Source organism: Pantoea sp. Tr-811, from assembly GCF_011752535.1.
Taxonomy (GTDB): Bacteria; Pseudomonadota; Gammaproteobacteria; order Pseudomonadales; family Pseudomonadaceae; genus Aquipseudomonas.
In genome coordinates this window covers 228,771-284,917 of sequence record NZ_VWXJ01000005.1, presented here as the reverse complement: position 1 = coordinate 284,917, position 56,147 = coordinate 228,771, and the positions used below count along the sequence as shown (strand labels likewise).

Here is a 56,147-nt window from a genome sequence, read left to right as displayed (position 1 = left end):
GGATCAGCACCTTGCAGGTATTGCCAGTGGCGCGCAGCAGGGTGAGGGCATCCAGGCCGCTGGTGGAGCGCATGGAAATGTCCAGCAGCACGATGTCCGGCGCCACCCGCTGCACCTGCTCCAGCAACTGGTCGCCGTCGTCGGCTTCACCCACCACGGCGTAGCCGGGTATGTCGGACACCAGGGCGCGAACCCCGGCACGGATCAGCGAGTGGTCGTCCACCAGCAGCAATCTACAGGTCATGGTGTGGCAGGTGTCCTGGCGCGTTCATGGGTGCGTGGCGGCCACGGGAACAGCACTTCGATGCATGTGCCCCGGCCTGGCTGGCTGCTGACGTGCAGGCTGCCGTTGAGCGCCGTGGCGCGTTCCTGCATGCCGGCCATGCCGCGCTGGCCAGCCACGGCGGGGTCTGGCGCCGGGACGAAACCCTGGCCGTCGTCCTGAATCGACAGGGTAAGGCCGGTGGGGCCGCGCAGCAGGCGGATGGTGAGGTTGCGGGCGCCGGCATGGCGCAGCATGTTGGTGACCGCTTCCTGGGTGATGCGAAATGCCGCCATCGCCACTTCCTCACCAATGCCGCCCAGGCGCTGGTGGCACTCCAGGCTCCAGTGCACGTCGCTATTGGCCAAGGTACGCACCAGGTGGGCGCGCAAGCTGGCTTCCAGGCCCAGGCTTGCCAGTTGCCGCGGGTTTAGGATGGCGGATACGTCGCGCACCTTGCCCAAGGTGTCGTCAAGGGTGCTGCCCAGGGTGCCACAGGCGCTCTGGAGTTCGGCGGGCACCCGGCGCTGCAGCCATTGCAGTTGCATTCTGGCGGCGGTGAGCAGCTGGCCGATGTCGTCATGCAGCTCGCGGCTCAGGTGCTGGCGCTCGCCTTCCTGAACCTTGAGCATGCGGCCGGCCAGCTCCGCCGGGCGCAGGCTGATCGACCGCGCGCCACGGCTCAGGTGCCAGCCGACGCCTAGGGTGGCCAGCAACTGCAGCAGTACGAGGCTGGCAGGCATGGGCTGGCCTGCCATGAACAGCAGCAGGTTGGCAATCAGGGAAACCACGCACAGCGTTGCCGTTACCCAGCACAGCAAGGTGGCGCTGGACCGGCAGCGCAGAACAGTCTTCAAGCGTGGGAACATAGAGGGGAAGCCACTGAAGTCTTGCTGATGGAAGCCTTGCGCATGTTTTACCAGAGGCTTTGGCGTTGTGAGCCCAACAAACTCGAATACGCATCGACGCGCTTCGGGTACGGCTGGCCGGTGTTTGTTGGCGGGCATGTTAACACTTTGGGTGGCATTGGTCGCGGGTGTGAAGTGAGCTGAAACCCCAGCTTTTGCGGGCTGATCGTGAAAAAAACGGCGTGTTGTTATGTAGCAAACTGCCACCAATGAACCGGCTGCCGAAGCCTTTACGGCAACTTGCCAAGGTTGGGCTCAAGTACCCCACGGCGTAACTTGCTGAACTTCATTAGTTGCACGGCGGCGGTTGGCAGAGGGCGCGCTTAGTTGCCTGCGCACATCCCGTAGGCGCGAGCCCGTGGCGCTCAGGCCTCAACGCTCACGCAGGGCTAGGCACACGTTTGCGGGAGTGCTTGTTGCAGTGCCGCGGCCAGTTCGCTCAGCAGTGAGTCCTGCTCGCCGCTGTCCAGGGCCAGGTGGCCGGTGTGTACGTCGACCAGTTCCAGCTGCCAGGCCAGCAAGTTCAGGCAGGCGTCCAGCGCGGGCAGGGCGGCGCTGTGCAGGTGCAGTTGGCGGCAGGCTGGGGCCAGAATCTGCTGCAGGCGGGTGGCGTAGAGGGCGATTTCGCGTAGGCCCAGGCTGCTGGCGCGGCGGGCGAGGGTGTCGAGGGTACGGTCGAGGCAATGGCAGGCGTCAGGGTCGTTGGCGATCAGCTCCAGGTGCTGCAGGCATTCCTGGGACTGGGTCAGCAAGACTTGCGCATCCAGCAGGAATTCCTGCAGGGCGCTGCTGTTTGAGACTGTGCTGTCCATCAAGACACTCCGGCGCGTTGGGCTGGAGCAGGGGATGGCCACGCCATGACGATCGCTAGCAAAAGCCTGACTCCATTCATGCAGTGAGAATGGCGTCACATTAATGGCTAAAGGATGGCGCGAACATCAGGTTGCACCTGATTGCTCCTAGGGGTTTCCCTTAGAGCGGCCTAAGGTGCGACAGGTTGCCCTAGAAGGGATCCAAGGTGCGGGCAGCTGGAGTAAAGCATGATGCTATTGTGATATCAATTGCCCGGACGGCATTTTTACGCAAGGGTTAAGATGGCCGCCACGCCGCCGATATAGGGTGAATCCTTTCAATATTTTCGACTCAAGCCTGGGGGCTGTCCAATGGCTGGCATTCTTGACACGGTAGACCAACGCACGCAACTGGTGGGTGAGAACCGCCTGGAAATCCTGATGTTCCGCCTGGCCGGTCGCCAACTGTTCGCCATCAACGTGTTCAAGGTGCAGGAAGTGTTGCAGCTGCCCAAGCTGACCCTGATGCCGCAGCGCCATGCCTTCGTGTGTGGGGTGGTGAACCTGCGCGGGCAGACCCTGCCGGTGATCGACCTGTCCCAGGCCATTGGCATGCGCCCGCTGCAGCCGGGGCCAGACAGCACCATCATCGTCACCGAGTACAACCGCTCGGTGCAGGCGTTCCTGGTGGGCGGCGTCGACCGTATCGTCAACATGAACTGGGAGTCGATCATGCCGCCGCCTTCCAGCGCTGGGCGCCAGCATTACCTGACGGCGATCACCAAGGTCGATGAGCAGTTGGTGGAAGTGATCGACGTGGAAAAGGTACTGGCCGAGATCGTGCCGTACAACGCGCGGGTTTCCGGGGACAAGCTCGCCGACCCGGTGCTGGCGCGTGCCCGTGGGCGCGAAGTGCTGCTGGTGGACGATTCTAGCGTGGCGCTGGCGCAGCTGCGCGATACCCTGTCGCAGTTGGGGGTGAAGCTGCATGTGGCCAGCGACGGCCTGAAGGCCTTGCGCATGCTCAAGGGCTGGGCCGATGCCGGCGAAGACGTTTGCGAAAAACTGCTGATGGTGTTCACCGATGCCGAAATGCCCGAGATGGACGGCTACCGGTTGACCACCGAGATTCGCAGCGATGCACGCCTGCGCAAGCTCTATGTGGTGCTGCACACCTCGTTGTCGGGCAGCTTCAACGAGTCGATGGTGAAGAAGGTCGGTTGCGATAACTTCCTCTCCAAGTTCCAGCCCGACCGCCTGGTCGATGTGGTCAAGCAGCGCTTGATGCTGGATGCCACGGGCGGGTGACCTTGAGCAGCCCATCGCGAGCTAATCAAACACCAATCTGCAGGCCAGTGCCGCCTCGGTAGGAGCGAGCGCAGCTCGCGATTGGGCGCGCAGCGGCCCCGTGGTTTCAGCTTCGCAGCTCATGACGCGGGGCTGCTTTGCAGCCCATCGCGAGCTGCACGCTCGCTCCTACAGGGGGCTGCGTGCGTGCTTGAAAACGCGATCCGCGAACGTCTTGCCAGTCAAACACCAATCTCCAGGCCAGCGCCGTCTCGGTAGGAGCGAGCGCAGCTCGCGATGGGGCGCGCAGCGGCCCCGGGGTTTCAGCTTCACAGCTCATGACGCGGGGCTGCTTTGCAGCCCATCGCGAGCTGCACGCTCGCTCCTACAGGGGGCTGCGTGCGTGCTTGAAAACGCGATCCGCGAACGTCTTGCCAGTCAAACACCAATCTCCAGGCCAGCGCCGTCTCGGTAGGAGCGAGCGCAGCTCGCGATGGGGCGCGCAGCGGCCCCGTGGTTTCAGCTTCACAGCTCATGACGCGGGGCTGCTTTGCAGCCCATCGCGAGCTGCACGCTCGCTCCTACAGGGGGCTGAACGTGCGCGCTTGAAAGCGCGATCCGCGAGCGCCTTGCCAGTCAAACACCAATCTCCAGGCCAGCGCCGTCTCGGTAGGAGCGAGCGCAGCTCGCGATGGGGCGCGCAGCGGCCCCGTGGTTTCAGCTTCACAGCTCATGACGCGGGGCTGCTTTGCAGCCCATCGCGAGCTGCACGCTCGCTCCTACAGGGGGCTGCGTGCGCGCTTGAAAGCGCGATCCGCGAGCGCCTTGCCAGTCAAACACCAATCTCCAGGCCAGCGCCGCCTCGGTAGGAGCGAGCGCAGCTCGCGATGGGGCGCGCAGCGGCCCCGTGGTTTCAGCTTCACAGCTCATGACGCGGGGCTGCTTTGCAGCCCATCTCGAGCTCCTACGAGCGGGCTTGCCCCGCGAAGGGGCCGGCCCGGGCTCAACGATGCTCACATGTCATCGAAATACCGCTCATGCCAGTCCACCAGCGGCTGTGGCACATTGAGCTTCTGCCCGTAGATCACCGAATACGACAGCACGTTCTGCACATACTGGCGCGTTTCGTCGAACGGAATCGACTCCACCCACACGTCGAAACTCAGGTGCTTGGCACCCTTGAGCCACTGGCGCACGCGCCCGGGGCCTGCGTTGTAGGCCGCCGAGGCCAGCACGCGGTTGCCATTGAACTGGCCATGCACCTGGCTCAGGTAGGCGGCCCCCACCTGGATGTTCTTTTCCGGGTTGAACATCTGCTGTGGCGACGCCAGCGGAATGCTGAACTTGCGCGCGGTTTCCTTGGCGGTGGCCGGCATCACCTGCATCAGGCCACTGGCACCGACGCTGGAGCGGGCGTCTTCCATGAAGGCGCTTTCCTGGCGGGTGATGGCGAACACCCAGCTCGAATGCAGCCCACGCACCTTGGCTTCGCGTACCAAGGTGTCGCGGTAGGCCATGGGGAAGCGGATATCCAGGTCATCCCAGTACTGTGCCTGGCTGATGGTGCGGATGGCCGGGAAGTACCAGCGCATGTCATAGGCCAGGCGCGCCTGGGCGACCATTTCGTCGCGGGTGAAGTGGCGGCTGACGTGGTACCACTCGCGGCGGCCCTCGACGATCTGGCCACGGGCATGGAATTCCAGGGCGCGCTGGATGCCCGGGGTATTGCGCACCTTGTTCACCAGTTGCGGGCTGAGCACCAGCGGCCGGTTGTTCAGCTGGTAGGGCGTTTTCGCCCGGTCGGCCGCGAGGAAACCGTAGAAGTCACGCTCGCGCGCCACGTTCTTGTACAGCAGCGGCACCTGCGGGTTGCTTGGCTGGGCCAGCTCCAGGCTGCGTGCCTGCCAGTATTTCCAGCGGCTACTGCTGGCCAGGTCCTGGGGCAGGCGGCGGGTCAGCTCGTAGGCATCTTCCCAGCGCGCCAGGCGCAGCAGCAGGCGCAGGCGCCATTCGCTGACAGTGTTGTCGCGCAGTGCCGGGTCGTAGCGGGTCATCAGGTCGAGGGCGCGCGGGTCGTAGCGGCGCGCCAGGGTCAGGCCGATCTCGCGGGCGATGGCGACCTTCTCGTCGCGGGAGAAGTGCATGCGCTGGGCGTAGTCGTCGAGCAGGGCCATGGCCCGGTCCGGGTCCTGGCGCGCCAGGCGGCGCAGGCCAAGGCTCACCACATCGGACATGGCTTCGTTGACCGGGGTGAAGCGCGAAGGTTGGTCGAGCATTTCCGGCTTTTGCGCCACGTCGATCAGCAACCGGGCTTGCGGGCCCAGGGTGGTCAGGCCCTGGGCCAGGCTGCTAGCCAGGCTGTAGTTGCGCGCCTGGGCGGCAAGCTTGATGCGGTTCCAGCGCTTGGCTTCGGTCAACTGGCCTTCGGCGGCCCACATGCCGAACAGCGTGTCGCAGGCGGCCGGTTGGGTCTTGCCCACGTTCCACAGCTGTTCCGCACTGGCGAAGCCCTCTGCGCGCTTGCCGTGGCCAAGCTGGTACTGGCCGTTGAGGCAGTCCAGTTCGGTAAAGTTGAGCTTGGGGTCGTAGTATTTGGCGAAGGTGTCCCACTCGCCGCGCTCGGCCAGCCAGCGCAACCAGCGCAGTTTCATCCAGTTGGCCTGGGGTAGGTCGCCGTGCTTGGCCAGAAAGCCTTCGATTTCCTCGTTGCTGGCGGTTTTCAGGCGGGCGGTGAGCTCGTCATAGGCCAGGTAGGGGGTCAGTGGGTAATCGCTCAGGGCCTGGGCATAGCGCAGGTAGGGGCCTTTGTCGCCCTTGGCCAGGGCACGCTTGGCCTCGTCATAGTACTGGCGTTGCGTGGTGAGGTCGGCGGCCTGCGCCGCGCCGACGGTGGCGGCGGTGAGCAGCAGGCAGGAAGCAATCTGTAACAGGCGGCTGCGCATGATACGTCCGGGCAGTGGAACCAGTGGGGAAGTGACGGCGAAGCCAGCACTGTTGAAATCCAATGGCCTTAGCTTAGCCGTTTGCCGCCGGCCGGTGAAAGCGTTGTGCTTGTATCGAAACGTTAAGTTCGACCGAATGTCACAAAGCCCCGGCCAGGCCGCCAACTTAATGCTGCAAAGGGCCAACTCAGGTAGAATGCGCGCCCGCTTTCTGGAGACGAACATGACCCTGCTCAAATTCAGCGATGTGTCCCTCGCATTCGGCGCGATGCCGCTGCTGGACAAAGTGTCCTGGCAGATCGCCCGTGGCGAGCGGGTGTGCATCATCGGCCGCAACGGCACCGGCAAGTCGAGCATGCTGCGCCTGGTCAAGGGCGAGCAGAAGGGCGACGACGGCGATGTGTGGCGCGCCCCGGGCCTGAAAATCGGCGAACTGCCGCAGGAATTGCCGGTGGCCGACGAGCGCACCGTGTTCGACGTGGTCGCCGCGGGCCTCGACGGCGTTGGCGAGCTGCTGGCGCAGTTCCATCACCTGAGCCAGAACATCCAGGGCGACGACGACCTGGAACAGCTCATGCACGTCCAGCACGAGCTGGAAGTGCGCGACGGCTGGCGCCTGCAGCAGGTGGTGGAAAGCACCCTGAGCCGCCTGCAACTGCCGGCCGACAAAACCCTGGCCGAGCTTTCCGGTGGCTGGCGCCGCCGTGTGCTGCTGGCCCAGGCGCTGGTGTCCGAGCCCGACCTGCTGCTGCTCGACGAGCCCACCAACCACCTGGACATCGGTGCCATCGCCTGGCTCGAAGAAGCCCTCAACGGCTTCAACGGTGCGGTGCTGTTCATCACCCACGACCGTTCCTTCCTGCAGAACCTGGCCACGCGCATCCTCGAACTGGACCGTGGCGGGCTGATCGACTGGAACGGCGACTACGCCAGCTTCCTGGTGCACAAGGAGGCCGCACTGGCCGCCGAGGAAACCGCCAACGCGCTGTTCGACAAGCGCCTGGCCCAGGAAGAGGTATGGATTCGCCAGGGCATCAAGGCCCGCCGGACCCGTAACGAAGGCCGCGTGCGTGCGCTCAAGGCGCTGCGCGTGGAGCGTGGCGAGCGCCGTGAGCGCCAGGGCAAGGCGAACATCCAGATCGAGGCGGCGGACAAGTCCGGCAAGCAAGTTATGGTGCTGGAGAACGTCAGCTTCGCCCATCCGGGCGGCCCGCTGCTGGTCAAGGATTTCTCCATGGTGCTGCAGCGCGAGGACCGCATCGGCCTGCTTGGCGCCAACGGTACCGGCAAGACCACCTTGCTGAAAATGATGCTCGGTGACCTGGAGCCAACCGCCGGCAAGGTCGAGCGCGGCACCAAGCTGGAAGTGGCCTATTTCGACCAGCTGCGCCACCAGTTGGAGCTGGAAAAGACCGTTATCGACAACCTCGCCGAAGGCCGTGACTTCATCGAGATCGATGGCCAGAACCGCCACGTGCTGAGCTACCTGGGCGACTTCCTGTTCAGCCCGCAGCGTGCACGTACGCCGGTGAAAGCGCTGTCTGGTGGCGAGCGTGCGCGCCTGCTGCTGGCCAAGCTGTTCAGCAAGCCCGCCAACCTGCTGGTGCTGGACGAACCGACCAACGACCTCGACGTGGAAACCCTCGAATTGCTCGAAGAGGTGCTGTGCAACTACAAGGGCACGGTACTGATGGTCAGCCACGACCGGGCCTTCCTCGACAACGTGGTCACCAGCACCCTGGTGTTCGAAGGGCAGGGCAAGGTCCGCGAGTACGTAGGAGGCTACGAGGACTGGATCCGCCAGGGCGGCTCGCCGAAGCTGCTGGGCGTGGCCGAAAGCAAGGGCGGCAAGTCCGAGCTCAACAGCGCGGTGGTCGAGAAGGTGGCGGAGCCTGTGGCCCCAGCACCGGCGGCAGCGGCGCCTGATGCGGCGAAGAAAAAGCTCAGCTACAAGCTGCAACGCGAGCTGGAGATGCTGCCAGGGCAGATCGACGCGCTGGAGCAGCGCATGGCCGAGGCGCAGGAAGAAGTGAACGCTGCCGGTTTCTATCAGCGGCCGATTGCCGAAACTTCGGCGGTGCTGGCCAAGATCGAGAAGCTGCAGGGTGAGCTGGATGTGCTGGTGGAGCGCTGGGCTGAGCTTGAGGGCTGAGTAGCATTTGCCGGCCTCTTCGCGGGGCAAGCCCGCTCCTACAACGGCGGGCTTGCCCCGCGAAAGGGCCGGCAAAGGTTACATCACTCTTTCTTCAACAACCGCACCGCCAGCACATCGCAAGGCGCCCCGTGCAGCACGTCATTGGCCGTGGAGCCCAGCAGCAATGCCAGGCCATGCCGGCCATGGCTGCCAACCACGATCAGGTCGCACTTCTGTTCCTTGGCCAACTGGTGGATTTCCTGGCGCGGCTGGCCGTAGACCAGGTGCGAATCGCCGCGGTTGATGTCGGGGTACTTGTTGAACAGGCGATCCATGCGTTCCTTGGCCTGGTCGAACTGCTGCTGCTGCAGTTGCGACAGGTCCATCGGTACGTCGCCGCCAAAGGCCATGGCCATCGGCTCGACGATATGCACCAGCGAAACCTTGGCGCCCGAGGGTTCGGCGAGCTTCATGGCGCGCTTGATCACCGGGTCGCACTCTTCGGTAAGGTCGACGGCGACCAGAAGGTGTTCGTAGGACATGAGCTGTACTCCTGACAATCGCGATAGTAGAAGTATGGTCGCTTTCCGGCAGGTCATCCGTGAAACCTGAGTAACCCGCTCATTTGCAACGCTTTATGGAATCTACAGATATGACGGTATGGCTGGTTGTGTCAATCCTTGCGCTGATTCTCAGTCCGCTATCCTGGCTGCGCCTGTCGCGCAAGCAGGGCCAGCAGATGGACCTGCGCCTGGAAGCGCGACGCATGGGGCTGGCCATGCAACTGGCACCGCAGCAGTGGCCGCACTGGTTCGAGCAGGCGCCGCCGAGCCCATGCCCGCAATACCACCGTGGCCGCCGCCGAGGCCATGAAGACAGCTGGTGCTACTGGCAGGTCAGCCCTGGCGTGTGGTGGAACCAGTGGAAGGAAGTGTGCGAGGAGCCGCGCCTGAACGCCGTGTTCGCACGCCTGCCCGAGACGGTCTACAAGGTTGAGGCCGACACGCGCATGATCGCCCTGTACTGGAGCGAACGCGGGGAAAAATCTGTATTGCAGGATATTGCCCACGCCTTCGACAGCCTCGCCTGATCGCGCCGATACACCCACGCACGGCCCCCGCAAGGCCCCCGGCAATGCCCTGAACGACAAAGCGGCAACCTGCAGAACAGGTTGCCGCTTTGTCGTTTCTGCAGGGCAGAAAAAGGCCAGGCAGGCCGGGAAATGCGTGAAGTCATTCGCAGTGTAGCCATTCCCACGGCAAGTGCGTGAAAAAAACATGCAGCACCGCCCATTCCGGCGTGGTCAATCGCTGACATGAATGATCGGCAATCACTGTCATCATGTTTTGCCTCGCGGCGATACAAAATGACTGCAAAGTCGGGTTTTCAACCCGTTCGGGAGCATTTGACAACGCCGAACATTTCGGAGAATGTGTGCATACCCAAATCAAACGGGCGTATGAATTGAGCGTTTGTATGTCATACCGCTCATACAGAATCCCGACTAGCGCGCTGACGGGTGTGCCTGGGGCGAGGGCAGCATGGCCTACTCTTTCACCAGCGATCGGCGTGTACAGTTCAGCTTCCATATCGTGGAGATCAGTTGATGATTTACGAAGGTAAAGCCATCACGGTTAAGGCTCTTGAAAGCGGCATCGTCGAACTGAAGTTCGACCTCAAGGGTGAGTCCGTCAACAAGTTCAATCGCCTGACCCTGGACGAGCTGCGCCAGGCCGTCGACGCCATCAAGGCCGACGCCTCGGTGAAAGGCGTGATCGTCAGCAGTGGCAAGGACGTGTTCATCGTCGGCGCCGACATCACCGAATTCGTCGATAACTTCAAGCTGCCCGAGGCCGAACTGGTTGCCGGGAACCTGGAAGCCAACCGCATCTTCAACGCCTTCGAAGACCTCGAAGTGCCGACCGTGGCGGCCATCAACGGCATCGCCCTGGGCGGTGGCCTGGAAATGTGCCTGGCGGCCGACTACCGGGTCATGTCCAGCAGCGCCAAGATCGGCCTGCCGGAAGTCAAGCTGGGCATCTACCCAGGCTTTGGCGGCACCGTGCGCCTGCCGCGCCTGATCGGCTCGGACAACGCCATCGAGTGGATCGCCTCGGGCAAGGAAAACCGCGCCGAAGACGCCCTGAAAGTCGGCGCCGTGGATGCCGTGGTGGCGCCTGAGCTGCTGCAGGCCGGTGCCCTGGACCTGATCAAGCGCGCCATCAGCGGCGAGCTCGACTACAAGGCCAAGCGCCAGCCCAAGCTGGAAAAGCTCAAGCTCAACGCCATCGAGCAGATGATGGCCTTCGAAACCGCCAAGGGCTTCGTTGCCGGCCAGGCCGGGCCGAACTACCCAGCCCCGGTCGAAGCCATCAAGACCATCCAGAAAGCCGCCAACTTCGGCCGCGACAAGGCCCTGGAAGTGGAAGCTGCGGGCTTTGCCAAACTGGCCAAGACCTCGGTTGCCGAAAGCCTGATCGGCCTGTTCCTCAACGACCAGGAGCTCAAGCGCAAGGCCAAGGCCTTCGATGAAATCGCCCACGACGTGAACCAGGCCGCCGTGCTCGGCGCCGGTATCATGGGTGGCGGCATCGCCTACCAGTCGGCGGTCAAGGGCACCCCGATCCTGATGAAGGATATCCGCGAGGAAGCCATCCAGCTGGGCCTGAACGAGGCTTCCAAGCTGCTCGGCAACCGCGTCGAGAAAGGCCGCCTGACCCCGGCCAAGATGGCCGAGGCGCTCAACGCCATTCGCCCGACCCTGTCCTATGGCGACTTCGCCAACGTCGACATCGTCGTCGAGGCGGTGGTCGAGAACCCGAAGGTCAAGCAAGCCGTGCTGGCGGAAGTGGAAGGCCAGGTGAAGGAGGGTGCTATTCTGGCCTCCAACACCTCGACCATCTCCATCAACCTGCTGGCAAAAGCCCTGAAACGCCCGGAAAACTTCGTTGGCATGCACTTCTTCAACCCGGTGCACATGATGCCGCTGGTGGAAGTGATCCGCGGTGAAAAGTCCAGCGACGTGGCCGTTGCCACCACCGTGGCCTACGCCAAGAAAATGGGCAAGAACCCGATCGTGGTCAACGACTGCCCGGGCTTCTTGGTCAACCGCGTGCTGTTCCCGTACTTCGGCGGCTTCGCCAAACTGGTCAGCGCCGGTGTCGACTTCGTGCGCATCGACAAGGTCATGGAAAAGTTCGGCTGGCCGATGGGCCCGGCCTACCTGATGGACGTGGTCGGCATCGACACCGGCCACCACGGCCGTGACGTGATGGCCGACGGCTTCCCTGACCGCATGAAGGACGCCCGCCGCTCGGCGGTGGACGCCCTGTACGAGGCCAACCGCCTGGGCCAGAAGAACGGCAAGGGCTTCTACGCCTATGAAACCGACAAGCGCGGCAAGCCGAAGAAGGTCTTCGACGCCACCGTGCTCGATGTGCTCAAGCCGGTGATCTTCGAGCAGCGTGAAGTGAGCGACGAAGACATCATCAACTGGATGATGGTGCCCCTGTGCCTGGAAACCGTGCGCTGCCTGGAAGACGGCATCGTCGAAACCGCTGCCGAGGCCGACATGGGCCTGGTCTACGGCATTGGTTTCCCTCCCTTCCGTGGCGGTGCGCTGCGCTACATCGACTCGATCGGGGTGGCTGAATTCGTTGCCCTGGCCGACCAGTATGCCGACCTGGGCCCGCTGTACCACCCGACCGCGAAGCTGCGTGAAATGGCCAAGACCGGCCAGCGCTTCTTCAACTGAGTGGTCAACGAGCTAGAGCGAGAGATTTGATATGAGCCTGAATCCAAGAGACGTGGTGATCGTCGACTTCGGTCGCACCCCGATGGGCCGCTCCAAGGGTGGCATGCACCGCAACACCCGCGCCGAAGACATGTCTGCGCACCTGATCAGCAAGCTGCTGGAACGCAACGCCAAGGTCGACCCGAAAGAGGTCGAGGACGTGATCTGGGGCTGCGTCAACCAGACCCTGGAGCAGGGTTGGAACATCGCGCGCATGGCGTCGCTGATGACCCCGATTCCGCACACCTCCGCTGCGCAAACCGTCAGCCGCCTGTGCGGCTCGTCGATGAGCGCGCTGCACACCGCCGCCCAGGCGATCATGACCGGCAACGGCGATGTGTTCGTGGTCGGTGGCGTGGAGCACATGGGCCACGTCAGCATGATGCACGGCGTCGACCCTAACCCGCACCTGTCCTTGCACGCCGCCAAGGCATCCGGGATGATGGGCCTGACTGCCGAGATGCTGGGCAAGATGCACGGCATCACCCGTGAGCAGCAAGACCTGTTCGGCCTGCGTTCGCACCAACTGGCCCACAAGGCGACGGTCGAGGGCAAGTTCAAGGACGAGATCATCCCGATGCAGGGGTATGACGAGAACGGCTTCCTGAAGGTTTTCGACTACGACGAAACCATTCGCCCGGAAACCACCCTCGAAGGCCTGGCGTCGCTCAAGCCTGCGTTCAACCCCAAGGGCGGTACCGTTACTGCCGGTACGTCGTCGCAGATCACCGATGGCGCATCGTGCATGATCGTCATGTCCGGCCAGCGCGCCATGGACCTGGGCATCCAGCCATTGGCGGTGATCCGCTCCATGGCGGTGGCTGGGGTAGACCCTGCGATCATGGGCTACGGCCCGGTGCCATCGACCCAGAAAGCGCTCAAGCGCGCTGGGTTGAGCATGGCCGACATCGACTTCATCGAGCTCAACGAAGCGTTCGCGGCGCAGGCCCTGCCAGTGCTCAAGGACTTGAAAGTGCTCGACAAGATGGATGAGAAGGTTAACCTGCACGGCGGCGCCATCGCCCTGGGCCACCCCTTCGGTTGCTCCGGTGCGCGAATTTCCGGCACCCTGCTCAATGTGATGAAGCAGAATGGCGGCACCCTCGGCGTCGCGACCATGTGCGTAGGCCTTGGCCAAGGCATCACCACTGTCTTCGAACGCGTCTGATCGCGTTGCAAGGCAGCAGCCGGGGCCCTGTGCCCCGGCTTTTGTTTTTACAGAATTTGTTTCAAGAGGAAGGGCGGCATGCAGATACAACCAGGCGTTTACCGGCATTACAAAGGGCCTGAGTACCGTGTCTTCAGCGTTGCACGGCACTCGGAAAATGAAGAGTGGATGGTTTTCTACCAATGCCTGTATGGTGATTACAGCTTCTGGGTGAGGCCGCTTTGCATGTTCCAGGAGTCCGTCGAGGTTGACGGCGAGCAAGTGCCACGCTTTGCTTTGGTCAAGGCCGAAGAGGGCTTGCCTGAGTTGTCTGGCAAGTCGCAAGAGTGAACGACTGCGCTTGACCTCACTCATTCGCCACTATATATAGCGGTGCCGCGTCTGGCACCTGACGCGTTTTTCATCTTCAGATTCAGGAATACTCCGATCCATGGGCAAATCGCTGGTCATTGTGGAATCCCCGGCCAAGGCCAAGACCATCAACAAGTACCTGGGCAACCAGTACGTGGTGAAGTCGAGTATCGGCCATATCCGAGACCTCCCCACCAGCGGTTCGGCCAGCGCCAGCAAAGAGCCCGCCGCCAAGCGTGGCAAGGCTGCCGCGGGTGAGGCGCCGGCACTGTCGCCGAAAGAGAAGGCCCGCCGCCAGCTGGTCGCGCGCATGGGCGTGGACCCCGAGCACGGCTGGAAGGCCAAGTACGAGATCCTGCCCGGCAAGGAAAAGGTGATCGAGGAGCTGCGCCGCCTGGCCAAGGATGCCGACACCATCTATCTCGCAACCGACTTGGACCGCGAGGGGGAAGCCATCGCCTGGCACCTGCGCGAGGCCATTGGCGGCGACGACACCCGCTACAAGCGTGTGGTGTTCAACGAAATCACCAAGAAAGCGATCCAGGATGCGTTCTCGCAACCGGGCGAGTTGGACATCGACCGGGTCAACGCCCAGCAGGCGCGGCGCTTCCTCGACCGCGTGGTGGGCTACATGGTTTCGCCGCTGCTGTGGGCCAAGATCGCCCGTGGCCTGTCGGCCGGCCGTGTGCAGTCGGTGGCCGTGAAGCTGGTGGTCGAGCGTGAGCGTGAAATCCGTGCCTTCGTGCCGGAAGAATACTGGGAAGTGCACGCTGACCTGGGCACCGCCAAGAACGCCAAGGTGCGCTTCGAAGTGGCGCGCGAGAAAGGCGAGGCCTTCAAGCCGCTGAACGAAGCCCAGGCCATGGTCGCGCTGGAAAAGCTCAAGGCTTCCAGCTACAGCGTGATCAAGCGTGAAGACCGCCCGACCAGCAGCAAGCCGTCGGCGCCGTTCATCACCTCCACCCTGCAGCAGGCCGCCAGCAACCGCCTGGGCTTCGGCGTGAAGAAGACCATGATGATGGCCCAGCGTCTGTACGAAGCGGGCTACATCACCTACATGCGTACCGACTCGACCAACCTGTCGGCCGATGCCCTGGACATGGCGCGCAGCTACATCGAGCGCGAGTTCGGCAAGCAGTACCTGCCGGAAAACCCACTGGTGTACGGCAGCAAGGAAGGCGCCCAGGAAGCGCACGAGGCGATTCGCCCGTCCGACGTCAACACCCACCCGACCAAGCTCAGTGGCATGGAGCGTGACGCCGAGCGCCTGTACGAGCTGATCTGGCGCCAGTTCCTGGCCTGCCAGATGCCGCCTGCCCAGTACCTGTCCACCAGCGTTACCGTGGCGGCTGGCGACTTCGAGTTGCGCGCCAAGGGCCGTATCCTCAAGTTCGACGGTTACACCCGTGTACTGCCGCAACAGAGCAAGCCGGGCGAAGACGACGTGCTGCCGGAAATGGCCCAGGGCGAGGCGCTGAGGCTGATTCAGCTCGACCCGAGCCAGCACTTCACCAAGCCGCCGGCGCGCTTCACCGAAGCCAGCCTGGTCAAGGAAATGGAAAAGCGCGGCATCGGCCGCCCGTCGACCTATGCGGCGATCATTTCCACCATCCAGGACCGCGGCTACGTCACCCTGCACAACCGCCGCTTCTATTCCGAGAAGATGGGCGACATCGTCACCGAGCGCCTGTCGGAAAGCTTCTCCAACCTGATGGACTACGGCTTCACCGCCGGCATGGAAGAAAACCTCGACGACGTGGCCCAGGGCGAGCGTGACTGGAAAAACGTGCTGGACGAGTTCTACGGCGATTTCAGCAAGAAGTTGCTGACTGCCGAATCCGCCGAAAGCGGCATGCGCGCCAACCAGCCGACCATGACCAACATTCCGTGCAAGGAATGCGGCCGGCCGATGATGATCCGTACCGCCTCCACTGGCGTGTTCCTCGGCTGCTCGGGCTACAGCCTGCCACCGAAGGAGCGCTGCAAGGCCACCGTCAACCTGGTGCCGGGCGATGAAATTGCCGCGGACGACGAGGGCGAATCGGAATCCCGCGTGCTGCTGGGCAAGCACCGTTGCCCGATTTGCGCCACGGCGATGGATGCCTACCTGCTCGACGAGAAGCACAAGCTGCACATCTGCGGTAACAACCCGGACTGCGCGGGCTACGAGATCGAAGAGGGTAACTACCGCATCAAGGGCTACGAAGGGCCGAGCCTGGAGTGCGACAAGTGCGGTAGCGAGATGCAGCTCAAGACCGGCCGTTTCGGCAAGTTCTTCGGTTGCACCAACCCTGCGTGCAAGAACACTCGCAAGCTGCTCAAGAGCGGCGAGGCGGCGCCACCGAAGATGGACAAGGTGGAGATGCCGGAGCTCAAGTGCGAGAAGGTCGACGACACCTACGTGCTGCGCGACGGCGCTTCGGGGCTGTTCCTGGCTGCCAGCCAGTTCCCGAAAAACCGGGAAACCCGTGCGCCGCTGGTGATGGAGATCGTGCCGCACAAGCATGAGATCGACCCGAAGTACCACTTCCTGTGCGATGCACCGCAGAAAGACCCGGAAGGGCGCCCGGCCGTGATTCGCTACAGCCGCAAGACCAAGGAGCAATACGTGCAGTCCGAGGTCGATGGCAAGCCGACGGGCTGGAAGGCGTTTTACGACGGTGGTAGCTGGAAAGTCGAAGACAAGCGCTAAACCGTTAGCGCTGTCGTTGGGGCCGCTTCGCGGCCCTTCGCGGGGCAAGCCCGTTCCTACAGGAGAATGCGATCCCTTGTAGGAGCGGGCTTGCCCCGCGAAGGGGCGCAAAGCGGCCCCAATCATTTATGATGCAGCTATCCGCCTCGCAGCCTTACGGAGGGCACTGAAATGGCCCAGGAACTCTACACCCGCACCAACCAGAAACTGTTCTTCGCAGGTCTGGCCCTCGAATCCATGGCCAAGGCCGAACAGAGCCAGGCCATGAACGCTCAAGGCCTGGTTCAGGCCGAGCGCGAGTCGGCGCTGTTCCACCTGTATGGCGCGCTGCTGGGGCTGTGCCATGAAATCGGTGGCTTCTACCGCCTGCCTGTCGTGGCAACTGTCGAACAGGCGTTGGCCGACGATGCGCTGAACACCATCGCCATTCCCGAAGTGGCCGAAATGCTTGAGCTGGTTCGCCAGCGCGAGACGTGGCTTGCGCAACTGCTCAGCGCTTATGCCGATTTGTTCCGACCACCTGTCGCGAAAAAGGCGGCAAAAACCGACGTCACCCAGCCACTGATCCAGGCCGTCAATCTCGACGAGCCCGAGCACCCCGCGCTGTCGCGTGAAGAGCTGGAAAGCTGGCGCAACAACCTCAAAGGCTTGGTGAGACGTTTCCGCGACGCGTTGAGTGAGTGCTGATAGCCGCGTTGGCTGGTACACTAACGGCCTTTCGTGGAGAACTGCCCTTTATGTCTACGTCGTTTCTGGAAATTGTCGAGTTGCCTGATGGCCGAATCGAGCTGCGTCGCGCCGAGGACGAAGGCTCCCTGGTAACCTTGGATTTCTCGGAAGACGCCAAGGCGTTCCTGCAGGGCCAGCACGTTGAAGTCGCCAAGGCGATGCTCAGCGTTGGCGTGCAGATGGCGGGCCGTTTGATGGAAGGTGAGCTGGAACGCGACGAAGGGCCGCGCGTGCTGCATTGATTGCCCGGTTCTACCGATTCACAGGCAAAGCCTGAACATCAGCCAAGGCGGATGTTCAGGCTTTGTGCGTTTCCGGCACTGGCGGCGCGAAGCAGTTTTTGCCGTGCGGTGACGTTGACGTTGCCCAACCAGCTGACCACGGTGTGGCTACGCCCCAGGCGCAGGGCTTCGCAGGCCAGTTGCAGGGCGCTTTGATTACCGCGCGGTTGCAGCAACAGGATGCGTTCACGGTTAAGGCCGGCATCGCGCAACCAGGCCTGGGTCAGGCTGGCGGGTGGTGCGATGAGTGTCAGCCAGCGGGCTTCCTCTTCTTCGCTCAGGTCGCGCAGTACCGGTGCAAGCAAGCTCTGGCAATGCTCCGGGGCGCCACGCAGGGACAGTTCGCTGAACAGCTCCGGGTGGCTGTTAGCCTTGCGGGCCTGCTCGCTGGCTTTCAGGCCGGGCAGAACCGGTTGGGCCAGAAACGCCTCGAACAGGGGCAGTTGGACCTGTTGCTGTGCTGGGATGAACTGTTGCATGACGCCTCCTGGATCAGCGGCGAATAACGCCGACACTCAAACCCTCGATCACCAGTTCCTGATCTTTCAGGTCGACTTCGATGGGGGCGAACTCGGGGTTTTCAGCGATCAGCCAGACCTTGCTGCCTTCACGCTTGAAACGTTTGACGGTCACTTCGTCGCCGATGCGGGCGACCACCACCTGGCCGTTGCGGGCCTCGCGGGTGGTGTGCACGGCCAGCAGGTCGCCGTCGAAGATGCCGATGTCCTTCATGCTCATGCCGTGCACGCGCAACAGGTAGTCGGCGCGCGGGTGGAAGAAGGCTGGGCTGATGTTGCAGGATTGCTCGATGTGCTGCTCGGCCAGGATCGGCGCGCCGGCAGCGACGCGGCCAATGATGGGCAGGCCGTTTTCCTCGGGCTTGGCTTCGACACCTGGAATGCGGATGCCACGGGACGCACCCGGGGTCATCTCGATCGCGCCTTTGCGGGCGAGGGCCTTGAGGTGCTCCTCGGCGGCGTTGGGTGACTTGAAGCCCAGTTCCTGTGCGATTTCCGCGCGGGTTGGCGGGAAGCCGTTGTCTTCGAGGCAACGTTTGATGAAGGCCAGGATTTCGGCTTGGCGTGGCGTCAGTTTCAACATGGCGGGCGCTCTGTCTTTTTATACAGTGACTGGGATTATATACAGTGGATGGCCCACTGCAAGCACTGATCGCCCGCAAATTCCCGGCACGGCCCCGTGTTCAGGGCCAGGGGTGGCGAGAACCGTGGTGTGCGGCGTGTTGTCGCGAGCTGTGATTTAATGGCGACCGCACAGTCATAAAGCGCCACCGAGCCTTGACATCGACAGGCCTGAAACGTATGTTTCAAACACCTGTTTGCCCCTGCCTGCCGGAGTCGTCATGGCCCAATCCGAAACCGTTGAACGCATTCTCGATGCCGCTGAACAGCTGTTCGCGGAACGGGGGTTCGCGGAAACCTCGCTGCGGCTGATTACCAGCAAGGCCGGGGTCAACCTGGCGGCGGTCAACTACCACTTCGGCTCGAAGAAGGCCCTGATCCAGGCGGTGTTCTCGCGCTTCCTCGGGCCGTTCTGCGCCAGCCTTGAGCGTGAGCTGGAACGGCGCCAGGCCAAGCCCGAGGCAAAGCCCAGCCTCGAAGAGCTGCTGGAAATGCTGGTGGAGCAGGCGTTGGCCGTGCAGCCACGCAGCAACAACGACCTGTCGATCTTCATGCGCCTGCTGGGCCTGGCCTTCAGCCAGAGCCAGGGCCACCTGCGCCGCTACCTGGAAGACATGTACGGCAAGGTGTTCCGCCGCTACATGCTGCTGGTCAACGAAGCCGCGCCACGCATCCCGCCGCTGGAGCTGTTCTGGCGTGTGCACTTCATGCTTGGCGCCGCGGCGTTCAGCATGTCCGGCATCAAGGCGCTGCGCGCCATCGCCGAAACCGATTTTGGCATCAATACCTCGATCGAGCAGGTGATGCGCCTGATGGTGCCATTCCTGGCCGCCGGTATGCGCGCCGACAGCGGCGTTACCGACGATGCCATGGCCAGCGCCCAGCTGCGCCCACGCAGCAAGTCGGCCAGCACCACCGCCAAGGCCTGAAGGCTGGGCGGGGCAGGGCGCTTCGGCTAAGCTAGCGCCCATGCCCAACCTCGATTTCCTGCGTACCCCCCTGACGGTTACCGCTGCTTCGGCTTTTGCCCGGGGCGGCGTTGCCCGTGCCTGCGCGAACGCACCGGGCGCATTGCCCGCTGCACATCGCCGGGTGCCGGTGCGCCAATCGGGTTTCTCCCCGTCTGCAATGAAGGATTACCTATGACCGCCCGCCTGCAAGGCTCCCTGATGGTGGATATCGCCGGTAAATGGCTGACCGCCGAGGACCGCCAGCTCCTGCGCCAACCGGAAGTGGCCGGCCTGATCATCTTTGCCCGCAACATCGACAGCCCGCGCCAGGTGCGCGAGCTGTGCGCCTCGATTCGCGCCATTCGCCCCGAGCTGATCCTGGCGGTCGACCAGGAAGGCGGGCGCGTGCAGCGCCTGCGCCAGGGCTTCGTGCGCCTGCCGGCGATGCGTGCGATTGCCGATAACGCCAATGCCGAGTACCTGGCCGAGCAGTGCGGCTGGCTGATGGCAACCGAGGTGCTGGCAGTGGGCCTGGACTTGAGCTTCGCCCCGGTGCTGGACCTGGACCACCAACGCAGTGCGGTGGTGGGCAGCCGCGCCTTCGAGGGTAACCCCGAGCGGGCCACGCAGCTTGCCGGTGCTTTCATCCGTGGCATGAATGCCGCCGGCATGGCCGCCTGCGGCAAGCACTTCCCGGGGCATGGCTGGGCCGAGGCGGATTCGCACGTGGCCATTCCCACCGACGAGCGCAGCCTTGCGCAGCTGCGCGAGGCCGACCTGGTGCCGTTCACGCGCCTGAGCGGGCAGTTGGCGGCGGTGATGCCGGCGCATGTGATCTACCCGCAGGTCGACACCCAGCCGGCCGGGTTCTCGCGGCGCTGGCTGCAGGACATCCTGCGTGGCGAGCTGGGCTTTGACGGGGTGATCTTCAGTGATGATCTGTCCATGGCCGGTGCCCACGTGGTGGGTGATGCGGCGAACCGTATCGAGGCAGCACTCAGCGCCGGTTGCGACATGGGCCTGGTGTGCAATGACCGGGCGGCGGCGGAGCTGGCGTTGACGGCGGCGCAGCGTTTGAAGGTCACGCCGTCGCCGCGTATCGCACAGATGCGTGGGCGTGGGTTTGCCCGTACCGATTACCGCCAGCAGCCGCGGTGGCTGGAGGCTTTGGGGGCGTTGAAAGAGGCGCAGTTGGTGGATTGATTCGCCGGCCTCTTCGCGGGGCAAGCCCGCACCTTGTAGGAGCGGGCTTGCCCCGCGAAGGGGCCGGTACAGGCTAACGCCCTCGCTTACCAGGCAACGGCGCAAACAACGCTTCGATCTCCTCGTCGCCCAGCCGCCATTGCCCGGCCTGCCCGCCATCGAGCAGGCTCGCCGCGAGCGCGGCCTTGTCCTGCTGCAGGGCCTGGATTTTCTCCTCCACCGTGCCCCGGGTAATCAGCTTGAACACGAACACCGGCTTGTCCTGGCCAATGCGGTAGGCGCGGTCGGTTGCCTGGTTTTCGCTGGCCGGGTTCCACCACGGGTCGAAGTGAATCACCGTATCGGCCGCCGTCAGGTTAAGCCCCACGCCACCGGCCTTGAGGCTGATCAGAAACACCTCGCTGTCACCCTGCTGGAATTGCTGCACCGGCGTGCGCCGGTCGCGGGTGTCGCCGGTCAGCAGGCTGTAGCGGACCTTGCGCTTTTGCAGTTCCTGCTCGATCAGCGACAGCATCGAGGTGAACTGCGAGAACAGCAGCACCCGCCGCCCTTCGCTCAGCAACTCTTCGAGCATTTCCAACAGCGCCCCAAGCTTGCCCTTGTCGGCCTGGTTGCCCTTGACCTCGACCCCTTTGACCAGGCGCAGGTCGCAGCACACCTGGCGCAGCTTGAGCAGGGCATCGAGGATCACGATCTGGCTGCGCGCGGCGCCGTTGCGGGCGATTTCGTCGCGCACTTTCTTGTCCATGGCCACCCGCACCGCTTCATAGGTGTCGCGTTGGGCATCGCTGAGCTCCACCCAGTGCACCACCTCGGTCTTGGCTGGCAGCTCGGTGGCCACCTGCTCCTTGGTGCGGCGCAGCAGGAACGGGCGCACGCGGCTGGCCAGGTGCGCCAAACGTTCGGTGTCGCCGTGGCGCTCGATGGGGTTGCGGTAGTCCTGGGTGAAGCGCTTGCTGTCGCCAAGCCAGCCGGGCATCAGGAAATGGAAAATCGACCACAGCTCGCCCAGGTTGTTCTCCATCGGCGTGCCGGTCAGGCACAGCCGCTGGCTGGCCTGCAGTTCGCACACGGCCAGGGCGGCCTTGCTGGTGCTGCTCTTGATGTTCTGCGCCTCGTCCAGCACCAGCAGGTGCCAGGGCTGGGCGCGCAGGTGTTCGAGGTCGCGCGGCACCAGGGCGTAGGTGGTGAGCACCAGGTCGTAGTCATGCAGGTTGGCAAAGTGCTTGCTGCGCCCCGGGCCATGCAGGGCCAACACGCGCAGGTCGGGGGCAAAGCGCTGGGCTTCGTCGAGCCAGTTGGGCAGCAGGCTGGTGGGCATCACCGCCAGGGCCGGCGTGCTCAGGCGCCCGGATTGCTTTTCCAGCAGTAGGTGGGCCAGGGCTTGCAGGGTCTTGCCCAGGCCCATGTCATCGCCCAGGATGCCGCCGGTGCCCATCTCGCGCAGCGCCTGCAGCCAGTTCAGGCCTTGCTGCTGGTAGGGCCGCAGGGTGGCGTTGAGCCCGCTGGGTGGCTCGACCTGCAAGTCGCGGGCATCGCGCAGGCGGCGGCCGAGGTCGCGCACATGGGCGCCGCCCTCCCACTGCAGGGGCAGGTGGGCGATGTCGTTCAGGCGCGCCGCGTCGGCACGGTCCATGCGCAGGGTTGGGCCTACGGCGTCCTCGTGCAGGTACAGCTCGCCCAAGGTGCCCATCACCGCCTTGATCCGCCCGTAGGGCAGGGCCACGCGCAGCGCCGGGCTGTCCAGGCGGCCGCGGTTGAGGTCGATCAGCAGGTGCTCGTCGTCGCTGCGCCGGGCCAGTTCGGCGGGGCGCAGCAGCTCAGGGTTGCTGCGCAGCAGTTGCAGCACGATCGGCAGCAGGCTATGGCGCTGGCCGTCGACCACGATGCCCAGTTCCAGGTCGAACCATTCATGGCCGGGGGCTTCGTCGATGGTTGCGTACCAGTCGTCCACCTCCTGCAGGTTGAAGGCAAAATCGCGGTGGATGTCGATTTCCCAGCCGGCGTCGCGCAGGCGCGGCAGGCCATCGCGGGCAAAGCGCAGCCAGGCTTCGTCATCGGGCAGCTGGAGCATTTCCCCGGCGCTGTCGGGCAGGGCCTTGCTCTGCCGGGTGGCGGGCTTGAAACCCAGCTCGCGCAGCACCTTGCGCAGCGCCTGCTCGGCCTGGGGTTGGCGGCGGATGCGCTGGCTGGTGGCGTCGACCAGGCGGGTCAGGGGCTTGTCGTCGCTGCCGCTGGCGCGCAGGCCGTCGTAGTCGAACGCCAGTGCGGCGCGGTGCTGCATCTGCCGTTGCATGCGCCCGGTCTTGGGCATGTAGGCGCTGAATTCGAGGCTGCCCAGGGTCAGGTGCCCCTTTGGCAGGATGCCTTCCACTTGCTCGGTACTCACGGCGGTAGGGGTGGGAACTTGGCGATTCAAGGCGTTCAATCGATGACTCAAGGGTACGACCAGGTGCTCGGGGACAACCGGTGCGCGGGCAAGCTGGCTGGCCACGAAGGGGTCAAGGTCATGGGTCAACTTGCCCGTTTGCCCCGTTTGGCTATCCACGTAGTAAAGCGGATCCAGGGGCAGTGCCTCGACCTGAAGATTTTCCTCATGGTGCCAGGCGCCGCGGTAGCTGCCGCTATCGAGCCTTACCCAGCGAAACGCCGCGTGCAGCTCTGGCCCCGCGGCAAGCGGGGTCAACTGCTGCCCATACAACAGGCGCCCTGTGCCCAGGGCATATTCGTAGAGCTCTGCGCCTTTCTTGCCCTCCAGCGTGGCCATGGGAAAACCGTAGTTCTCGCTCAAGGCATCGATCAGCCTGAGCACGCGCAGGTCTTCATCATTCACGTATTTAGGCGTGTAGTAGATCAGCTCGGGCAGCGAGCTGGGGCGTCCGAGCTTGAGTTCGCCGCCGATCTGGCCGGTACCTTTGAATACGCTGAGCATGCACCGGCCATGCTCGATGTCTACGACATAGTAAAGCGAGGCGCCTTTGCGTTTGGCAGGCTCCGAGGTTTTCAGCGGTACTTCCAGTGCTTCGACCCAATTGGCCAGCTCAGGCGTGAGCTCAAGCGATGATTGGCCGGCCTCGGTGACCGAGGCGCGTGGGCCGTCCTCGCCTTCGGTGACATCCGGCCCCTGTTCCAGTAGGTAAAGTGCTGCGGCGCAGTGCTTGCAGTCTTCTCCGACGGGGCAAGAGCAGGTGCCTTCGCAATACAGGCCGTCCTCGGTCATGTCCAGGGTAATGCGCTGAAAGTAAACACGGCCTGCCGAGCCTTTGCATTGAGCACGGATCGTCATGCCAAGGATCGACACAATCTCGCTTCTGTCTTCATCGGCATACTCCTGGCCGCGACGCAGGGTCTTGCGATCAAACCCGATCTGCCAGCCATTGTGCGCACGCACGAAGAACTGCGCATCGCTCTCGCTCACATCACTGCTCCATCATCTCCGGGTTCATCACCGGCATTTTCGGCGTGCCCGGTGGCGTTACCTTCAGCAGCAAGGCCAGGTGCCCGCCGTCCAAGAAGGTCAGTTGGCCGCCTTTCATGTTGCTGTTGCTCTGCTTGAACTGCTCGCTTTGCAGCACGCTGCCGTTGCCGTCGAGCTGGTTGACCCAGAAGTTGGCGGTGACGCCGATGAAGCGGCCGCTGGTGATGCTCAGGTTACCCTCGATGGGGAAGTGGCCGAACTGCTCGTTGCCGGCGCCCAGGGCAATACGGCTGGCGTCGCTGCTCACCGGCTGCTGCCAGGCCTTGTGCAGCAACACGGTGTAGTCGGCGGTGGCTTCCAGGCGCGTGGCCTCGTCCTGCAGCGCCAGCGGGCGCTCGGCGTTCTTGTCCAGGCGCGGGGCGCCGGCGCTCCAGTTTTCCGGGGCGAACGGGCTGGTGAAGGCGGGCACGCTGTTCTGCCGCACCAGGATCATTTCCACCTGATACATCCCTTCGGCAAAGGCCGCTGGCGCAAACAGCGCCAGCAGCAGGGTCAGGCAACGAATGGCACGCATGGATCTTCCTTAGGCAGGCTGTGGGGTCAGGCGCTCGAACAGCGCCTCCAGGGTATTGAAGCGTTCTTCGGGGCGTTCCATCGGAACCAGGAAGCGGAACTGGGTGGCGCCTTCGAACTTGTAGCGTTTGGGCTGGCCCTGGATCAGCTTGATCAGGGTCAGCGGGTCGACCGGGGTTTCGGCTTCGAATTCCAGCTTGCCACCATTGGGGCCGGCATCGACCTTCTTGATGCCGAGCTTTTCCGCCAGCAGCTTGAGCTGGGTCAGGCGGATCAGGTTCTTGGTCGGCTCAGGCAGCAGCCCGAAGCGGTCGATCATCTCCACTTGCAAGTCCTTGAGGCCTTCTTCGTCGGCCGCCGAGGCGATGCGCTTGTAGAGGATCAGCCGTGCGTGCACGTCGGGCAGGTAGTCCTCGGGGATCAGTGCCGGCAGGCGCAGGTTGATCTCCGGGCCGCCGCCCAGCGGTTGCTCCAGGTTCGGCTGGGTACCCTTGCGGATGGCCTTGACCGCACGTTCGAGCATTTCCATGTAGAGGGTAAAGCCCACCGCCTGGATCTGCCCGCTCTGGCCTTCGCCCAGCAGCTCGCCGGCACCGCGAATTTCCAGGTCGTTGGTGGCCAGCACGAAGCCTGCGCCCAGGTCCTGGGTGTTGGCGATGGCTTCCAGGCGCTTTTCGGCGTCCGTGCTGATTTTCTGCCGCTGCGGGGTGAGCAGGTAGGCGTAGGCCTGGTGGTGGCTGCGCCCCACGCGGCCGCGCAGCTGGTGCAACTGGGCCAGGCCGAACTTATCGGCGCGTTCGATGACGATGGTATTGGCGCTGGGCACGTCGATGCCGGTTTCGATGATGGTCGAGGCGATCAGCACGTTGAAGCGCTTGTGGTAGAAGTCGCTCATCACCTGTTCCAGCTCGCGCTCGCGCATCTGCCCGTGGCCGATGCCGATACGCGCCTCGGGCACCAGCTCGGCCAGGTCGGCGGCGCATTTCTCGATGGTTTTCACATCGTTGTGCAGGTAGTACACCTGGCCGCCGCGCAGCAGCTCACGCAGCAGCGCTTCCTTGACCGTGCTGTTGTTCTGCTCCATCACGAAGGTGCGCACCGACAGGCGCCGCGCCGGTGGGGTGGCGATGATCGACAGGTCGCGCATGCCCGCCACCGCCATGTTCAGCGTGCGCGGAATAGGCGTGGCGGTGAGGGTGAGGATGTCCACCTCGCTGCGCAGGGCCTTGAGCTGTTCCTTCTGGCGCACGCCGAAACGGTGTTCCTCGTCGATGATGGCCAGGCCCAGGTCCTTGAAGCGCACATCGTCCTGCAACAGCTTGTGGGTTCCGATCAGGATGTCGATCTTGCCTTCGGCAAGGTCGGCGGCGGCGGCGGCCACTTCCTTGGCCGACTTGAAGCGGCTCATCACTTCCACCTTCACCGGCCATTCGGCGAAGCGGTCGCGGAAGCTGTTGTAGTGCTGCTGGGCGAGCAGGGTGGTGGGCACCAGCACCGCCACCTGGCGGCCACTGTGCACGGCGATGAAGGCCGCGCGCATGGCCACTTCGGTTTTGCCGAAGCCGACGTCGCCGCACACCAGGCGGTCCATGGGCTTGGGCGCGAGCATGTCGACCCGCACCGCTTCGATGGCGGCCTGCTGGTCGGGAGTTTCCTCGAACGGGAAGCCGGCGCTGAAGGTGGCGTAGTCGGCGGCTGGATCGGCGAAGGCATAACCCTTGCGCGCCGCGCGGCGGGCATAGATGTCGAGCAGTTCGGCGGCAACGTCGCGCACCTGCTCGGCGGCCTTGCGCTTGGCCTTCTGCCAGGCTTCGGAACCCAGCCGGTGCAACGGCGCCAGGGCGTCATCGCTGCCGGTGTAGCGGGCGATCAGGTGCAGGTTGGCCACCGGCACGTACAGCTTCGCGCCCTCGGCGTATTCCAGGGTGAGGAATTCGGCGGCCTGGCCGTCGATTTCCAGTGTCGCCAGGCCCAGGTAGCGGCCCACGCCGTGGTCGATGTGCACCACCGGCGCGCCTTCGCGCAGCTCGGTCAGGTTCTTGATGACCGCATCGTTGGCCGCCTCGCCGCGCTTCTCGCGGCGCCGGCGCTGCATCACGCGCTGGCCGAACAGCGGGCTCTCGGCAACCAGGGCGATGGCCGGGTCGTCCAGCAGCAGGCCGTCGTCGAGCGGGGCGATGGTGATCGCCAGGCGGTCGCGGCCGGTGATGAAGTCGTCCCAGCCCTCTACCGTTTGCGGGCGCAGCTTGAGGCGTTCGAGCAGCTCCAGCAGCACTTCGCGGCGGCCTGCGGACTCGGCGGTGAACAGCACGCGGCCGCTGAACTGGTCGAGGAAGTTGGCCAGCTCGGCCAGCGGCTGGTTGGCCTTGGCCTCGATGGCAAGGTTTGGCAGGGCCCGCGCCGGGAAGCGCTCGCGGCCGGCGCCGGGCTCGATTTCCTCGGCGCTGACCACCACCCGTGGCCACTGCTTGAGCTGGGCGAAGCAGTCTTCCACCGGCAGGAACAACTCGGCGGGCGGCAGCAGTGGGCGGCTCAGGTCGCCGCGGCGTTCTTCATAGCGCCCGCGCACGTCGTTCCAGAAGTGCTCGGCGGCCTGTTCCACGCCCGGCAGGGAAAACACCTGGGTGTTGCTGGGCAGGTAGTCGAACAGGGTCGAGGTGTCTTCGAAGAACAGCGGCAGGTAGTACTCGATGCCGGCGGGGATGATGCCGCTGGCCAGGTCCTGGAAGATCGCGCTGCGGCGAAAGTCCACGTCGAAACGCTCGCGGAACCGCGCCTTGAAGCGGGTGACCTCTTCCTTCTGCATCGGGAACTCGCGCGCCGGCAGCAGGCGGATCGAGTCGACTTTGTCGATCGAGCGCTGGGTTTCCGGGTCGAAGGTGCGCAGGGTTTCGATTTCGTCATCGAACAGGTCGATGCGATAGGGCAGCTTGCTGCCCATCGGGAACAGGTCGATCAGTGCGCCGCGCACGGCGAACTCGCCATGCTCGTACACCGTGTCGACGCAGCGGTAGCCACTGGCTTCCAGGCGCGTGCGCATCTGCTCCACGTCCACGGTCTGGCCCACGTCCAGCACCAGGCTGCTGCCCAGCAGGAAGCGGGTCGGGGCCAGGCGGTGCAGGGCCGTGGTGATCGGCACGACGAGAATGCCGTGGCTCAGCTCCGGCAGCCGGTACAGGCTGGCGATGCGCTGGGAGATGATGTCCTGGTGCGGCGAGAACAGGTCGTAGGGCAGGGTTTCCCAATCGGGAAACGGCAGCACCGGAAGGTCCGGGGCAAAGAAGCGAAGTTCCTGTTCCAGGCGGTCGGCCGCCTGGCTGTCGGCAGTCAGCAGCAGGGTAAAGCGGCCCGCACTGCTGGCGGCCTCGGCGATGGCGAGGCTGAGGGCGGCACCGGGCAGGTTGCCCCAGGTTTGTTTGCCGGCCGTGGCCGACATTTGCGGAAGGCGCAGAACTGACACGGGAGATTGCACTCCAAGCGTTGCGGCAAAGAGGTCGATTGTACCGGTGACGGTGCCTGCTGTCAGGCTTCACAGGCCATCAACAGCGGGCTTTGGCGGCGGCGACAGGCGCTCATTGCCGGTTACGCGCTGGGGCGTCATAATGTAGCCCCTTTTTTCTGTCCCTACATGTGGAAGGTTCCCGTGACTCAGAAGCCCGACCAGTGTCTTGGTGAGTGGATTGATCGTGAAGCCCTGGCTGAAGCGATGATCCCGCTTATCGGTCAGCTCTACCGCAACAACAACGTGGTGAGCTCGATTTATGGCCGCAGCCTGATCAACCGTTCGGTTATCTCGATCCTCAAAGCCCACCGCTTTGCGCGTCACCGTCAAACCGACGAGACCGAACTGTCCGTACACGAGACATTCCCCCTGCTCAAGGCAATGAGCGAGCTGAAACTGGGCGCCGCTTCGGTCGACCTGGGCAAGCTGGCCAACAAGTTCAAGCAGGAAGGCAACGGCCGCACTGCCGAGCAGTTCGTCCGTGAAGAGCTGGCCGACGTGGTTGGCCAGCAGAACGCCTCGGCGCGCAAGGGCACCGACGTGGTGCTGTACGGCTTTGGCCGCATCGGCCGCCTGCTGGCGCGCATCCTGATCGAGAAAACCGGTGGTGGCGACGGCCTGCGCCTGCGCGCCATCGTCGTGCGCAAAGGCGCCGAGAACGACCTGGTCAAGCGTGCCAGCCTGCTGCGCCGTGACTCGGTGCATGGCCCGTTCGATGGCACCATCACCATCGATGAAGCCAACAACACCATCACTGCCAACGGCAACCTGATCCAGATCATCTACGCCAAGAGCCCGAGCGAAGTCGACTACACCCAGTACGGCATCGACAACGCGCTGATCGTCGACAACACCGGCGTATGGCGTGACGCCGACGGCCTGGGCCAGCACCTGGCCTGCCCGGGCGCTGCCCGCGTGATCCTCACCGCACCTGGCAAGGGCGCGCTGAAGAACATCGTGCACGGCATCAACCACGGCGACATCACTGCCGATGACAAGATCATCTCGGCAGCGTCCTGCACCACCAACGCCATCGTGCCGGTGCTCAAGGCCATCAACGACCAGTACGGCATCGTCAACGGCCACGTCGAAACCGTTCACTCGTTCACCAACGACCAGAACCTGATCGACAACTTCCACAAGGGCAGCCGCCGTGGCCGTGCCGCGCCGCTGAACATGGTCATCACCGAAACCGGCGCCGCCACCGCTGCCGCCAAGGCACTGCCAGTGCTCAAGGGCAAGCTGACCGGCAACGCCATTCGCGTACCGACGCCGAACGTGTCGATGGCCATTCTCAACCTGAACCTTGAGAAGCCGACCACTCGCGACGAAATCAACGAGTACCTGCGCCAAACCGCCATGCACTCGGAACTGCACAAGCAGATCGACTACGTCAGCTCCCAGGAAGTGGTTTCCACCGACTTCGTAGGCTCGCGCCATGCTGGCGTGGTGGATGCCGAGGCAACCATCGCCAACGACAACCGCGTTGTACTGTACGTTTGGTACGACAACGAGTTCGGTTACAGCTGCCAGGTGGTTCGCGTGATGGAAGAGATGTCGGGTGTGAACCCGCCAGCGTTTCCACGCTGATTCGCTTGTAAGTGCGTGAGAAAACGGGAACCTTCGGGTTCCTGTTTTTTTTGCCTGGCATTTAGGGGTTGCCTGTGCGGCCCATTCGCGGGGCAAGCCCGCTCCTACAGGGATATCACAAGCCCTGGAATCGGTGATATCCCTGTAGGAGCGGCGGTGCGGCGACCCGACTTGCCCCGCGAAGAGGCCGGCCCAGGCAATCGAGATCTCAACCGTGCGCGCATTACTTTCAATCCCGCTGATGCTCCTCACCGCCTGCAACCAGGGCCCGACCCTGGAGCGCCTGGGCGGCCCGACCATGGGCAGCAGCTACAGCATCCAGTACGTGCGCGAACCCGGCGGCCCGGCACCGACCCAGGTCCAGGCCGCCGTCGAGTCCATCCTCCACGACATCGACCAGCATTACTCGACCTACCGTGGCGACTCCACCGTCAGCCAGTTCAACCAACTCCCCGCCAACCAATGCATGGCCCTTCCGGCCGACATGCTCGAACTGGTCGCTCTCGGCCAGCACCTGGCCGAGCTGAGCGACGGTGCCTACGACCTCACCGTCGAGCCGCTGCTCGACCTCTGGGGCTTCGGCCCCCAGGCCCGCCACGAGCAGGTGCCCGGCCCACAGGCACTGGCCCAGGCGCGCCAGCGCGTGGGCTACCGCCACCTGCGCATCGACGGCCAGGCGCTGTGCAAGGACGCCCCGGTGCAGTTGGACTTCAACAGCATCGCGGCCGGCCACGCCGTCGACCTGATCGCCGAGCGCCTGCAGGCCATGGGCGTGGCCAGTTTCGTCGCCGAAGCCACCGGCGAGCTCAAGGCCGTGGGCCGCAAGCCCGATGGCAGCTCCTGGCGCATCGCCCTGGAGTTGCCCCGCGAGGACCGCCAGATCGCCCGCCAGATCATTGCAGTCAATGGCCTGGGCGTATCGACCTCGGGTGACTATCGTCATTATTTCGAGGAGAATGGCCGGCGCTATTCGCACACCTTCGATGCCCGCTTGGGGCGCCCAGTGGATCACGACCTGGCCGCGGTGACCGTGCTCGATGCCTCGGCGCTGCAAGCCGACGGCTATTCGACCCTGTTGTTGATCCTGGGGCCGGAGCGCGGCTGGGACTTTGCTGTGGCCCATGGCCTGGCGGCGGTGTTGGTGACTCGGGCGGACGGTGGCTTCGTCTCCCGTGCTACCCCTGCGTTCGAGCAGGCGGTGAAGGGCGAATGAAAGCCGAGTGAAAGCGCAGGCAGGGATGATCGCCACCAGGGAGCCGGTGAACGACATGTAGTGCAGGCAAAATTGGCCTACGACGCGACCAAGGGTTAATGTGCGCGGCGTTCACGCTTGATTAGACTGCACCCGAATTTTCTCATGGCGCCCCGGCGGCATGATCGAGCCCCGTGGGTAACCGTAACCCCGGGCCAGTTCTGAAGGAGTACGCATGGCTGTCTACAACTACGACGTAGTGGTGCTGGGTTCCGGCCCGGCCGGTGAAGGCGCGGCAATGAACGCCGCCAAAGCGGGGCGCAAGGTGGCGATGGTCGACAGCCGCCGCCAGGTCGGGGGCAACTGCACCCACCTGGGCACGATCCCGTCCAAGGCACTGCGTCACTCGGTGCGGCAGATCATGCAGTTCAACACCAACCCGATGTTCCGCGCCATCGGCGAACCGCGCTGGTTCTCGTTCCCTGACGTGCTCAAGAGCGCCGAGAAGGTGATTGCCAAGCAGGTTGCCTCGCGCACCGGCTACTACGCACGTAACCGCGTCGACGTGTTCTTCGGCACCGGCAGCTTCGCCGACGAGCAAACCGTTGAAGTGGTATGCCCCAACGGTGTGGTGGAAAAACTCAACGCCAAGCACATCATCATCGCCACCGGCTCGCGTCCTTATCGCCCGGCCGATATCGACTTCCACCACCCGCGCGTCTACGACAGCGACACCATCCTCAGCCTCAGCCACACCCCACGCAAGCTGATCGTGTACGGCGCCGGGGTAATCGGTTGCGAATACGCCTCGATCTTCAGCGGCCTGGGTGTGCTGGTGGAGCTGGTGGACAACCGCGGCCAGCTGCTGAGCTTCCTGGACTCGGAAATTTCCCAGGCCCTGAGCTACCACTTCAGCAACAACAACATCACCGTGCGCCACAACGAAGAGTATGAGCGCGTGGAAGGCCTGGACAACGGGGTGATCCTGCACCTGAAGTCGGGCAAGAAAATCAAGGCCGACGCCTTGCTGTGGTGCAACGGCCGTACCGGCAACACCGACAAGCTGGGCCTGGAAAACATCGGCATCAAGGTCAACAGCCGTGGCCAGATCGAGGTCGACGAGGCCTACCGCACCAGCGTGCCGAACATCTACGGCGCCGGTGACGTGATCGGCTGGCCGAGCCTGGCCAGCGCCGCCCACGACCAGGGCCGTTCGGCGGCCGGCAGCATCGTCGACAATGGCAGCTGGCGCTTCGTCAACGACGTGCCAACCGGCATCTACACCATCCCGGAGATCAGCTCGATCGGCAAGAACGAGCAGGAGCTGACCCAGGCCAAGGTGCCGTACGAAGTGGGCAAGGCGTTCTTCAAGAGCATGGCGCGTGCGCAGATCGCCGGCGAGCCGCAAGGCATGCTGAAAATTCTGTTCCACCGCGAAACCCTGGAAATCCTTGGCGTGCACTGCTTCGGCTACCAGGCTTCGGAAATCGTTCACATCGGCCAGGCGGTGATGAACCAGCCGGGCGAGCAGAACAACCTGAAGTACTTCGTCAACACCACGTTCAACTACCCGACCATGGCCGAAGCCTATCGGGTAGCTGCCTACGACGGCCTGAACCGGCTTTTTTGACCGGCTCCGGCCGGTGGCCTGAGCCGGTCGGGGAGACCGATTTCAGCCCTACCCGAGGGTGGTCTTGGCCAAACCGGGAAAGTCTGTAATCAGGCTGTCCACGCCAAAATCAGCGAGCCGGCGCATCAGTGCCGGTTCGTTGACCGTCCACACCGACACATGCAAACCCTGGCCCTGGGCTTTGAGCAGGCGCTCGGGGGTGCACAGCGTCCAGTTCAACGCCAGCAGTTCGCAGCCGTAGTTCTGCGCCACCTTCAGCGGGTCGAGCCAGGCGTATTCGGCCACCAGCCCGCGTTTCACGTCCGGCACCAGTTCCTGCGCCGCGCCCAGCACTTCGCGTGAGCTGGAGGTGATGGTGACTTTGTCGAGCAAGCCGTACTGCTGGGCCAGCTCGCGAATCGCCAGCACGGTGGTGGCGGCGCGGGTGCGCGAGGCGCTTTTGACCTCCAGCTGCCAGTGCTCGAACGGGCATTTCTCGAACAGCTCTTCAAGGGTTGGAATAGGGCAGGGCTGCACATGGCCCGGGCCACCCTTGCGCGCGTCGATCTTGACCAGTTCGGCGGCAGGGTGTTCCACCACCTTGCCGCGCCGGCCGGTGGTGCGTTTGAGGGTCGGGTCGTGGATCACCATCAGCTCGTTGTCGGCCGACAGGTGCAGGTCGAGCTCGCAGCGGGTCACGCCGTGGGACAGGCAGTGCTGGAAGCTTCGCAGGGTATTCTCGGGGGCTTCGCCCTTGGCGCCGCGGTGGCCGTAGATCAGGGTCACGTTCGTTCCTTCAAATCAAAGAGAAAAGGGCTCAGGAGGCGGGGCCGTCTTGTTCCAGTTGCTGGCGCCGTTGCTGCTGTTGGCGCTGGAGGATGTAGCGGGCCAGCAGTTGCCGTTGCGAATCGGTCATGTCGGTAAATTCGGTGCCGACCTCGAAATCGCCGCCAGGGCGTGGGTCGCAGTGGGTCACCTTGCCGCGCAGCAGCAGGCCGTGGGCGCGGGGCATCAATACCATTTTCACCTTCACCCGGGTGCCGGGGGTAACCGGCTGGGCTTGTGCGTACTCGATGCCGCCTTCTGAAATGATGACCCGCTGCGGCAGGCCGACTTCGCCAAGCAGGGTGTGCGCGACCACGGCGCTGAGCAGGTCCAGGCGTTTGTTCTGGGCGCGCAGGAAAGCGGCCAGGGTGCGGTCCTTTTCGCTCAGTTGGCGCAGCAGGTGCTGCGATTCGAAGTCGGACAGGTGCAGTTCGCTGAGCAGGTTGAACAGCGGCGAATCATCTTGCAACAGTTCTGGCTCAAGGGCTTCGGCCGCCGTGAGCGGGCTGATTTCCAGTGCGATCCGATCTTCGATGCGGTAGTATTCGCGGCGATCTTCTTCGTCTAATGTCGTCATGGCGAACCCATGGTTGCGGCGGTGGTCCGAGTGTAAAGCCGCCGTAGGCGCCTCGCCACAAGGACGTTCCCTTTCATCCGAACAAGCCCCGACATGTTCAGACCTCTTTTCGCATTCATCGGTACGCGGTACACCCGTGCCAAGCGCCGTAACCACTTCGTCTCGTTCATTTCCCTGACCTCGATGATCGGCCTCGCCCTGGGCGTGGTGGTGATGATCGTGGTGCTATCGGTGATGAACGGTTTCGACCACGAGATGCGTACCCGCGTGCTGGGCATGATCCCGCACGCCACGCTGGAGAGCGGCCAGCCGATAGGTAACTGGCCTGCCCTTGCCCAACAAGTAAAGCAGAATCCGCAGGTGCTGGCGGTAGCCCCGTACACGCAGATGCAGGGCCTGCTGACCCACGACGGCAAGGTGCAGAAGGTGTTGCTCAACGGCATCGACCCGGCGCGCGAGCGCGAGGTGTCGATCATCGACAACTTCATTCTGCAGGGCCGCCTCGACCAGCTGGCGCCGGGCGAGTGGGGCATCATGATCGGTGACAAGGCCGCGGCCAAGCTGGGCGTGGCCGTGGGCGACAAGCTGACCTTCGTCGCCCCCGAGGTCAGCGTGACCCCGGCCGGCATGTTCCCGCGCATGAAGCGCTTCACCGTGGTGGGCACTTTCCACGTGGGCGCCGGCGAGATCGACGGTTACCTGGGCCTGACCAACATCACCGACCTGTCCCGCCTGCACCGCTGGAAACCCGATCAGGTACAGGGCCTGCGCCTGAAGTTCGACGACCTGTTCCAGGCGCCACGGGTGGCCTGGAGCATCGCCCAGCAGTTGGGCGACCAGGAGTTCTACAGCCGCGACTGGACCCGTACCCACGGCAACCTGTACCAGGCGATTCGCATGGAGAAGGCCATGATCGGCCTGCTGTTGCTGCTGATTGTCGCGGTGGCGGCGTTCAACATCATTTCCACCCTGGTGATGGTGGTCAACGACAAGCGCGGCGACATCGCCATCCTGCGCACCCTGGGCGCCACGCCCGGGCAGATCATGCTGATCTTCATGGTTCAGGGCACGGTGATCGGGGTGATCGGCACGCTGATCGGCGCCGTGGTCGGGATCATTGCCGCGCTCAACGTCAGCGCGGTGATTGCCGGCATCGAGAAACTGATCGGGCACAAGTTCCTCAACGCCGACGTCTACTTCATCGATTACCTGCCGTCGCAGATCCAGGCCCAGGACGTGTACATGGTCTGCGCTGCGGCATTGGTCCTGAGTTTCTTCGCCACCCTGTACCCGGCCTGGCGCGCAGCGCGCACCCAGCCGGCAGAGGCGCTACGTTATGAGTGAGTCGCGCATGAGTGATAAAGCCGTTCTGAGTTGCCGCAACCTGGGCAAGTCCTACGACGAGGGCCCGGCGTCGGTGCAGGTGCTGCACGGCCTGAACCTGGAGCTGCACGCCGGTGAGCGCGTGGCCATCGTCGGCAGCTCGGGTTCGGGCAAGAGTACCTTGCTCAACCTGCTGGGCGGCCTCGACCGGCCAACCCAGGGCAGCGTCTGGCTGGCCGGCGAGGAGCTGTCGGCGCTGGGTGAACGGGCCCGCGGCCTGCTGCGCAACCGCGAATTGGGCTTCGTTTACCAGTTCCACCACCTGTTGCCAGAGTTCACCGCCATGGAGAACGTGTGCATGCCGCTGCTGATCGGCCGCACTGCCATCCCCGAGGCCCGTGAGCGCGCCGAAGCCCTGCTCAAGCGCGTGGGCCTGGGCCACCGCTTGCACCATAAGCCGGCCGAGCTGTCCGGCGGTGAGCGCCAGCGTGTGGCCATCGCCCGCGCCTTGGTCAACCGCCCTGGCCTGGTGATGCTCGACGAGCCGACCGGCAACCTCGACCACCACACTGCACAGGGTATCCAGGAGTTGATGCAGGAGCTTTCCAGCGCTTCGCGTACCGCGTTCCTGGTGGTGACCCACGACCTCAACCTGGCGCGTCAGATGGACCGCGTGCTGAAGCTTGAAGACGGCCGCCTGGTCGCGATCTGATAGCGCTCGGGGTGGCGATACCGCCCCGTTTCCCCGTTTTGATTGGGTGTTCCCTACATGTTCAGACCCTTGCCCATCTTCATTGGCGCGCGCTACACCCGGGCCAAGCGCCGCAACCACTTCATCTCGTTCATTTCGATGACCTCGATGATCGGCCTGTCGCTGGGCGTGCTGGCGATGATCGTGGTGTTGTCGGTGATGAACGGCTTCCAGCGCGAAATGAGCTCGCGCATCCTGGGGCTGGTGCCGCATGCCGCCATCCTGGGGGTGCAGCCGCTGGATGATTGGCACAAGGTTGCCGATGCCGCGTTGCAGAACCCGGCGGTAATGGCTGCGGCGCCGATTTCCGAGATGGAAGGCATGCTGTCGTACAAGGGCGCGATGCAGCCGATTCAGGTCAGCGGCATCGACCCGGCTGAAGAAGACAAGGTTTCGATCGTCGGCCAGCATATCGTCCAGGGCCGCCTGCAAGACCTGCAGCCGGGTGAATACGGCGTGGTGATCGGTGAAATGACCGCCCGGCGCTTTCGCCTGAACACCGGCGACAAACTGACGCTGATCGTGCCGGAAATCAGCAAGGAACCGGGTGGTATCACCCCACGCATGCAGCGCCTGACCGTGGTCGGCATCTTCAAGGTGGGTGCCGAGCTGGATGGCTCCCAGGCCTACATGCATGTGGCCGATGCCGGCGAGATGCAACATTGGGCGCCGGGCCAGGTGCAGGGCGTGCGCCTGAAACTGCACGACCTGTATGCCGCGCCGCAGGTGTCCAAGGCGATTGCTGCCGGCCTGGGCGAGGGTTACCGCGCCGATGACTGGTCGCACACCCAGGGTAGCCTGTTCAGCGCGATGAAAATGGAAAAGACCATGATCGGCCTGTTGCTGCTGATGATCATTGCGGTGGCGGCGTTCAACATCATCGCCACCCTGGTGATGGTGGTGAACGACAAGGGGCCGGACATCGCCATCCTCCGTACCTTGGGCGCGACGCCGGCGCAGATCATGGGCACGTTCATGGTCCAGGGCAGTTTGATTGGCGTGGTCGGCACGCTGATCGGCGGCGTGCTCGGGGTGATTGCCGCGCTCAACGTCAGCCAGATCGTTGGTTGGCTGGAGCGGGTGAGCGGGCAGCATATCTTTACCTCCGACGTGTACTTCATCAGCAGCTTGCCGTCGGAGCTGCAGGGAGGGGATGTGCTGATGATCTGTGCAGCGGGGCTGGTGATGAGCTTCCTGGCGACCATTTACCCGGCGTACCGGGCATCGCAGGTGCAGCCGGCGATAGGCCTGGCGGTCTAAACCCCCGTAGGAGCGAGCAAAGCTCGCGATGCGCCGCGCAAGTGGCGCTCGATTGCATGGGCCGCATCGCGAGCTGCGCTCGCTCCTACCAGAGGCATTGTCACTCACCTTCTGGCAGCTCGATCACAAACCGGGTCCAGCCACCCTCGCAGTGTGCAACGATGCTTCCGCCATGGGCCTGCACAATCGACCGGGTAATCGCCAGGCCAAGCCCCGCATGCTCACTGCTGCCCTCGCGCCGCGCCGGGTCTACCCGGTAGAACCGGTCAAACAGGCGCGGCAGCGCCGCCGCATCGATCGCAGCGCCGGTATTGGCCACGCACACCCGTATCCCTGGCTCCAGCGTCACCCGAACCTGCCCGCCCGCCGGGGTAAAGCGCAGGGCATTGTCCAGCAGGTTGGACAGCGCCCGGCGCAACATGGGCCGGTCACCCTGCAATAGGGCTTCGCCCTCGCGCAGCAACTGCACCTCGCCGTCCTCGGCCAGCGGTGCGTAATACTCCAGCAGCGCATCCACCTCCTCGTGCAAGGCCAGCGCCACTTGCCCCGGCACCAGCAGGCCATGGTCGGCCTTGGCCAGGAACAGCATGTCGTTGATCATTTGCGCCATCCACTGCAGCTCCTCAAGGTTGCCGTGCAAGGCCTCGCGATATTCCTCCAGGCTGCGCGGACGGGTGAGGGTGACCTGGGTGTGGGTCAGCAGGTTGGACAGCGGCGTGCGCAGTTCATGGGCGATATCGGCCGAGAACGCCGACAGGCGCTGGAAGGCATCGTCCAGGCGCTGCAGCATGGCGTTCACCGTGCTGGCCAGCTCCGCCAACTCCTCGGGCATCTGCGCCACCGGCAGGCGGGTGGTGAGCGAGCGCGCCGACACGCTGGCGGCCACCTGGCCTATCTGGCGCAGGGGGCGCAGGCCCCGGCGCGCGGCCCAGGCACCGAGCAGCGCAGTGGCCAGGGCCGACAGGCCGACGGTGAGCCAGATCAGCCGCTGCATGCCCTGCAGGAAGTGCTGGTGGTGGGTGATGTCGAGGAACAGGGTCAGCCGGGGCGAACCTTGGCCGTTCAGTTGCACGGCAAGGCTGCGGTAGTCGACGCCATTGGCATGCTGTGTCGACAGGCCGGGCGTGGCGGGCGTGGGCGGCAGGCCCGGGCGGCTGGTGAACCAGGCGGCGCCGTCGTGGCTGCTGATGCGCAGCGCCAGGTCGGCCTGGTGGCTGAGCTCGCTGTGCAGGGCGGGCAGGCGGGCAGGCAGGCCATCAGGGGTGTCCAGGCCGCCCAGCAGGCTGCGCACCTGCGACAGGCGCGATTCCAGTAGCTGCTGGTCCAGCTCGATGAAGTGCTGCGCGCTGGCGTGGCTGAACAGCAGCCCGGCACCTAGCGAAACCGCTGCGGTGCAGGCTGCGAACAGCAGGGCCAGGCGCGTACCCAGGGCCATGCGGCGCATCAGTCGTGGCGCTCTTCGAGCACGTAGCCCATGCCGCGCACGGTGTGGATCAGCTTGTTGGCGTGCGGGTCGTCGACCTTCAGGCGCAGGCGGCGAATGGCCACTTCGATCACGTTGGTGTCGCTGTCGAAATTCATGTCCCACACCTGCGAGGCGATCAGCGACTTGGGCAGCACCTCGCCTTGGCGGCGCAGCAGCAGTTCGAGCAGGGCGAATTCCTTGGCGGTCAGGTCGATGCGCGTGCCGGCGCGCTCGGCGCGGCGGCGCAGCAGGTCCAGGCGCAGGTCGGCCAGGGCCAGGGTGGTGTCCTGGCTGGGGCTGGCGCCACGGCGCAGCAGGCTGCGCACCCGGGCCAGCAGCTCGGAAAAGGCGAAGGGCTTGACCAGGTAATCGTCGGCGCCCAGTTCCAGGCCATGCACGCGGTCCGCCACGGCGTCGCGGGCGGTGAGAAACAGCACCGGGGTGCCCAGGCCTGCGTTGCGCACGGCCTGGAGGATCTGCCAGCCGTTGCGGCCTGGCAGCATCACGTCGAGAATCAGCAGGTCGTGGTCGCCGGTCAGGGCCAGGTACTGGCCGGTTTCGCCGTCTGAGGCCAGTTCGGTGGTGAAGCCGGCCTCGTTCAGGCCCTGGCTGAGGTATTGGCCGGTGCGGGCCTGGTCTTCGACGATCAGCAGTTTCATGCGTTGATGGTTTTCCCTTTATGTAGGAGCGGGCTTGCCCCGCGAACACCGGTGTAACCGGTGCCATGCACCGCGTCGCCTGCTTCGCGGGGCAAGCCCGCTCCTACAGTGGTCGCACGGGCCGGTGCTGAAATGATACGTGACGAAGCAGCCGCTCGCCCAAGCTGACAAAGTTGTAATCTCCCGGTAAGCCACACGCCAGCCGCCCCTCACTAGAGTGGCTGCATCCCGCTGCAAACCTCGGAGTCATCATGAAACACCTGTTCATCGCCGCCGCCCTGGCCCTGGTCAGCCTGCCGACCCTGGCCGGCGAGGCGAAAACCTTCGCCTTCGGCGAGCCCGCCCCGGCGGCCAAGGCCACCCGTACCGTCGAAGTGCTGCTCAAGGACATCGCCTTCGAGCCCAAGAGCCTGCAGGTGAAGGCCGGTGAAACCGTGCGCTTCGTGCTCATCAACCAAGGCAAGTTGCCCCATGAGTTCAACCTGGGTGACAAGGCCATGCACGCCGAGCACCAGAAGGAAATGATCGCCATGCAGGGCAAGCTGTTCAACAACGCCATGCAGCACGAGGGCATGGACCATTCGCAGATGGGCCACGGCGCCCATGGCCATGACGCTGGCAATACCGTGCTGGTGCAGCCCGGCCAGCGTGCCGAACTGACCTGGACCTTCCGCCAGTCGGCGCCCATCGAGTTCGCCTGCAACGTGCCGGGGCATTACCAGGCCGGTATGGTCGGGGCGCTGACCATCGAGTAGGCGGGCCTGCAAGGCGGGGTGCAAAACCGGTAGACTAGGGGCAATTTCGAACCCTCAGGTCAGTTTCCATGCATCCCGCCGCCGAACATTCCCCGCTGGGCAAATCCAGCGAATACATCGCCACCTACACGCCTTCGCTGCTGTTCCCGATTCCGCGCACGGCCAAGTGGGCTGAGCTTGGGGTCACCGCCCAGACCTTGCCGTGGCAGGGTGTGGACTTCTGGAACTGCTTCGAGTTGTCGTGGCTGTTGCCATCGGGCAAACCGGTGGTGGCCATTGGTGAATTCGCCATCCCGGCCGACTCGCCGAACATCATCGAGTCCAAGTCGTTCAAGCTTTACCTCAACTCCCTGAACCAGACCGTGTTCGCCTCAATTGGCGAGCTGCAGGCGTGCCTGGAAAAAGACCTGTCGGCGGCGGCCGGCAAGCCGGTGGGCGTGCAGGTGCGGACTTTGGCAGAGGTTCAGGCGCAGGGTGTGGTGGCACTGCCAGGGCAGTGCATCGACGACCTGGAAGTGGCGATCGACAATTACGCGCAGCCCCAGCCGGAGCTGCTGAGCTGCAACCCGCAGCGCATCGTGGAAGAAACCCTGCACAGCCACCTGCTCAAATCCAACTGCCCGGTAACCGGCCAGCCAGACTGGGGCAGCGTGGTGGTGGAATACAAGGGCAGGGCGCTTGACCCTGCCAGCCTGCTGACCTACCTGATCAGCTTTCGCCAGCATGCCGACTTCCACGAGCAGTGCGTGGAGCGGATTTACCTGGACCTGAAGAGCCTGCTGCAACCTGAGCACCTGACGGTGTATGCCCGGTATGTGCGCCGGGGCGGGCTGGACATCAACCCATACCGTAGCACTGGGGCGATCAGCCCGGTGAACCAGCGCTTGGTTCGGCAGTAAGGTCGGTGCCATTGGGGCTGCAAAGCAGCCCCAATGGCTTCAGATCCCCATGCTGTGCAGCGAGTTGGCAATGCTGCGCAGGGTGGCGGTAAGGTCGGGGTGCTCGGCTTCGAAGCGTTCGATCGCCAGGTTCACCCCGTCGACCACATTGTTGTCCGGCGTGGCTTCCTCTAGCTTCAACTGCGCCTCGATCTGCCTGGCTTCCTCGTGCAGGGCGGCCAGTTCGTCATCGGTAAGCGGCACGTTACGGTCCAGTTGCTCGCGCAGGCTGTTCAGGCGCTCTTGCAATTCGCGGGCAGGCATTGGCTTTACTCCATCAATGGCTTGGCAAGGCATGGACCTCAGCGAAGCGGCAAAGGTTCTCGCCTGCCCCCAAGCGTAATCCACTCGCCGTCGCTTTGCATGCTCTGCATCAATGGGGCTGTGTCAGGGTTTTTCACCCTTGCTGCGGCGCAGGGCGATGTCTGCAAGGCAGGTGTCCAGCTCTTCGAGGTGGTCGATCACCGAATGCACACCCAGGCGGAACAACGCCAGGGTGGCCTTGCCGCGGGCAAGGTCCTGTTCCTGCTGGGTCATGGCCTGCCACTGCGCGGAGCTGAGGTCGCAGGCCGGGCCGCAGGTGGCCAGGCCAACGGTCCACAGCCCGGCATTGAGGCCCGACTGCAGCAGTTGCGGTTCACCGCTGACCAGCACGCAGCCTTCCAGGCGTTCGCTGTCCAGGCTCATCAAGGCTTGCCAGCAGGCGTTCGGCGCCGGCCAGCGTGCGCCGTTCACCGAGTGCCCCGGCAGCCAGTCGGGCAGCACGCTGGCCAGGCGCCGGCTTTGCAGGCTGTTCAGGTCGTCCAGCCAGATGCACGGGATTTGCGCCTGGCGCAAGCCGGCGAGGGTGTCGAGGGCGCCCGGGGCGGGCAGGGGACCTTCGTTGGCGGTTTGAACCAGGCAACCGCGCAGGCCGAACAGCACAGCGGTAATGTCGGGTGCAGCGAACATGGCAACGTCCCCAAATAGACCGCAGCCTAAGCGGCGATTGTTACCGTCCTGTGACGCACAACACTTGTTCACAAAATATTCAGCATGGATGTGCGAAGCTGTTTCTCAGCGCGCAAGCCTCTATACTGCCGCCGTACAGCAGCGCACCTGTTGCGCTTGCGGCCGAAAAATCCGATGGAGAAACATCTATGCGTAGGATCGGTGCCGGTGTGATCGAGCGATTCACCCAGGCCTGTGTCTGTGCCAGCTTGTTGCTGGCGCCCATGGCAGCCAGCCAGGCCGCCACTGAGGAAGATCCCTGGGAAGCGGTCAACCGCCCGATCTTCCGTTTCAACGACACGATCGACACCTATGCCCTCAAGCCATTGGCCAAGGGCTACCAGGCGGTCACCCCGCAGTTCCTCGAAGATGGCATTCACAACATCTTCCGCAACCTCGGCGATGTCACCAACCTGGCCAACGACGTGCTCCAGCTCAAGCCCCATGCGGCGGGCGTGGACACTGCGCGGCTGATCGTCAACACCACCTTCGGCCTGGGCGGTTTCTTCGATGTGGGCACCAAGATGGGCCTGCAACGCAACGACGAAGACTTCGGCCAGACCCTCGGCCACTGGGGCGTGCCCAGCGGCCCATACGTGGTCATCCCGCTGCTTGGCCCAAGCACCGTGCGCGACGGGTTGGCCAAGTACCCGGACACCTACACCGAACCCTACCGCTACATCGACCACGTGCCGACGCGCAATTCGATCTTCGCCCTGGACGTGATCGACACCCGCACCGCGCTGCTGCCGGCCGAGAAGTTGATTCAGGGTGACAAGTACATCTTCATCCGCAATGCCTACCTGCAGAACCGCGAGTTCAAGGTCAAGGACGGCAACGTCGAAGACGATTTCTGATCGTCGTGGGCAGGCAAAGGCGACCTTCGGGTCGCCTTTTTCGTAACAGTTCAATGCATGGCCAGGATGCGCAGGCCAAGCTTTTGCTGGCCGCCGGGTTGGTCGGCAATCCACACCACTTCGGTGCTGGCATGCAGCCCCTTGAGGGCCGGGTGGTCGGAATCGATGCGCACTTCCAGGTGGCTGCCCACCAGGAAACGCTGGGGGGCCTGCACCTGCATGCCGCCGCTGGACAAGTCCAGGCACACCGCCGCGATCACCTGCCCCTCGTGCAGCAGGGTGACTTCGGTGTCGATGCGCATGCGGATGAAATCGCGTTTTTCACTGTGGCTGGTGGGCGTATGGGGCATGCTGCGTCCTTCCCAATAGGTTGTACTGGTTGGCGTTTTTATAACTCCCGGTGATTTGCCCTGTAAAGAGCACCGAACTCGACCCATGTATGCTTGAAACGCCTGGCGGATGGGAGTACCGTCTGCGCCTTACGAGGTACCTCTGTCGGTTGCCTGGGCCGGGTTCTTGGCCTACAACTCAAGTAGAGCGTTACTACAAGTATTCCAGCAGCCGGATGTCAGCTTTGCAGACGCCCCTGCACCAACCCAAATCGGCGCCGTTCGCCCACATGCAGAAAATCAGTGCAACGCTGCTGATCATCGATGATGACGACGTGGTCCGTGCGAGCCTCGCCGCCTATCTGGAAGACAGTGGCTTCAGCGTCCTCCAGGCCGGTAACGGCCAGCAGGGGCTCCAGGTCTTCGAAGAACACCAGCCCGACCTCGTGATCTGCGATCTGCGCATGCCGCAGATGGGCGGCCTCGAACTGATCCGCCAGATCAGCGAGCGTGCGCCGCAGTTGCCGGTGATCGTGGTGTCCGGTGCCGGCGTGATGAGCGACGCGGTCGAGGCCTTGCGCCTTGGCGCTGCCGACTATCTGATCAAGCCGCTGGAAGACCTGGCCGTGCTCGAACACTCGGTACGCCGGGCCCTCGACCGTTCGCGCCTGGTGCTGGAAAACCAGCGTTACCGCGACAAGCTCGAAGCGGCCAACCGTGAATTGGAGGCCAGCCTGCACCTGTTGCAGGAAGACCAGACCGCCGGTCGCCAGGTGCAGATGAACATGCTGCCGGAAAGCCCGTGGAAGGCCGGCGAATTCGCGTTCGAGCACCAGATCATCCCTTCGCTGTACCTGTCGGGCGACTTTACCGACTATTTCCGCGTGGATGAGCGGCGCATCGCCTTCTACCTGGCCGACGTGTCCGGGCATGGTGCTTCCTCGGCGTTCGTTACCGTTTTGCTGAAGTTCATGACCACCCGGCTGATGTTCGAATTCAAGCGCAACAGCAAGCTGCGCGAGTTCAAGCCCTCGGAAGTGCTCAGCCACATCAACCGTGGGCTGATCAACTGCAAGCTGGGCAAGCACGTGACCATGGTTGGCGGGGTGATCGACGAGGAGACCGGCCTGTTGACCTACGCCGTGGGCGGCCACCTGCCGCTGCCCGTGCTGTATACCCCGGGCCAGGCGCGCTACCTTGAAGGCCGTGGCCTGCCGGTGGGGCTGTTCGATGAAGCCACCTACCAGGACCTGGTGATCGAGCTGCCGCCGCAATTCAGCCTGAGCCTGATGTCCGATGGCATTCTGGACCTTTTGCCAGGGGATACGCTCAAAGATAAAGAAGCTGCCTTGCCGGATATCGTCAAAGCAGCAGGGGGTAGCCTGGATGGGCTGCGCCAACGATTTGGATTGGCTACGCTTGGGGAGATGCCGGATGATATCGCCCTATTGGTGTTGAGCAGGAACCTTCAATGAGTACCGGTAGAATCCAGTTCGCCGAGCAGAGCGGTACCTTCGTACTGAAATTCGTCGGTGAAGTGCGCCTGACCCTGTGTTCGGCGCTGGATGCGACGATCGAGAAGATTTTCACCGCGCTGAACTTCTCGGCCATCGTCATCGACCTGACCGAAACCGAAAGCATCGACAGCACCACGCTGGGCCTGCTGGCCAAGCTGTCGATCCTGTCGCGGCAGAAGGTCGGCCTGTTGCCGACCGTGGTCACCACCAACCCGGACATCTCGCGGCTGTTGCAGTCCATGGGCTTCGACCAGGTATTCAACATCGTCGACCGCCCGGTGCCGTGCACCGAATGCCTGACCGACCTGCCGTCCCAGGACCAGAACGAAGATGTGGTGCGCTCCAAGGTGCTGGAAGCGCACAAGATCCTCATGGGCCTCAACGACTCCAACCGTGAAGCCTTCCACGACCTGGTGAGCGCCCTGGAGCGCACCTGAGCGGTGGCCTGTACGGGCCTCTTCGCGGGCAAGCCCGCTCCCACATCGATTTTGCCGCCCCCGAGCCTTTTGTAGGAGCGGGCTTGCCCGCGAAGAGGCCGGTAAGGCTAAAGGCGGTCATCCCGATTTTTCATTTGCGGCGCGCAAACTCGGCCGCTTCGCTGCCATCGGCACTTAGCTGAAACACCCGCACCGGGCGCCCTTGCTCATCGAAGAACACCTGCCCCAACCCCGCACCGTTCCACAACCGCTCGCCGGCCTTGCTGCGGCTGGGTGTGCGCGGCGTTACCTGCATCTGCCGCCGCTTGGTAAACCAGTTCAGTGGCGAGCGCGGGGCATACAGCCAGCGGTTGAGCCGGTCCAGTACATCCAGCAAGCGCCGGGGGAATTCGTTCTTGATACCGCTGCTGGTCACCTGCCATAAATGCGGGCTGCGCTGGCGGTGGCGAATCAGCACCTCGTAGACGAACGAGTAGTGCACATCGCCCGACAGGATCACGTAGTGCCCCGGTGTGCGCGAGTGGCGGAAGATGTTCAGGATCACCTGCGCCGCACCGCGGTGGGCCATCCAGTTCTCGGCGTCCACCAGCAGCGGGTAGCCCAGCCAGCTGAACAGCTTCTGCACCGCTTCGATCAGCTTCACGCCAAACAGCGGCGCCGGTGACACGATCACCGCTGACGGGTGGTCGAGCAGCGCCTGCTGCAGTTCGCACAGCGCCTCCCAGTCCAGCAGGCCGGAGGGCTTGCCTAGGTCGCTTTCGCTGCGCCAGCGGCGTGTGCGGGTGTCCAGTACCAGCAGCGGCGGCTCGGTGGGCAGGTTGAATTGCCAGCCCTGGAAACGCAGCAGCTCACCGATCAGTTCGTCCTGTTGCCGGGGCACTGCCTGGCACTGCTCGACCAGGCCATTGCAACCGTCCGGGTCGTTGCCCCAGGCCTGGCACAGCAGGTAGCCAAGCAGCGCATTGCCGATGATGCGTCGCGAGAAGGGGTGGCCGTAGGCCGTTTCTTCCCACTGGGCCGAGAGGTTCCAGTCATCGGTAATATCGTGGTCGTCAAAGATCATCAGGCAGGGCAGGTGGGCCATCGCCCGCGCTACCTGGCCAAGGTTGGAGGCAAATGCCTCGATCAGCGGCAGTTCTTCGCGGTAGCGGGCTTGGTGGTGGTGGCTCAGGCCGGCTGGCATGTGCAGGTTCACCAGGCGCCAGGGCACCGGCGACCACACCAGCAAGTACATGGCCATGACCTCGGCGAAGGTCACCAAGTGGTTGTCGGCGTTGCTGGAGGAGAAGATCGGTTTGCGCTTGCCGGCGAAAAAGCGCTCGCGCAGGGTGTCGTTGCCGGCGTGGGTGGGCAGCAGGTCGGCGCGGCGGTAGTAGCTGGCCGGGTGGTGGTAGAGCGACTGGCTGCAGGCGACCACGGCGCCGTCCAGGGCCTCGTCGAACAGCCCCAGGCGCTCGATCAACCCATGGATGGCGCGCAGCATTGGGCCGGCGACGTCGTCGGCATACACCTGGTCGCCGGTCATCAGCAGCACGGCGGGGCGCTGCTCCGGGCGCTGGCAGGCCTGCAGCAGGCGGTCGGCGCAGAGCAGGCCATCGGCGGCGGGGTGGTGTGGCTTGCGGCAGGAGCCGTGGAGCAACTGGTCCAGGCGCTCGCGCAATACGAAGTTCGGGCGCGGCTGGCCGGGGTAGAGCAGGTGCGCTGCCCAGCCGGCGATGCCTTGGCCCTCAATTACCAGGTCGTAAGCCAGCTCGACATTGACTGGCAAGGGCGCGGCAAAGTGGATGTCCAACAGGTGGATGAAGGCGTGCTTGCCCACCGGGACCACCTGGCAGTCGACCTTAACGGCGCCGTTGAAGATGAATTCAGGCTGCAGGGGCTGGCTGCCAACCAGCCAAATGGCCAGCCTTTGCGGTTCCAGCCGGCGCAGGACGGGGCCTGCGAGTACGAGGGGCAACGGAGGGATGACGGTCATCGACAGCTCGAAAGGCTAGGCGGGCCTGCGCCGTTTCCGAACACTGCGCAGCACCCTGTGGGAGCGGGTTTACCCGCGAAGAGGCCCGCGAATTCACTGCATCACAAAACCTGCACAAAACAAAACGGGCGGAAAATGCTGAACATTCCCCGCCCGCCTGGCAAACCCAATATGTATCAGGCCTTTTCAGCCATCAGCTTCTCAAGCTTCTCCTGGTCACGGGCAAACTGGCGAATACCCTCGGCCAGCTTCTCGGTGCCCATGGCATCTTCGTTCATTGCCCAGCGGAACTGGCTTTCGTTCAGCACCTGCTTGGCCTCACCGGCATTGCCCGGCTTGAGGATACGCGGCAATTCGCCCTGGTCGCTGCCCAGCTTGTCCAGCAGGTCGGGGCTGATGGTCAGGCGGTCGCAGCCGGCCAGTTGTTCGATCTGGCCGAGGTTGCGGAAGCTGGCGCCCATGACCACGGTGTTGTAGCCATTGGCCTTGTAGTAGTTGTAGATGCGCGTTACCGACTGCACGCCTGGGTCTTCGGCACCCACGTATTCCTGCCCGGTGCTTTTCTTGTACCAGTCATAGATACGGCCCACGAACGGCGAAATCAGGAACACCCCGGCATCGGCGCAGGCCTGGGCCTGAGCGAAGGAGAACAGCAGGGTGAGGTTGGTCTGGATACCTTCCTTTTCCAGCTTCTCGGCGGCGCGGATGCCTTCCCAGGTGGAGGCCAGCTTGATCAGCACGCGGTCTTTGGAAATGCCGGCGGCTTCGTACAGGGCGATGAGCTGGCGGGCCTTGTTCAGCAGTGCTGGCTCGTCGAACGACAGTCGGGCATCCACTTCGGTGGAAATACGCCCTGGAATGACCTTGAGAATCCCCGCGCCCACAGCCACGGCGAAGGTGTCGCAGGCCAGGTCCACATTGCCCTTGGCATCGGCCTTGACCTGCTTGAGCAGGTCGGCGTAACCCGGCATGGCGGCAGCTTTAAGCAGCAGCGACGGGTTGGTGGTGGCATCGACCGGTTTCAGGCGGGTGATGGCGTCCAGGTCCCCGGTGTCGGCGACCACGGTGGTGAACTGCTTGAGTTGTTCCAGCTTGGAGGTCATGGCGTGCTCTGTCCTGTGCATTTACTCGACATTACCCGAGGCCTGGCAGGTGCTCAAGAGGGCGCAGGGGTTGCCGACGGTGATGATTCGAGTCAGCACGAGGGGCGAGGTTCCCTTGGGCTATCCCGTAGGCGGGCTGCACGATCCCACGGGTTTGCGCCGATGAACGGGTAGGAGCGAGCATAGCTCGCGATGGGGCGCGCAGCGGCCCCGGGTTTTCAGCTTCGCGGCATATGACGCCGGGGCTGCTTTGCAGCCCATCGCGAGCTACGCTCGCTCCTACCAGGTCCGCCGTTAACGGGTGAAAACGCGATTCTCTGTGGTAGCAGGCGACGCGGTGTTCACCCGCCTGATTTCACCGCCCCTGCATCAACTCCGCCGCCTGGTCGAACACCTGCAGCGGCTGCGCCGCCTTGTGAATATCCGCCGACAACAACTGCCGGAACCGCCGCGCCCCCGGAAACCCTTGCCCCAGCCCGAGGATATGCCGGGTGATATGGTGCATCGCGCCCCCGCTTTCCATATGCGCCACGATATAGGGTCGCAACTGCTCCAGCGCCTCGCTACGGCTGACCACCGGCGCGGCACTGCCGAACAGCTGCTGGTCCACCTCGGCCAACAGGTAAGGGTTGTGATACGCCTCACGCCCCAGCATCACGCCATCGAAGGTTTCAAGGTGCCCCTGGCACTCGGCCAGTGTCTTGATCCCGCCATTGAGCACGATCTCAAGGTCCGGGAAGTCCGCTTTCAACTGCGCCGCCACGTCATAGCGCAGCGGGGGAATCTCGCGGTTCTCCTTGGGCGACAGCCCTTCCAGAATCGCGATCCGCGCATGCACGGTAAAGCTCCGGCACCCAGCCTCGCGTACCTGGCCGACGAAGTCGCACAGTTCGGCGTAGCTGTCACGGCCATTGATGCCGATGCGGTGCTTTACCGTCACCGGCGTCGACACCGCATCCTGCATGGCCTTCACGCAATCGGCCACCAACGCCGGGTGGGCCATCAGGCAGGCGCCGATCATGTTGTTCTGCACCCGGTCGCTCGGGCAGCCGACGTTCAGGTTCACCTCGTCGTAGCCCGCTTCTTCGGCCAGCTTGGCACAGGCCGCCAGGTCCGCCGGCACGCTGCCGCCCAGCTGCAGGGCCAGCGGGTGCTCGGAAACGTCGTGGCGCAGGAAACGGTGGGCGTCGTTGTGCAGCAGGGCGCCGGTGGTGACCATTTCGGTGTAGAGCAGGGTTTGTTTGGAGAGTAGGCGTAGGAAAAATCTGCAATGCCTATCTGTCCAATCCATCATGGGGGCAACGGAAAAACGCCGTGAGGGATCAGGGCGCTGCAAGGCTGGAGGTGTAGCGGAGGCTTGGGGCATTTGAGACACGTGTAGGGTACCAGGCTCGGCGGGGCGGAGCGGATGGGGATTCGGAATCTGCGTAGTCTATCAATTTGATGCAGCTGCCGTCTGAAACGGTGATGGTTGGCGGCGCCGATGCGGAGACGTCAGCTCGCACCACTATCGAGAGTACGAGCGCGTACGCTTGGATTGTCCTTGGGTAATCATGGGTTGCGGTGTTTTCGCATCGATCGGCGCGAAAAAGGCTGCAAAGGTTTCGGGATGAAAGGCAACCTCAATGGCCATCCGTTATCCGCAACCTTAGCCCAGGTGGCCGAGTTTGCACGTGGTGTGATCCGCCAGATCTCGAAGCCCGTCGCCACTCAACTCACTCTGGAACCCTTCAGCGGGCGCCGAAAACTGCTGATAAACCGCATGAATCACAGCCAATCGGTTGCGCACCTTGGCCACAGCTCGGCGCAGGGCCGTATGTTCGCCCGCCAGCACAGAAGGCACGCTGACACCTTTCAGGTCATGTTCCAGCTGCCTCACGGCCTTTAGCAATTCGACATTGTTCCGGTAGCTGGCTTCATCGAATGAATCCGCATCCACCAGTGCCGCAACGGTTGTCGCGTAGATCGCGTCCAGTTCCAGCCAGCCCTGAGTAACCGCGGCAATCAAGCTGCTGAGGTTGGTAAGCCCCGGTGTGGCAGAAGCTGTTTCGTGAACTTCGCTGGCGCCCGCCTGGCGTGACAGGGTGGAGTAGTCACCGATCAACGCGAGCGCGGCGACGATAAGCGCCGGTGCTGCTGCCTTGACTGCCATGATTACCTCCATTGCCCTGCGTATAGGCTGCATTTGGAAGGCGATTATCGACCCCGTGGGGCGAGAGTCAATTGATGGTGCGCGACGAAATTGTAAAAGCGAGCTACGTCGCGCTTATCTTCACTCTAGTAGAACCGGCTGTTCAGAACAGACGATCAGCCGCTCAACCCCGCAACCAACCCGCCTTGATCGGCTTCGCCATCAGGCTACGGTAAAGCCGCTCCACCACCCCGGTCACCGGCAGGCCAATCCGTCTCCAAACCGGCGTAAACGCCGCATACACCAGCAGCGAAACCACCACCGCCCCCAGCATATCGAGTGGAAAGTGCACGCCAAGAAACACCCGTGCCCAGGCAACCCCCAGCCCAGCCAGCAACACGACCACGCCCCAGCCCGCGACGCCGCCCAGCAGGAGGGTCAAGCCGATGCAAGTGAAAATGGTCATGTGGTCGCTTGGGAACGAGGCGTTGGCGGCGTGGGCCATCCAAGCGTGCCCCAGGCCCAGCATGAACGGCCTTGGATGAGGCCAGATTGTGCCGATGGCCAGGTTGGCAAACAGCGCGATCAACGTGACCAGGGCCGCTTTCAGCACCAGGCTGCGCTGCCCATGGCTGCCCCATAGCCACAGGCCCAGCAGCAACACCGGGAGCAGGTACATCAGGCCCGCACCGATGGCGATGGCGAACTGCACCAGGCCGTGCGGGGTGTCCGCGTTGCCATTGATCAGCAAGTAGAGGGTACGGTTGAGTGCTTCGAGTTCGCCCATGGCGTGTTACCCCTCGGTCATTTCAAAGGCGGTTACAGGTTTCATTAAAGCTGCTTGCTTGAGGTGTGTGGCACTTGGGCATCAGGCGAATGAAAAAAGGCCGAGGGCAGGGTCTTGGACCTTGCCCTGTCGGCCTTTTGGGGCGCCTGTGCGGCGGCTACTGCTGGCTGCTGGCAACCTGCTGCGGCGCCGGCGCTGGGGTGTCCTGCGGCAGCAGGTCGAAGGCATGCAGGCCGTCTTTGCGGTACGGGTCGCCAATCCACCGGGTGGCCTCGGTGAACTGGGCGTTGACCAGGCTCTTGGCCGGTTCGTACTGGGCGTAGCTCAAGCCGGCCAGGTCCGACAGGGTGTGGATCAGGTGGGCGCTGCTGTAGGGGCGCTTGGCCATGGCCTGCAGGTCGCGTGGATGCGCGGCCTGCCAGCTTGGCGAGGTCCACAGCAGGAAGGGCACGGTGTACATCGGTCGGGTCGGGGCGCCTTCGTTGCGGCCCAGGCGGTCGTGGTTGCCGGAGCTGTACACGTCCTCGCCATGGTCGGACAGGTACAGCAGGAAGCCGTTGGGGGTGGTCGCGGAATACCGCTTGATCAGGCTCGACACCACGAAGTCGTTGTAGCGCACGGCGTTGTCGTAGAAGTTGTAGGTTTCAACCTGGTCGTCGGACAGTGCCGCTGGCGCGCCCTGGCGGTCGGTGAAGTGCTGGTAGGTGTCCGGGTAGCGGTAGCGGTAGTCCATGTGCGTGCCCAGCAGGTGGACGATGATGAACTTCTTCGGCGCAGGGTCCTGCAGGGCCTTCTCGAACGGTGGCAGCACCACTTCGTCGTATTGGCTGGCGTTCTGGTTGCGCTGGTTGTTCAGGTACACCTGCTCGTCGGTCTGCTGCGAGAACGTGGTGAGCATGGTGTTGCGCTTGGTCATGGTCTGCTGGTTGGTGATCCAGAAGGTCTTGTAGCCGGCCTGTTTCATCAGGTTCATCAGCGACGGCTCGGTGAGGAAGCGGTCGGGGTGCTCCTCGTCGCCGAAGGTGAGAATCTGCTGCATCACCTCGATGGTGTAGGGGCGCGGGGTAACCACGTTCTGGAACACGGTCAGGTTCTTGTCGGCGGCCAGGGCGTCAAGGTTTGGCGTGGTGTCGCGATTGTAGCCGTACAGGTGCATGTGCTCGCGGGTGGTCGATTCACCGAGCACCAGCACCAGGGTGCGCGGGGCCTGGCCGCTGCTGTCCTGAAGGTTTTGCAGCGGCGGCAGGGCGGCGTTCTGGGCCAGCAGGTTCTGCATGTTGTCCAGTTGCTGGCGGTACTGGCGGTAGCCCACCACCAGTTGCCACGGCACGGCAGGCTCCATGCGTTGCTGCACTTTTTCCGCCGCATCGGCGAAGTTGCGTTCCTGGGTGACCATTTGCTTGTAGAACGGCAGCACCAGGTTCAGGGCCAGCAGCAACACGGCAACCGGGATGCGGCTGCGCAGGCGCAGGGTGACCGGGCGGATGCGCGTCCACAGCAGCACGGCGACGGCCGTATAGGCCAGCAGGCCGAGCATCAGGCCGACGCTGAAATACTGGCTGAAATATTCACCGGCTTCGGCGGTGTTCGACTCGAACATCACGAAGATGACGCTTTGCGAGAACTCCTGGCGGTAAATGCCGAAGTAGCTCAGGCCTACCAACGAGGCAGCCCACAGCACCAGGCCGATGACCGCAGCGGTGGTACGGGTGAAGCGCGGCAGCAGCAGTACCGGCACCAGCCACAGGGTGCTGAGGAAGAAGGCGTCACGGAAACCGGCGAAACCGGTGGTGCCGCTGAACAGCAAAAGCGCCTGGGTGACGCCGGAGAAGTACCAGAAGAACAGCAGGAGCCAGCCCAGGCCGGCCCAGTCCACGCGCTTGGGCGTGGATGGGGATGCGGTGTTTGCCACGTGTGCCTCATTGAACCATGGCGGCAGCCAAAAGGCGGGCTGCCGGAAAGGCAGTGACGCTAGAGGGCGGTACGTGAAAATACCGTTAACGAAGCATGGAAAAAGTCTTAACCAAATTATACAGAGGCGGCGAATTTGGCGATTTCTACATATGCAGAAACAGATTTTACTGCTGGTTTGTAGGACGGTTCTGAATCAGCCTTTGGGGCATTGCGGTGGGGGATTCAGCTCCCTAGGCTGGCGGGGCCGTTGCAAATTCAACGGCCGGGTCTGCAAGCCCGTGGATGCTTCAGGAATCGTGCTCACCGTTAGCCGTTGGCAATGCCAATGGCTGTGTTCAATGGTGGCTGCGTACGGGTGACCCTAGGGTCAGCCGGGCATCCCGAGGCCCCGGTCTTGCAGGCCCGTATGCAGCCGCCACCCATTCGTCTGCAAGCGATGGGCAGTGGTTTTCTCTCACAAAGCCTCGAGATCTAACCATGCTCAAAATAGTCCCCGATCCACCCTCCACCCCCGATACCTCGCATTACCTCGAAGATACCCTGGTCGAGGCCTGCGAATACGTGTTCTGCGGCCTGGCCGTGGCCCATCAGGCCGTCGCCACGCTGCCCAAGTCGCCTGCAGCCCTCATGACCCAGGCCGTGATCCATGAATTGGAGGCGGTGCGTACGCTGCTGGAATCGGCGATTGCGCAGGTGCAAATCAAGCACCCCCGGCAGGTGCGCTCGTTGCACTGAGGCGCATGATCGTTTGGGTGATGGCTTTGTGGCTTGGTTGCCTGGGCTATCGCATTCGCGGGGCAAGCCCGCTCCTACAGGGGCGGGGCAGAATGAGGATTGAAGATGGACAAGGAACTCCCTGAAGAAACCGGCAGGCTTGGCTTCACCGTGGGCTCGGCCACCTGCGTGCCCGGTGTGGTCGAAGGCAAGCGCCTGTTCCGGGTGGAACCCGGCAATTGCAGCAACCACGCCATGGAGCAAGCCTCGGTGTTGATGGACTGCGCGCGGCGTACCTCGTTTATTGGCGTGATGGATGATGAACCCGCGCTGGTGTGGGCCTCGCATTATCTGTGTGAGATGGCTAAAGCGCTGATGGATGACGCGCACATGGGGATTTTGAAACGCAGGTAGGTGGCGTTTGCGGCAACGAGCGCCGCCTGGCGGCGCATCGCGAGCTGCGCTCGCTCCTACGGAACCATGTGGGAGCGGGCTTGCCCGCGAACACCGGCTTCGCCGGTGCCATCCACCGCGTCGCCTGCTTCGCGGCGGTTCGACGCCTCGACAAGCCCGCCCCCACAGGTAATTGCAGCGCGACTGCGTGCATGACGTTTTATTTCATTGAGCCAGTCACCTGGTTCATCAGTGTTCACCAAAGAGTAACCAGATCATGAAAATCCTGTTGGAAGGGGACACTGGCAAGGCGCTGTGCGAACACTGCAAGGCCGTGGTGCAGATGCTCTATGCTCGTCGAGACGTACCGTTCAGCGATGGCCAGGGTGCAGCCAAGGATATTCTGGTTGGTGTCTGTGATCAGTGCGACTCTGCGGTGGCTATTCCCCCTCAGTCCACGCCTGCTATCCGCGAGGCGCAGCATGTCATCCATACCCTGCAGCATTTAGCCCGGCTGGTCGTGTAGCGGCTCGGCGAAACCCTTTTTTCACCCCTCGGCAAGCCCTCAATATCGCCGCAAATGCTCCGCAAAGGTACTGCCCTGGTACCGCGCGCGGAACAGCCCCCGCTCCACCAGCCGCGGTACCACCTCATCCAGAAAACGGTACACCGACCCAAACGACCCACCGGGCGCGGCGATAAAGCCATCCATCACTCCGGCCTCGGCCCAGTCGGCAATCTCGTCGACCGCATCGTCAACCGTCCCGATCACCTGCCAGTGCGCCGCCGACAGCACTTCCGGGCGCATCAGCAGCTCGCTGGGCAACAGCGACTCGCGTTCGATCAGGCGCCGGAGCAGGCCCACATGGGTGCGGCTGGCGCCCGGTTGCAGCTGCAGCGGCGGCAGGTCGCTGGCGTGAATGCGGCGGTCGCTCGGCCAGGCGGCCAGGTCCAGGCCGGTCATCTGCTTGATCGAGGCATGCTTGCGCGCCACATCCACCCGCGCATGGGTGGCCATGAACAGCTCGCGGGCTTCTTCGCGGGTGTCGGCCAGGAACAGGCTCAGGCCCGGCAGCAAGCGGATGTCGGCGGCGTTGCGGCCATGGCGCTCGGCGCGCCGGCTGAGGTCGCGGCGCAGCTCCGCGGCGGCTTCCTGGTCGGGGGTGGGGGCGAAGACGATGTCGGCCACCCGGGCGGCGAAGTCGCGGCCGCTGTCGGACGCGCCCGCCTGAATCAGCGGAATCCGTGCGCCCTGCTCAGGCAGATTGAGCGGCCCCTGCACCTTGTGGAAATCCCCCTCATGGGCAATGGCCTGCACCTGCGCAGGGTCGGCGTAGCGGCCATTGGCGCGGTCGATCAGCAAGGCCTGCTGCGGGAAGCTGCGCCACAGGCGTTGCACCACCTCGGTGAACTCCGCCGCGCGGGCGTAGCGCTCCTCGGCACTGGGCATGGCCGCCAGGCCGAAATTCTCATGCCCTTGCAAGGCCGTGACGATGTTCCAGCCAACCCGGCCTTGGCTCAGCCAGTTCAGCGACTGCAGCTGGCGCGCCACCAGGTAGGGCGGAAAGAACGTGGTGGAAATGGTCGTCACCAGGCCGATGCGCGAGGTTTCGCGGGTAAGCGCGGCCAGCAGCAGGGTAGGGTCGAGGCTGGTGAACCCCGAGCCGCTTTCCAGGGCGTCGGCCACCACGCAGCTGACATCCGGGCGGAACACGAAGTCCAGGTGCGCCGCTTCCGAGCGGCGGGCGATATCCAGGGCGAAGTCGCTGCCGAACAGGGTTTCCACCCGGCTGTCGGGGCGGCGCCAGCCTTCGCCGCTGAGCCAGGTGGGGGCGAGTGACATGCCGATGTGCAGGCCGTTTCGTGGGGTCATCAGGGTCTCCAGAAATCAGTCTGGCCGGTGGGTGCCGGCCAGGGTTTTACCATGTGGTGC

50 protein-coding genes (1 of these 50 only partly in view) are annotated in these 56,147 nt (G+C 63.9%); 25 read left to right on the top strand and 25 right to left on the bottom strand.

Translation table 11 applies throughout. From position 1 onward, the window contains the following. The 3 genes from F3J44_RS10270 to F3J44_RS10260 all read right to left on the bottom strand — a co-directional run. Positions 1 to 244, bottom strand: partial view of a response regulator transcription factor gene (locus tag F3J44_RS10270; RefSeq protein ID WP_167272068.1) — the 5' portion only. It extends 416 nt beyond the left edge of the window; the window shows 244 of its 660 coding nt (coding positions 1-244); the start codon lies at positions 242 to 244; its stop codon lies off the left edge, out of view. Continuing rightward, positions 241 to 1,119: a sensor histidine kinase gene (locus tag F3J44_RS10265; RefSeq protein WP_205299809.1), complete on the bottom strand. Its 879-nt coding sequence runs from the start codon at positions 1,117 to 1,119 to the stop codon at positions 241 to 243. The genes F3J44_RS10270 and F3J44_RS10265 overlap by 4 nt, the downstream gene beginning before the upstream one ends. Before the next feature lie 440 nt (positions 1,120 to 1,559). Next, positions 1,560 to 1,982, bottom strand: coding sequence for an Hpt domain-containing protein (locus tag F3J44_RS10260; RefSeq protein ID WP_205299808.1), 423 nt, complete (start codon positions 1,980 to 1,982; stop codon positions 1,560 to 1,562). Positions 1,983 to 2,333: 351 nt separating this feature from the next. On the opposite strand from F3J44_RS10260, the gene F3J44_RS10255 reads away from it, so the two are divergent. Continuing rightward, positions 2,334 to 3,269 (top strand): chemotaxis protein CheV, encoded by a 936-nt coding sequence (locus tag F3J44_RS10255; RefSeq protein ID WP_167057893.1) that lies wholly within the window; start codon positions 2,334 to 2,336, stop codon positions 3,267 to 3,269. 992 nt (positions 3,270 to 4,261) lie between these two features. Here F3J44_RS10255 and F3J44_RS10250 read toward each other — a convergent pair. Beyond that, a complete protein-coding gene (locus tag F3J44_RS10250; protein ID WP_167272064.1) occupies positions 4,262 to 6,190 on the bottom strand; it encodes a transglycosylase SLT domain-containing protein in 1,929 nt (642 codons plus the stop codon). Positions 6,191 to 6,413: 223 nt separating this feature from the next. Here F3J44_RS10250 and F3J44_RS10245 point away from each other — a divergent pair, with 223 nt between their 5' ends. Then, positions 6,414 to 8,342, top strand: a complete 1,929-nt coding sequence (locus F3J44_RS10245; RefSeq protein ID WP_167069130.1) for an ATP-binding cassette domain-containing protein — start codon at positions 6,414 to 6,416, stop codon at positions 8,340 to 8,342. A gap of 83 nt (positions 8,343 to 8,425) precedes the next feature. On the opposite strand, the gene F3J44_RS10240 is transcribed toward F3J44_RS10245, so the two are convergent. After that, positions 8,426 to 8,866: a universal stress protein gene (locus F3J44_RS10240; RefSeq protein ID WP_167272062.1), complete on the bottom strand. Its 441-nt coding sequence runs from the start codon at positions 8,864 to 8,866 to the stop codon at positions 8,426 to 8,428. Between the two features lie 110 nt (positions 8,867 to 8,976). Between F3J44_RS10240 and F3J44_RS10235 the strand changes: the two genes are divergently transcribed. Beyond that, a complete protein-coding gene (locus F3J44_RS10235; protein ID WP_167069136.1) occupies positions 8,977 to 9,414 on the top strand; it encodes a hypothetical protein in 438 nt (145 codons plus the stop codon). Between the two features lie 142 nt (positions 9,415 to 9,556). Here the strand turns inward: F3J44_RS10235 and F3J44_RS10230 are convergent, their stop codons facing one another. Beyond that, entirely contained in the window at positions 9,557 to 9,913 is a 357-nt protein-coding gene (locus F3J44_RS10230; RefSeq protein WP_167272060.1) for a hypothetical protein, read from the bottom strand. A gap of 17 nt (positions 9,914 to 9,930) precedes the next feature. Here F3J44_RS10230 and fadB point away from each other — a divergent pair, with 17 nt between their 5' ends. The 6 genes from fadB (at position 9,931) to F3J44_RS10200 (ending at position 17,299) form a co-directional block, all read left to right on the top strand. After that, positions 9,931 to 12,078 (top strand): fatty acid oxidation complex subunit alpha FadB, encoded by a 2,148-nt coding sequence (fadB, locus tag F3J44_RS10225; protein WP_167069139.1) that lies wholly within the window; start codon positions 9,931 to 9,933, stop codon positions 12,076 to 12,078. Positions 12,079 to 12,109: 31 nt separating this feature from the next. Continuing rightward, the gene (gene fadA, locus F3J44_RS10220; protein ID WP_167272058.1) at positions 12,110 to 13,285 is read left to right on the top strand and encodes an acetyl-CoA C-acyltransferase FadA; all 1,176 of its coding nucleotides are present in this window, start codon (positions 12,110 to 12,112) and stop codon (positions 13,283 to 13,285) included. A gap of 78 nt (positions 13,286 to 13,363) precedes the next feature. Further along, a complete protein-coding gene (locus F3J44_RS10215) occupies positions 13,364 to 13,615 on the top strand; it encodes a DUF1653 domain-containing protein (RefSeq protein ID WP_167069145.1) in 252 nt (83 codons plus the stop codon). 100 nt (positions 13,616 to 13,715) lie between these two features. Continuing rightward, entirely contained in the window at positions 13,716 to 16,328 is a 2,613-nt protein-coding gene (topA, locus tag F3J44_RS10210; protein ID WP_167272056.1) for a type I DNA topoisomerase, read from the top strand. Between the two features lie 171 nt (positions 16,329 to 16,499). Next, positions 16,500 to 17,015 (top strand): DUF6586 family protein, encoded by a 516-nt coding sequence (locus F3J44_RS10205; protein WP_167069151.1) that lies wholly within the window; start codon positions 16,500 to 16,502, stop codon positions 17,013 to 17,015. Positions 17,016 to 17,065: 50 nt separating this feature from the next. Beyond that, entirely contained in the window at positions 17,066 to 17,299 is a 234-nt protein-coding gene (locus tag F3J44_RS10200; RefSeq protein ID WP_167069154.1) for a hypothetical protein, read from the top strand. Between the two features lie 38 nt (positions 17,300 to 17,337). On the opposite strand, the gene sulA is transcribed toward F3J44_RS10200, so the two are convergent. Further along, on the bottom strand, positions 17,338 to 17,817 hold the full coding sequence (gene sulA / locus F3J44_RS10195; protein WP_167069157.1) for an SOS-induced cell division inhibitor SulA: 480 nt from the start codon (positions 17,815 to 17,817) through the stop codon (positions 17,338 to 17,340). A 13-nt stretch (positions 17,818 to 17,830) separates the two neighbouring features. After that, on the bottom strand, positions 17,831 to 18,439 hold the full coding sequence (lexA, locus tag F3J44_RS10190; RefSeq protein WP_167069160.1) for a transcriptional repressor LexA: 609 nt from the start codon (positions 18,437 to 18,439) through the stop codon (positions 17,831 to 17,833). A 259-nt stretch (positions 18,440 to 18,698) separates the two neighbouring features. Here lexA and F3J44_RS10185 point away from each other — a divergent pair, with 259 nt between their 5' ends. Beyond that, complete coding sequence (locus F3J44_RS10185; protein ID WP_167069163.1) at positions 18,699 to 19,406, top strand: TetR/AcrR family transcriptional regulator; 708 nt, start codon at positions 18,699 to 18,701, stop codon at positions 19,404 to 19,406. A 213-nt stretch (positions 19,407 to 19,619) separates the two neighbouring features. After that, on the top strand, positions 19,620 to 20,630 hold the full coding sequence (gene nagZ / locus F3J44_RS10180; RefSeq protein ID WP_167272054.1) for a beta-N-acetylhexosaminidase: 1,011 nt from the start codon (positions 19,620 to 19,622) through the stop codon (positions 20,628 to 20,630). A 73-nt stretch (positions 20,631 to 20,703) separates the two neighbouring features. Here the strand turns inward: nagZ and F3J44_RS30345 are convergent, their stop codons facing one another. From F3J44_RS30345 to mfd, 3 genes are read right to left on the bottom strand one after another with little or no spacing between them, the layout of a single operon-like run. Next, positions 20,704 to 24,048 (bottom strand): DEAD/DEAH box helicase, encoded by a 3,345-nt coding sequence (locus F3J44_RS30345; protein WP_205299807.1) that lies wholly within the window; start codon positions 24,046 to 24,048, stop codon positions 20,704 to 20,706. A gap of 1 nt (position 24,049) precedes the next feature. Further along, on the bottom strand, positions 24,050 to 24,622 hold the full coding sequence (locus F3J44_RS10170) for a CsiV family protein (RefSeq protein WP_167069169.1): 573 nt from the start codon (positions 24,620 to 24,622) through the stop codon (positions 24,050 to 24,052). Between the two features lie 9 nt (positions 24,623 to 24,631). Beyond that, on the bottom strand, positions 24,632 to 28,057 hold the full coding sequence (gene mfd / locus F3J44_RS10165; protein WP_370526470.1) for a transcription-repair coupling factor: 3,426 nt from the start codon (positions 28,055 to 28,057) through the stop codon (positions 24,632 to 24,634). Between the two features lie 207 nt (positions 28,058 to 28,264). On the opposite strand from mfd, the gene F3J44_RS10160 reads away from it, so the two are divergent. The 3 genes from F3J44_RS10160 (at position 28,265) to sthA (ending at position 32,535) form a co-directional block, all read left to right on the top strand. Beyond that, on the top strand, positions 28,265 to 29,713 hold the full coding sequence (locus tag F3J44_RS10160; RefSeq protein WP_370526467.1) for a glyceraldehyde-3-phosphate dehydrogenase: 1,449 nt from the start codon (positions 28,265 to 28,267) through the stop codon (positions 29,711 to 29,713). Positions 29,714 to 29,927: 214 nt separating this feature from the next. Continuing rightward, entirely contained in the window at positions 29,928 to 30,926 is a 999-nt protein-coding gene (locus tag F3J44_RS10155; RefSeq protein ID WP_205299806.1) for an FAD:protein FMN transferase, read from the top strand. 214 nt (positions 30,927 to 31,140) lie between these two features. Continuing rightward, on the top strand, positions 31,141 to 32,535 hold the full coding sequence (gene sthA, locus F3J44_RS10150; protein WP_167069180.1) for a Si-specific NAD(P)(+) transhydrogenase: 1,395 nt from the start codon (positions 31,141 to 31,143) through the stop codon (positions 32,533 to 32,535). 48 nt (positions 32,536 to 32,583) lie between these two features. Here sthA and F3J44_RS10145 read toward each other — a convergent pair whose 3' ends face one another. Both F3J44_RS10145 and F3J44_RS10140 read right to left on the bottom strand, forming a co-directional pair. After that, complete coding sequence (locus F3J44_RS10145) at positions 32,584 to 33,300, bottom strand: glycerophosphodiester phosphodiesterase (RefSeq protein ID WP_167272052.1); 717 nt, start codon at positions 33,298 to 33,300, stop codon at positions 32,584 to 32,586. Positions 33,301 to 33,331: 31 nt separating this feature from the next. After that, positions 33,332 to 33,916, bottom strand: coding sequence for a PilZ domain-containing protein (locus F3J44_RS10140; protein WP_167069186.1), 585 nt, complete (start codon positions 33,914 to 33,916; stop codon positions 33,332 to 33,334). Positions 33,917 to 34,009: 93 nt separating this feature from the next. On the opposite strand from F3J44_RS10140, the gene F3J44_RS10135 reads away from it, so the two are divergent. The 3 genes from F3J44_RS10135 to F3J44_RS10125 are packed head-to-tail and all read left to right on the top strand — an operon-like array spanning position 34,010 to position 37,250. Further along, positions 34,010 to 35,260 carry a lipoprotein-releasing ABC transporter permease subunit gene (locus F3J44_RS10135; RefSeq protein WP_167069189.1) on the top strand — a complete coding sequence of 417 codons (1,251 nt, stop codon included), beginning with the start codon at positions 34,010 to 34,012 and terminating at the stop codon, positions 35,258 to 35,260. A gap of 7 nt (positions 35,261 to 35,267) precedes the next feature. Next, positions 35,268 to 35,951: a lipoprotein-releasing ABC transporter ATP-binding protein LolD gene (lolD, locus tag F3J44_RS10130; RefSeq protein WP_205299805.1), complete on the top strand. Its 684-nt coding sequence runs from the start codon at positions 35,268 to 35,270 to the stop codon at positions 35,949 to 35,951. Between the two features lie 57 nt (positions 35,952 to 36,008). After that, positions 36,009 to 37,250 carry a lipoprotein-releasing ABC transporter permease subunit gene (locus tag F3J44_RS10125; RefSeq protein ID WP_167069195.1) on the top strand — a complete coding sequence of 414 codons (1,242 nt, stop codon included), beginning with the start codon at positions 36,009 to 36,011 and terminating at the stop codon, positions 37,248 to 37,250. Positions 37,251 to 37,350: 100 nt separating this feature from the next. On the opposite strand, the gene F3J44_RS10120 is transcribed toward F3J44_RS10125, so the two are convergent. Together F3J44_RS10120 and F3J44_RS10115 are read right to left on the bottom strand one after the other, a co-directional pair. Beyond that, the gene (locus F3J44_RS10120; protein WP_304622147.1) at positions 37,351 to 38,694 is read right to left on the bottom strand and encodes a heavy metal sensor histidine kinase; all 1,344 of its coding nucleotides are present in this window, start codon (positions 38,692 to 38,694) and stop codon (positions 37,351 to 37,353) included. After that, a complete protein-coding gene (locus tag F3J44_RS10115; protein WP_167272049.1) occupies positions 38,694 to 39,374 on the bottom strand; it encodes a heavy metal response regulator transcription factor in 681 nt (226 codons plus the stop codon). The genes F3J44_RS10120 and F3J44_RS10115 overlap by 1 nt, the downstream gene beginning before the upstream one ends. 251 nt (positions 39,375 to 39,625) lie before the next feature. On the opposite strand from F3J44_RS10115, the gene F3J44_RS10110 reads away from it, so the two are divergent. Then, positions 39,626 to 40,129 (top strand): plastocyanin/azurin family copper-binding protein, encoded by a 504-nt coding sequence (locus tag F3J44_RS10110; RefSeq protein WP_167069203.1) that lies wholly within the window; start codon positions 39,626 to 39,628, stop codon positions 40,127 to 40,129. A gap of 68 nt (positions 40,130 to 40,197) precedes the next feature. After that, complete coding sequence (queF, locus tag F3J44_RS10105; RefSeq protein WP_167272047.1) at positions 40,198 to 41,028, top strand: NADPH-dependent 7-cyano-7-deazaguanine reductase QueF; 831 nt, start codon at positions 40,198 to 40,200, stop codon at positions 41,026 to 41,028. Between the two features lie 39 nt (positions 41,029 to 41,067). Here the strand turns inward: queF and F3J44_RS10100 are convergent, their stop codons facing one another. Both F3J44_RS10100 and F3J44_RS10095 read right to left on the bottom strand, forming a co-directional pair. Then, complete coding sequence (locus F3J44_RS10100) at positions 41,068 to 41,331, bottom strand: DUF4404 family protein (RefSeq protein WP_167069210.1); 264 nt, start codon at positions 41,329 to 41,331, stop codon at positions 41,068 to 41,070. Between the two features lie 123 nt (positions 41,332 to 41,454). After that, on the bottom strand, positions 41,455 to 42,018 hold the full coding sequence (locus tag F3J44_RS10095) for a phosphonoacetaldehyde phosphonohydrolase-related protein (protein ID WP_167272045.1): 564 nt from the start codon (positions 42,016 to 42,018) through the stop codon (positions 41,455 to 41,457). 188 nt (positions 42,019 to 42,206) lie between these two features. On the opposite strand from F3J44_RS10095, the gene F3J44_RS10090 reads away from it, so the two are divergent. After that, entirely contained in the window at positions 42,207 to 42,914 is a 708-nt protein-coding gene (locus F3J44_RS10090) for a VacJ family lipoprotein (RefSeq protein ID WP_167272043.1), read from the top strand. A gap of 50 nt (positions 42,915 to 42,964) precedes the next feature. Here F3J44_RS10090 and F3J44_RS10085 read toward each other — a convergent pair whose 3' ends face one another. Beyond that, entirely contained in the window at positions 42,965 to 43,264 is a 300-nt protein-coding gene (locus tag F3J44_RS10085; RefSeq protein ID WP_167069219.1) for a PilZ domain-containing protein, read from the bottom strand. Between the two features lie 224 nt (positions 43,265 to 43,488). On the opposite strand from F3J44_RS10085, the gene rssB reads away from it, so the two are divergent. Both rssB and rssC read left to right on the top strand, forming a co-directional pair. Next, complete coding sequence (rssB, locus tag F3J44_RS10080; protein ID WP_205299804.1) at positions 43,489 to 44,718, top strand: two-component system response regulator RssB; 1,230 nt, start codon at positions 43,489 to 43,491, stop codon at positions 44,716 to 44,718. Continuing rightward, entirely contained in the window at positions 44,715 to 45,197 is a 483-nt protein-coding gene (rssC, locus tag F3J44_RS10075) for an anti-sigma factor antagonist RssC (RefSeq protein ID WP_167069222.1), read from the top strand. The genes rssB and rssC overlap by 4 nt, the downstream gene beginning before the upstream one ends. A gap of 130 nt (positions 45,198 to 45,327) precedes the next feature. On the opposite strand, the gene F3J44_RS10070 is transcribed toward rssC, so the two are convergent. The 6 genes from F3J44_RS10070 to F3J44_RS10045 form a co-directional block, all read right to left on the bottom strand. After that, on the bottom strand, positions 45,328 to 47,172 hold the full coding sequence (locus F3J44_RS10070; protein ID WP_167272042.1) for an alkaline phosphatase D family protein: 1,845 nt from the start codon (positions 47,170 to 47,172) through the stop codon (positions 45,328 to 45,330). A gap of 176 nt (positions 47,173 to 47,348) precedes the next feature. Beyond that, positions 47,349 to 48,275 carry a transaldolase gene (gene tal / locus F3J44_RS10065; protein ID WP_167069228.1) on the bottom strand — a complete coding sequence of 309 codons (927 nt, stop codon included), beginning with the start codon at positions 48,273 to 48,275 and terminating at the stop codon, positions 47,349 to 47,351. A 355-nt stretch (positions 48,276 to 48,630) separates the two neighbouring features. Next, positions 48,631 to 49,641 (bottom strand): tRNA dihydrouridine(20/20a) synthase DusA, encoded by a 1,011-nt coding sequence (gene dusA / locus F3J44_RS10060; protein WP_167069231.1) that lies wholly within the window; start codon positions 49,639 to 49,641, stop codon positions 48,631 to 48,633. Positions 49,642 to 49,923: 282 nt separating this feature from the next. After that, complete coding sequence (locus F3J44_RS10055; RefSeq protein ID WP_167272039.1) at positions 49,924 to 50,427, bottom strand: hypothetical protein; 504 nt, start codon at positions 50,425 to 50,427, stop codon at positions 49,924 to 49,926. A 163-nt stretch (positions 50,428 to 50,590) separates the two neighbouring features. After that, entirely contained in the window at positions 50,591 to 51,193 is a 603-nt protein-coding gene (locus F3J44_RS10050) for a phosphatase PAP2 family protein (protein ID WP_167272037.1), read from the bottom strand. A gap of 157 nt (positions 51,194 to 51,350) precedes the next feature. After that, positions 51,351 to 53,105 (bottom strand): phosphoethanolamine transferase CptA, encoded by a 1,755-nt coding sequence (locus F3J44_RS10045; protein ID WP_167272035.1) that lies wholly within the window; start codon positions 53,103 to 53,105, stop codon positions 51,351 to 51,353. Between the two features lie 479 nt (positions 53,106 to 53,584). On the opposite strand from F3J44_RS10045, the gene F3J44_RS10040 reads away from it, so the two are divergent. The 3 genes from F3J44_RS10040 to F3J44_RS10030 all read left to right on the top strand — a co-directional run bounded on the left by F3J44_RS10040 (position 53,585) and on the right by F3J44_RS10030 (position 54,740). Then, entirely contained in the window at positions 53,585 to 53,842 is a 258-nt protein-coding gene (locus F3J44_RS10040) for a hypothetical protein (RefSeq protein WP_167272033.1), read from the top strand. A 105-nt stretch (positions 53,843 to 53,947) separates the two neighbouring features. Then, a complete protein-coding gene (locus F3J44_RS10035; protein WP_167069253.1) occupies positions 53,948 to 54,235 on the top strand; it encodes a DUF3077 domain-containing protein in 288 nt (95 codons plus the stop codon). Between the two features lie 256 nt (positions 54,236 to 54,491). Beyond that, the gene (locus F3J44_RS10030) at positions 54,492 to 54,740 is read left to right on the top strand and encodes a hypothetical protein (protein ID WP_205299803.1); all 249 of its coding nucleotides are present in this window, start codon (positions 54,492 to 54,494) and stop codon (positions 54,738 to 54,740) included. A 39-nt stretch (positions 54,741 to 54,779) separates the two neighbouring features. On the opposite strand, the gene F3J44_RS10025 is transcribed toward F3J44_RS10030, so the two are convergent. Next, the gene (locus F3J44_RS10025; RefSeq protein ID WP_167272031.1) at positions 54,780 to 56,087 is read right to left on the bottom strand and encodes an NtaA/DmoA family FMN-dependent monooxygenase; all 1,308 of its coding nucleotides are present in this window, start codon (positions 56,085 to 56,087) and stop codon (positions 54,780 to 54,782) included. Positions 56,088 to 56,147: the final 60 nt, after the last annotated feature.

Bases quoted from the DNA above. Each gene is read 5' to 3' on its own strand.
- F3J44_RS10100 (WP_167069210.1), bottom strand. From the start codon at position 41,331: ATGCCTGCCCGCGAATTGCAAGAGCGCCTGAACAGCCTGCGCGAGCAA.
- F3J44_RS10110 (WP_167069203.1), top strand. From the start codon at position 39,626: ATGAAACACCTGTTCATCGCCGCCGCCCTGGCCCTGGTCAGCCTGCCG.
- F3J44_RS10170 (WP_167069169.1), bottom strand. From the start codon at position 24,622: ATGCGTGCCATTCGTTGCCTGACCCTGCTGCTGGCGCTGTTTGCGCCA.
- F3J44_RS10200 (WP_167069154.1), top strand. From the start codon at position 17,066: ATGTCTACGTCGTTTCTGGAAATTGTCGAGTTGCCTGATGGCCGAATC.
- F3J44_RS10120 (WP_304622147.1), bottom strand. From the start codon at position 38,694: ATGCGCCGCATGGCCCTGGGTACGCGCCTGGCCCTGCTGTTCGCAGCC.
- F3J44_RS10085 (WP_167069219.1), bottom strand. From the start codon at position 43,264: ATGCCCCATACGCCCACCAGCCACAGTGAAAAACGCGATTTCATCCGC.
- F3J44_RS10055 (WP_167272039.1), bottom strand. From the start codon at position 50,427: ATGGCAGTCAAGGCAGCAGCACCGGCGCTTATCGTCGCCGCGCTCGCG.
- F3J44_RS10040 (WP_167272033.1), top strand. From the start codon at position 53,585: ATGCTCAAAATAGTCCCCGATCCACCCTCCACCCCCGATACCTCGCAT.
- mfd (WP_370526470.1), bottom strand. From the start codon at position 28,057: ATGTCGGCCACGGCCGGCAAACAAACCTGGGGCAACCTGCCCGGTGCC.
- F3J44_RS10125 (WP_167069195.1), top strand. From the start codon at position 36,009: ATGTTCAGACCCTTGCCCATCTTCATTGGCGCGCGCTACACCCGGGCC.
- F3J44_RS10025 (WP_167272031.1), bottom strand. From the start codon at position 56,087: ATGACCCCACGAAACGGCCTGCACATCGGCATGTCACTCGCCCCCACC.
- lolD (WP_205299805.1), top strand. From the start codon at position 35,268: ATGAGTGATAAAGCCGTTCTGAGTTGCCGCAACCTGGGCAAGTCCTAC.
- F3J44_RS10030 (WP_205299803.1), top strand. From the start codon at position 54,492: ATGAAAATCCTGTTGGAAGGGGACACTGGCAAGGCGCTGTGCGAACAC.
- F3J44_RS10255 (WP_167057893.1), top strand. From the start codon at position 2,334: ATGGCTGGCATTCTTGACACGGTAGACCAACGCACGCAACTGGTGGGT.
- F3J44_RS10035 (WP_167069253.1), top strand. From the start codon at position 53,948: ATGGACAAGGAACTCCCTGAAGAAACCGGCAGGCTTGGCTTCACCGTG.
- rssC (WP_167069222.1), top strand. From the start codon at position 44,715: ATGAGTACCGGTAGAATCCAGTTCGCCGAGCAGAGCGGTACCTTCGTA.
- topA (WP_167272056.1), top strand. From the start codon at position 13,716: ATGGGCAAATCGCTGGTCATTGTGGAATCCCCGGCCAAGGCCAAGACC.
- F3J44_RS10050 (WP_167272037.1), bottom strand. From the start codon at position 51,193: ATGGGCGAACTCGAAGCACTCAACCGTACCCTCTACTTGCTGATCAAT.
- fadA (WP_167272058.1), top strand. From the start codon at position 12,110: ATGAGCCTGAATCCAAGAGACGTGGTGATCGTCGACTTCGGTCGCACC.
- F3J44_RS10215 (WP_167069145.1), top strand. From the start codon at position 13,364: ATGCAGATACAACCAGGCGTTTACCGGCATTACAAAGGGCCTGAGTAC.
- queF (WP_167272047.1), top strand. From the start codon at position 40,198: ATGCATCCCGCCGCCGAACATTCCCCGCTGGGCAAATCCAGCGAATAC.
- F3J44_RS10090 (WP_167272043.1), top strand. From the start codon at position 42,207: ATGCGTAGGATCGGTGCCGGTGTGATCGAGCGATTCACCCAGGCCTGT.
- F3J44_RS10250 (WP_167272064.1), bottom strand. From the start codon at position 6,190: ATGCGCAGCCGCCTGTTACAGATTGCTTCCTGCCTGCTGCTCACCGCC.
- sulA (WP_167069157.1), bottom strand. From the start codon at position 17,817: ATGCAACAGTTCATCCCAGCACAGCAACAGGTCCAACTGCCCCTGTTC.
- F3J44_RS10140 (WP_167069186.1), bottom strand. From the start codon at position 33,916: ATGACGACATTAGACGAAGAAGATCGCCGCGAATACTACCGCATCGAA.
- F3J44_RS10260 (WP_205299808.1), bottom strand. From the start codon at position 1,982: ATGGACAGCACAGTCTCAAACAGCAGCGCCCTGCAGGAATTCCTGCTG.
- F3J44_RS10185 (WP_167069163.1), top strand. From the start codon at position 18,699: ATGGCCCAATCCGAAACCGTTGAACGCATTCTCGATGCCGCTGAACAG.
- F3J44_RS10095 (WP_167272045.1), bottom strand. From the start codon at position 42,018: ATGTTCGCTGCACCCGACATTACCGCTGTGCTGTTCGGCCTGCGCGGT.
- F3J44_RS10240 (WP_167272062.1), bottom strand. From the start codon at position 8,866: ATGTCCTACGAACACCTTCTGGTCGCCGTCGACCTTACCGAAGAGTGC.
- sthA (WP_167069180.1), top strand. From the start codon at position 31,141: ATGGCTGTCTACAACTACGACGTAGTGGTGCTGGGTTCCGGCCCGGCC.
- F3J44_RS10235 (WP_167069136.1), top strand. From the start codon at position 8,977: ATGACGGTATGGCTGGTTGTGTCAATCCTTGCGCTGATTCTCAGTCCG.
- F3J44_RS10205 (WP_167069151.1), top strand. From the start codon at position 16,500: ATGGCCCAGGAACTCTACACCCGCACCAACCAGAAACTGTTCTTCGCA.
- F3J44_RS10115 (WP_167272049.1), bottom strand. From the start codon at position 39,374: ATGAAACTGCTGATCGTCGAAGACCAGGCCCGCACCGGCCAATACCTC.
- F3J44_RS10245 (WP_167069130.1), top strand. From the start codon at position 6,414: ATGACCCTGCTCAAATTCAGCGATGTGTCCCTCGCATTCGGCGCGATG.
- F3J44_RS10135 (WP_167069189.1), top strand. From the start codon at position 34,010: ATGTTCAGACCTCTTTTCGCATTCATCGGTACGCGGTACACCCGTGCC.
- dusA (WP_167069231.1), bottom strand. From the start codon at position 49,641: ATGCCCCAAGCCTCCGCTACACCTCCAGCCTTGCAGCGCCCTGATCCC.
- lexA (WP_167069160.1), bottom strand. From the start codon at position 18,439: ATGTTGAAACTGACGCCACGCCAAGCCGAAATCCTGGCCTTCATCAAA.
- nagZ (WP_167272054.1), top strand. From the start codon at position 19,620: ATGACCGCCCGCCTGCAAGGCTCCCTGATGGTGGATATCGCCGGTAAA.
- tal (WP_167069228.1), bottom strand. From the start codon at position 48,275: ATGACCTCCAAGCTGGAACAACTCAAGCAGTTCACCACCGTGGTCGCC.
- F3J44_RS10230 (WP_167272060.1), bottom strand. From the start codon at position 9,913: ATGGAAGCTGAACTGTACACGCCGATCGCTGGTGAAAGAGTAGGCCAT.
- F3J44_RS10070 (WP_167272042.1), bottom strand. From the start codon at position 47,172: ATGACCGTCATCCCTCCGTTGCCCCTCGTACTCGCAGGCCCCGTCCTG.
- fadB (WP_167069139.1), top strand. From the start codon at position 9,931: ATGATTTACGAAGGTAAAGCCATCACGGTTAAGGCTCTTGAAAGCGGC.